The sequence below is a fragment of the Cupriavidus sp. 01L415 genome, from assembly GCF_056400065.1.
The window spans coordinates 1-56,972 of sequence record NZ_JBFTSP010000031.1 but is presented as its reverse complement, the minus strand read 5'-3'; the positions used below and the strand labels follow the sequence as shown (position 1 = coordinate 56,972).

Annotated in this window: 49 protein-coding genes and 3 pseudogenes; 19 read left to right on the top strand and 33 right to left on the bottom strand. The window is 67.4% G+C overall.

Going from position 1 to position 56,972, the window contains the following annotated elements; translation table 11 throughout:
- Positions 1–38: 38 nt before the first annotated feature.
- The 3 genes from AC1DOX_RS26750 to AC1DOX_RS26740 are packed head-to-tail and all read right to left on the bottom strand — an operon-like array spanning position 39 to position 2,653.
- Positions 39–902 carry an SPOR domain-containing protein gene (locus AC1DOX_RS26750; protein ID WP_441624100.1) on the bottom strand — a complete coding sequence of 288 codons (864 nt, stop codon included), beginning with the start codon at positions 900–902 and terminating at the stop codon, positions 39–41.
- Positions 903–950: 48 nt separating this feature from the next.
- Positions 951–1,778: a type III pantothenate kinase gene (locus AC1DOX_RS26745; RefSeq protein WP_441624098.1), complete on the bottom strand. Its 828-nt coding sequence runs from the start codon at positions 1,776–1,778 to the stop codon at positions 951–953.
- Positions 1,775–2,653 carry a biotin--[acetyl-CoA-carboxylase] ligase gene (locus tag AC1DOX_RS26740; protein ID WP_441624096.1) on the bottom strand — a complete coding sequence of 293 codons (879 nt, stop codon included), beginning with the start codon at positions 2,651–2,653 and terminating at the stop codon, positions 1,775–1,777. The genes AC1DOX_RS26745 and AC1DOX_RS26740 overlap by 4 nt, the downstream gene beginning before the upstream one ends.
- A 263-nt stretch (positions 2,654–2,916) precedes the next feature.
- On the opposite strand from AC1DOX_RS26740, the gene AC1DOX_RS26735 reads away from it, so the two are divergent.
- The 5 genes and pseudogenes from AC1DOX_RS26735 (at position 2,917) to AC1DOX_RS26715 (ending at position 7,986) form a co-directional block, all read left to right on the top strand.
- On the top strand, positions 2,917–4,047 hold the full coding sequence (locus AC1DOX_RS26735; RefSeq protein WP_441624094.1) for an MlaE family ABC transporter permease: 1,131 nt from the start codon (positions 2,917–2,919) through the stop codon (positions 4,045–4,047).
- Between the two features lie 8 nt (positions 4,048–4,055).
- The gene (locus AC1DOX_RS26730) at positions 4,056–4,883 is read left to right on the top strand and encodes an ABC transporter ATP-binding protein (RefSeq protein ID WP_441624092.1); all 828 of its coding nucleotides are present in this window, start codon (positions 4,056–4,058) and stop codon (positions 4,881–4,883) included.
- Positions 4,883–5,824: an MlaD family protein gene (locus AC1DOX_RS26725; protein WP_441624090.1), complete on the top strand. Its 942-nt coding sequence runs from the start codon at positions 4,883–4,885 to the stop codon at positions 5,822–5,824. Before AC1DOX_RS26730 ends, AC1DOX_RS26725 begins: the two co-directional genes overlap by 1 nt.
- Before the next feature lie 32 nt (positions 5,825–5,856).
- Positions 5,857–6,510: pseudogene (locus AC1DOX_RS26720) on the top strand (ABC-type transport auxiliary lipoprotein family protein); the annotation flags it as partial.
- Positions 6,511–6,678: 168 nt separating this feature from the next.
- Positions 6,679–7,986, top strand: a complete 1,308-nt coding sequence (locus AC1DOX_RS26715; RefSeq protein ID WP_092138290.1) for a VanZ family protein — start codon at positions 6,679–6,681, stop codon at positions 7,984–7,986.
- Here the strand turns inward: AC1DOX_RS26715 and pcp are convergent.
- From pcp to AC1DOX_RS26670, 9 genes are all read right to left on the bottom strand, one after another.
- Positions 7,983–8,633 (bottom strand): pyroglutamyl-peptidase I, encoded by a 651-nt coding sequence (pcp, locus tag AC1DOX_RS26710; protein WP_441624086.1) that lies wholly within the window; start codon positions 8,631–8,633, stop codon positions 7,983–7,985. The two genes, AC1DOX_RS26715 and pcp, sit on opposite strands and share 4 nt — an antisense overlap.
- 15 nt (positions 8,634–8,648) lie before the next feature.
- The gene (locus AC1DOX_RS26705) at positions 8,649–9,599 is read right to left on the bottom strand and encodes a DUF979 domain-containing protein (protein WP_441624084.1); all 951 of its coding nucleotides are present in this window, start codon (positions 9,597–9,599) and stop codon (positions 8,649–8,651) included.
- Between the two features lie 3 nt (positions 9,600–9,602).
- Positions 9,603–10,346 carry a DUF969 domain-containing protein gene (locus tag AC1DOX_RS26700; RefSeq protein ID WP_092138293.1) on the bottom strand — a complete coding sequence of 248 codons (744 nt, stop codon included), beginning with the start codon at positions 10,344–10,346 and terminating at the stop codon, positions 9,603–9,605.
- 55 nt (positions 10,347–10,401) lie between these two features.
- Entirely contained in the window at positions 10,402–11,142 is a 741-nt protein-coding gene (pxpA, locus tag AC1DOX_RS26695; protein WP_092138294.1) for a 5-oxoprolinase subunit PxpA, read from the bottom strand.
- A gap of 123 nt (positions 11,143–11,265) precedes the next feature.
- On the bottom strand, positions 11,266–12,285 hold the full coding sequence (locus AC1DOX_RS26690) for a 5-oxoprolinase subunit C family protein (protein ID WP_441624081.1): 1,020 nt from the start codon (positions 12,283–12,285) through the stop codon (positions 11,266–11,268).
- Positions 12,282–12,932 (bottom strand): 5-oxoprolinase subunit PxpB, encoded by a 651-nt coding sequence (pxpB, locus tag AC1DOX_RS26685; RefSeq protein ID WP_092138296.1) that lies wholly within the window; start codon positions 12,930–12,932, stop codon positions 12,282–12,284. Before pxpB ends, AC1DOX_RS26690 begins: the two co-directional genes overlap by 4 nt.
- A 358-nt stretch (positions 12,933–13,290) precedes the next feature.
- On the bottom strand, positions 13,291–14,283 hold the full coding sequence (lipA, locus tag AC1DOX_RS26680) for a lipoyl synthase (RefSeq protein WP_441624078.1): 993 nt from the start codon (positions 14,281–14,283) through the stop codon (positions 13,291–13,293).
- 64 nt (positions 14,284–14,347) lie between these two features.
- Positions 14,348–15,076: a lipoyl(octanoyl) transferase LipB gene (gene lipB / locus AC1DOX_RS26675; RefSeq protein WP_441624104.1), complete on the bottom strand. Its 729-nt coding sequence runs from the start codon at positions 15,074–15,076 to the stop codon at positions 14,348–14,350.
- Between the two features lie 150 nt (positions 15,077–15,226).
- Positions 15,227–15,595: a DUF2917 domain-containing protein gene (locus AC1DOX_RS26670; RefSeq protein WP_441624076.1), complete on the bottom strand. Its 369-nt coding sequence runs from the start codon at positions 15,593–15,595 to the stop codon at positions 15,227–15,229.
- Positions 15,596–15,787: 192 nt separating this feature from the next.
- Between AC1DOX_RS26670 and AC1DOX_RS26665 the strand changes: the two genes are divergently transcribed.
- On the top strand, positions 15,788–16,747 hold the full coding sequence (locus tag AC1DOX_RS26665) for a transcriptional regulator GcvA (RefSeq protein ID WP_441624074.1): 960 nt from the start codon (positions 15,788–15,790) through the stop codon (positions 16,745–16,747).
- Here AC1DOX_RS26665 and xerC read toward each other — a convergent pair.
- The 7 genes from xerC to AC1DOX_RS26630 all read right to left on the bottom strand — a co-directional run bounded on the left by xerC (position 16,744) and on the right by AC1DOX_RS26630 (position 24,992).
- A complete protein-coding gene (xerC, locus tag AC1DOX_RS26660) occupies positions 16,744–17,808 on the bottom strand; it encodes a tyrosine recombinase XerC (RefSeq protein WP_441624072.1) in 1,065 nt (354 codons plus the stop codon). The genes AC1DOX_RS26665 and xerC overlap by 4 nt on opposite strands.
- Before the next feature lie 12 nt (positions 17,809–17,820).
- Complete coding sequence (locus tag AC1DOX_RS26655; protein WP_441624070.1) at positions 17,821–18,492, bottom strand: DUF484 family protein; 672 nt, start codon at positions 18,490–18,492, stop codon at positions 17,821–17,823.
- Positions 18,493–18,574: 82 nt separating this feature from the next.
- Positions 18,575–19,717 (bottom strand): rod shape-determining protein RodA, encoded by a 1,143-nt coding sequence (gene rodA / locus AC1DOX_RS26650; RefSeq protein ID WP_441624068.1) that lies wholly within the window; start codon positions 19,715–19,717, stop codon positions 18,575–18,577.
- Between the two features lie 14 nt (positions 19,718–19,731).
- A complete protein-coding gene (gene mrdA, locus AC1DOX_RS26645; RefSeq protein WP_441624066.1) occupies positions 19,732–22,101 on the bottom strand; it encodes a penicillin-binding protein 2 in 2,370 nt (789 codons plus the stop codon).
- A 39-nt stretch (positions 22,102–22,140) separates the two neighbouring features.
- Entirely contained in the window at positions 22,141–22,653 is a 513-nt protein-coding gene (mreD, locus tag AC1DOX_RS26640; RefSeq protein ID WP_092138305.1) for a rod shape-determining protein MreD, read from the bottom strand.
- Positions 22,650–23,636 (bottom strand): rod shape-determining protein MreC, encoded by a 987-nt coding sequence (gene mreC, locus AC1DOX_RS26635; protein WP_441624064.1) that lies wholly within the window; start codon positions 23,634–23,636, stop codon positions 22,650–22,652. The genes mreD and mreC overlap by 4 nt, the downstream gene beginning before the upstream one ends.
- A gap of 312 nt (positions 23,637–23,948) precedes the next feature.
- Complete coding sequence (locus tag AC1DOX_RS26630; protein WP_092138307.1) at positions 23,949–24,992, bottom strand: rod shape-determining protein; 1,044 nt, start codon at positions 24,990–24,992, stop codon at positions 23,949–23,951.
- An 883-nt stretch (positions 24,993–25,875) separates the two neighbouring features.
- Between AC1DOX_RS26630 and gatC the strand changes: the two genes are divergently transcribed.
- From gatC to gatB, 5 genes are all read left to right on the top strand, one after another.
- Positions 25,876–26,175: an Asp-tRNA(Asn)/Glu-tRNA(Gln) amidotransferase subunit GatC gene (gene gatC / locus AC1DOX_RS26625; RefSeq protein ID WP_441624523.1), complete on the top strand. Its 300-nt coding sequence runs from the start codon at positions 25,876–25,878 to the stop codon at positions 26,173–26,175.
- A gap of 66 nt (positions 26,176–26,241) precedes the next feature.
- A complete protein-coding gene (gene gatA / locus AC1DOX_RS26620) occupies positions 26,242–27,741 on the top strand; it encodes an Asp-tRNA(Asn)/Glu-tRNA(Gln) amidotransferase subunit GatA (protein ID WP_441624522.1) in 1,500 nt (499 codons plus the stop codon).
- An 11-nt stretch (positions 27,742–27,752) separates the two neighbouring features.
- Positions 27,753–28,220 (top strand): hypothetical protein, encoded by a 468-nt coding sequence (locus AC1DOX_RS26615; protein ID WP_441624521.1) that lies wholly within the window; start codon positions 27,753–27,755, stop codon positions 28,218–28,220.
- A gap of 114 nt (positions 28,221–28,334) precedes the next feature.
- Positions 28,335–29,351 (top strand): dienelactone hydrolase family protein, encoded by a 1,017-nt coding sequence (locus AC1DOX_RS26610; protein ID WP_441624526.1) that lies wholly within the window; start codon positions 28,335–28,337, stop codon positions 29,349–29,351.
- The gene (gatB, locus tag AC1DOX_RS26605; protein ID WP_441624525.1) at positions 29,344–30,918 is read left to right on the top strand and encodes an Asp-tRNA(Asn)/Glu-tRNA(Gln) amidotransferase subunit GatB; all 1,575 of its coding nucleotides are present in this window, start codon (positions 29,344–29,346) and stop codon (positions 30,916–30,918) included. The genes AC1DOX_RS26610 and gatB overlap by 8 nt, the downstream gene beginning before the upstream one ends.
- A 220-nt stretch (positions 30,919–31,138) precedes the next feature.
- Here the strand turns inward: gatB and AC1DOX_RS26600 are convergent, their stop codons facing one another.
- Complete coding sequence (locus AC1DOX_RS26600) at positions 31,139–32,137, bottom strand: transglutaminase family protein (RefSeq protein ID WP_441624524.1); 999 nt, start codon at positions 32,135–32,137, stop codon at positions 31,139–31,141.
- On the opposite strand from AC1DOX_RS26600, the gene AC1DOX_RS26595 reads away from it, so the two are divergent.
- Positions 32,098–32,244, top strand: a complete 147-nt coding sequence (locus tag AC1DOX_RS26595; protein WP_441624527.1) for a hypothetical protein — start codon at positions 32,098–32,100, stop codon at positions 32,242–32,244. The genes AC1DOX_RS26600 and AC1DOX_RS26595 overlap by 40 nt on opposite strands.
- Before the next feature lie 15 nt (positions 32,245–32,259).
- Here AC1DOX_RS26595 and AC1DOX_RS26590 read toward each other — a convergent pair whose 3' ends face one another.
- The 11 genes from AC1DOX_RS26590 to AC1DOX_RS26540 all read right to left on the bottom strand — a co-directional run bounded on the left by AC1DOX_RS26590 (position 32,260) and on the right by AC1DOX_RS26540 (position 49,479).
- The gene (locus tag AC1DOX_RS26590) at positions 32,260–34,878 is read right to left on the bottom strand and encodes a circularly permuted type 2 ATP-grasp protein (protein WP_441624520.1); all 2,619 of its coding nucleotides are present in this window, start codon (positions 34,876–34,878) and stop codon (positions 32,260–32,262) included.
- A gap of 122 nt (positions 34,879–35,000) precedes the next feature.
- Positions 35,001–38,525, bottom strand: a complete 3,525-nt coding sequence (locus AC1DOX_RS26585) for a transglutaminase family protein (protein WP_477101577.1) — start codon at positions 38,523–38,525, stop codon at positions 35,001–35,003.
- Positions 38,526–38,642: 117 nt separating this feature from the next.
- Entirely contained in the window at positions 38,643–39,317 is a 675-nt protein-coding gene (locus AC1DOX_RS26580) for a tetratricopeptide repeat protein (protein ID WP_441624362.1), read from the bottom strand.
- 288 nt (positions 39,318–39,605) lie between these two features.
- Positions 39,606–40,301: a two-component system response regulator KdpE gene (kdpE, locus tag AC1DOX_RS26575; RefSeq protein ID WP_092138324.1), complete on the bottom strand. Its 696-nt coding sequence runs from the start codon at positions 40,299–40,301 to the stop codon at positions 39,606–39,608.
- Between the two features lies 1 nt (position 40,302).
- A complete protein-coding gene (locus tag AC1DOX_RS26570) occupies positions 40,303–43,248 on the bottom strand; it encodes a DUF4118 domain-containing protein (RefSeq protein WP_441624360.1) in 2,946 nt (981 codons plus the stop codon).
- A 117-nt stretch (positions 43,249–43,365) separates the two neighbouring features.
- On the bottom strand, positions 43,366–43,986 hold the full coding sequence (gene kdpC, locus AC1DOX_RS26565; protein ID WP_441624351.1) for a potassium-transporting ATPase subunit KdpC: 621 nt from the start codon (positions 43,984–43,986) through the stop codon (positions 43,366–43,368).
- A gap of 26 nt (positions 43,987–44,012) precedes the next feature.
- On the bottom strand, positions 44,013–46,241 hold the full coding sequence (gene kdpB, locus AC1DOX_RS26560; RefSeq protein WP_441624349.1) for a potassium-transporting ATPase subunit KdpB: 2,229 nt from the start codon (positions 46,239–46,241) through the stop codon (positions 44,013–44,015).
- Positions 46,242–46,257: 16 nt separating this feature from the next.
- On the bottom strand, positions 46,258–48,087 hold the full coding sequence (gene kdpA / locus AC1DOX_RS26555) for a potassium-transporting ATPase subunit KdpA (protein ID WP_441624347.1): 1,830 nt from the start codon (positions 48,085–48,087) through the stop codon (positions 46,258–46,260).
- On the bottom strand, positions 48,087–48,176 hold the full coding sequence (kdpF, locus tag AC1DOX_RS26550) for a K(+)-transporting ATPase subunit F (protein ID WP_441624345.1): 90 nt from the start codon (positions 48,174–48,176) through the stop codon (positions 48,087–48,089). The genes kdpA and kdpF overlap by 1 nt, the downstream gene beginning before the upstream one ends.
- A complete protein-coding gene (locus tag AC1DOX_RS26545) occupies positions 48,176–48,352 on the bottom strand; it encodes a hypothetical protein (protein WP_441624343.1) in 177 nt (58 codons plus the stop codon). Before AC1DOX_RS26545 ends, kdpF begins: the two co-directional genes overlap by 1 nt.
- 155 nt (positions 48,353–48,507) lie before the next feature.
- Positions 48,508–49,479: a magnesium and cobalt transport protein CorA gene (locus tag AC1DOX_RS26540; RefSeq protein ID WP_441624341.1), complete on the bottom strand. Its 972-nt coding sequence runs from the start codon at positions 49,477–49,479 to the stop codon at positions 48,508–48,510.
- A gap of 219 nt (positions 49,480–49,698) precedes the next feature.
- Here AC1DOX_RS26540 and minC point away from each other — a divergent pair, with 219 nt between their 5' ends.
- The 5 genes and pseudogenes from minC to AC1DOX_RS26515 all read left to right on the top strand — a co-directional run.
- Complete coding sequence (gene minC / locus AC1DOX_RS26535) at positions 49,699–50,571, top strand: septum site-determining protein MinC (protein WP_441624339.1); 873 nt, start codon at positions 49,699–49,701, stop codon at positions 50,569–50,571.
- A gap of 48 nt (positions 50,572–50,619) precedes the next feature.
- Complete coding sequence (minD, locus tag AC1DOX_RS26530; RefSeq protein ID WP_092138331.1) at positions 50,620–51,435, top strand: septum site-determining protein MinD; 816 nt, start codon at positions 50,620–50,622, stop codon at positions 51,433–51,435.
- 15 nt (positions 51,436–51,450) lie between these two features.
- Positions 51,451–51,705: a cell division topological specificity factor MinE gene (gene minE / locus AC1DOX_RS26525; RefSeq protein WP_006164360.1), complete on the top strand. Its 255-nt coding sequence runs from the start codon at positions 51,451–51,453 to the stop codon at positions 51,703–51,705.
- Positions 51,706–52,071: 366 nt separating this feature from the next.
- A complete protein-coding gene (locus AC1DOX_RS26520; RefSeq protein ID WP_441624336.1) occupies positions 52,072–53,163 on the top strand; it encodes a porin in 1,092 nt (363 codons plus the stop codon).
- Between the two features lie 326 nt (positions 53,164–53,489).
- Positions 53,490–53,576 (top strand): annotated as a pseudogene (locus AC1DOX_RS26515) (DNA-binding response regulator); the annotation flags it as partial.
- 159 nt (positions 53,577–53,735) lie between these two features.
- Here AC1DOX_RS26515 and AC1DOX_RS26510 read toward each other — a convergent pair.
- Both AC1DOX_RS26510 and AC1DOX_RS26505 read right to left on the bottom strand, forming a co-directional pair.
- Positions 53,736–54,707, bottom strand: a complete 972-nt coding sequence (locus AC1DOX_RS26510; RefSeq protein ID WP_477101580.1) for a Bug family tripartite tricarboxylate transporter substrate binding protein — start codon at positions 54,705–54,707, stop codon at positions 53,736–53,738.
- Between the two features lie 102 nt (positions 54,708–54,809).
- Entirely contained in the window at positions 54,810–55,109 is a 300-nt protein-coding gene (locus tag AC1DOX_RS26505) for a hypothetical protein (RefSeq protein ID WP_441624356.1), read from the bottom strand.
- A 189-nt stretch (positions 55,110–55,298) separates the two neighbouring features.
- Here AC1DOX_RS26505 and AC1DOX_RS26500 point away from each other — a divergent pair, with 189 nt between their 5' ends.
- Positions 55,299–56,606, top strand: a complete 1,308-nt coding sequence (locus tag AC1DOX_RS26500; protein ID WP_441624334.1) for a M20/M25/M40 family metallo-hydrolase — start codon at positions 55,299–55,301, stop codon at positions 56,604–56,606.
- Positions 56,607–56,740: 134 nt separating this feature from the next.
- A pseudogene (locus AC1DOX_RS26495) lies at positions 56,741–56,878 on the top strand (transposase); the annotation flags it as partial.
- Positions 56,879–56,972: the final 94 nt, after the last annotated feature.

The following is a 56,972-nucleotide window of genomic DNA, read 5'->3' as shown; positions in this document are numbered from 1 at the left end:
CCCGCGCCGATGGCGCCCCTGGTCCCTGGTAGCGGCGATCAGCCCGCAGCCCGCGCGGCCGCGTTGCTGTCGCCGCGTGCCTGCGTCCCCGCGGGATTGCGCGGCGGCACTGCCGCCGGCTTGCAGGCCTGCAGCACTTCCGCGCCATAACGCTGGCGCACTTCATCCATACGCGCCCGCACGGTATCGTCGGCTTGCTTCACGCGCAGCCACAGACGCGATACCGGGCGCGGCGCATCGGTAATCAGCGCGGTCCGTACGCCCTGCGTGCGCAACGATTCCAGGAATTTGTCGGCCCGCTCGCGCTCCCGGAACAAGCCCAGCGAAACCGTATAGGACTCGGGCTCCTCGCTGCTGACCACCGACACATCCGTCACCTTGCGACGACGCAGCTCGGCCAGCTTGCGATCGGCGTTTTCCCGCGTCGGCTGGGCAGGCAGGTGGACCCACCAGCGGACCTGCTCGGTGCGCTCGAACTGCTCCACCGGCATCTGGCTCCCCGCAGCGATCGCGGCGAGGTCTTCCTTCGCGCGCTGCACGGTCTGCATCGAGAACCCGCCCATTTCCACGCATCGGTCATCCTCGGGTGTCAGGGCGGCAGCCAGCGTCACGTGGCCCGGCAGCGCGCCGCGCGGCGCACCGGCTGTTCCGCCTGGGGTGCCCGGGAGGTTCGGCATGCCCGGAGTTCGCGGTACGTCCGGCGCCGCGGCCTCGCTGCCCGCCGGCGGCTGCAACTGCATGCGTTCGCGGCGGACCTGCTGGTCCACGCGCTGCGGCTCGCGCGGGCTTTCCAGCCATCCGGCCAGCGGCTCCAGGCCGAATGCGCCCAGCACGGCGGCCAGCAGCATCGCATTGAGCAGCAGCAGGATCAGCAGCAGGACGGTCAGGCGTCTCTGGGGCATGGAAGCAATCGGTTTGGGGATGCGGAGTCTGGAATGCGACGGACGTGCTCACGCGTGCGTTGCCATCGCGTGCAGTCCAAGCAGCACGAGATTATCGTGCATCTCGACCGGCATCGCGAGTGCTCCGGCCAACGCATGACGCGCGCCGCCCGAAAGCAGGCAACGGACGGGCCCGCGTTCCCCCAGCGCACGCCAGGAACGCTCGACGGCACCGGCCTGCGCGGCCAGGCAGCCGGCGGCGATGGCATCGTGTGTGTTGTCTGCGCCCAACGCTCGCACCGCGCGCGCGGCCCCGGCACCGGTGTCGAGCACGTCCAGTTCCGGCAATTGCGCCGTGTTGCGCGCCAGCGTGCCCAGCATCAGGGCCAGGCCGGGCAGGATCAGGCCGCCTTCGAAGCGGGCGCCGTCCGGGCCCGCCGTGACGATATCCAGCGTGGTCGCGGTGCCGGCCGTGACGATCAGCAACGTCTCGCCGGGCAGCCAGCGATGCGCGCCGATGCTGCCGACCCAGCGATCCACGCCCAGTTGCGCGGGCTCGCGATAGCCGTTCTTCAGGTCGCCGTAGGCCGCCGTCGTGCGTACCCATTGCAGCGGGGGCAGCGTGCCGAAGGCACTGGCCAGCGTGGCCTCGACCTCCGTGGCAATCGCCGCGCCCGCCACATTGGCGATCCATACGGCGGGAGTCTCGCCGTTGGCCAGGCCATGCCACGTACCGACCAGCGTCGCCAGTTCCGCAGGCGCTGCGTGGGCGGCGGCTCCCGCGTGCTGCCAGGGTGTGGGCAGCACGCCGGTTGCCGGCAGCGCGCCGGCGTCCGCCAGGCACCACGCCCACTTGAGGCGCGTGTTGCCAATATCGATTAGCAGACGGGCGCTCATGCCGCGGCTCCGCGCAGCGAAACTTCGCCGCTGGCGATGCGTTGCAATCCATCCGCCGTTTCCAGCAGCAGATGACCGTCACCATCCACGCCGCGCGCCAGCCCTTCGGCCAGCAGCGTGCCGTCGTGCAGCAATCGCACGGGTTCGTCGCGGAAGGCGTCGCGCGCGGACCATCGCGGGGCCATCGGCGCGAAGCCCGTCTCTAGGAACGCCAGCCGCATCGCGGCCAGCCGGTTTGCCACCGCGCCCAGGATGCGCGTGGGGTCGCGCGACGGGAGGAAGCTCGGCAGCGCCTCCGCCACGCCCGCCAGTTCGCGGCCCAGCGCGGCCTCCATGCGCGCATCGCGCACCAGGTTCAGGCCGATGCCGATCACGGCCCAGACGCGCCGTGGCCCGGCCGGGACCGATTCGATCAGGATGCCGGCCAGCTTGCGGCCATCGATCTGCAAGTCATTTGGCCACTTCAGGCCCACGCGGGCCCCGAGCGCCGCGTCGCAGTCTTCCAGCGCCTCCGCCAGCGCCAGTCCGACGGCCAGTGAGAGCCCGCTCAATTGCGCGGGCGCCAGTGCCAGCGGCATGGCCACCGAGAACGTCAGCCCCGCCTGCCCTTGCCAGGGCCGGCCCTGCCGTCCGCGACCCGCTGTCTGGCGATAGGCCACGCGCACGCGCGCCTGTTCCGACCAGTCGGCCGTGCGGCAGGCCTGCGTCAGGTCGGCGTTGGTGGAACCTGTCTCCTCAATCACCTCCACCATCCAGTCGCGCGCCGGTCCGGTGGCCAGCGCGGTGCGCAGGCCATGGGCATCGATGCGCCAGGACGGCAACGCGGCGGCGTCATCGGCCATGGCGGAAACGGGGCGGTCAGGAACAGCGGGCATGCGGGGGCACGAAAAGTGGATCGGCGTGTGAAAAATCGGGCTGGCCGGGAAACCTCGCGCACCGGCAGGCCGTCACAGGTGAGGCGTGCCGCGCACGATCCGGCACGGACCGTGGTTAGCCGAGATTGTATCCGCGCCGCCCGCGATTGCCCGCCAGCCCTTGCGGGACAAGCGTCCGTGGCGATGTGAGCAGACATCCGGTCGCCACGTCACGGCCGGTAGCATAGAATCGAGACTCCCCCATCACATCGCCCCATCTTCATTTGGATCGCCAGCCGACGCCCGCCATCGAGATTTCGCGCCAGGACGGAGCCTTCAGCGTACAACTGCAGGGGGACTGGACGGCGCTCGCGCTTGCCGGCTGCCACGAGGCCCGCGGGCTGCGCGCGCAGCTGCATGCGCTGACCGAGGCCCCGCAGCACGCGGAATGGTCACTGTCCGACGTCACCCGCCTGGACCATATCGGCGCGCAACTGATCTGGCAGGCCTGGAACGGCAAGATGCCGGAGCGCGTCGCCATCAACGAAGGCCAGCGACGCGTGTTCGACCGCATCGCCAACCTGCGCACCGAGGGCTGGAAGAAGAAGATCGTGGACCGCTTCAACCCGGTCACGATCCTCGGCGCGAGCCTGTTGTCGATGCTCACCCAGCTGGCGATTGGCGTCACGATGCTCGGCCAGCTGAGCTTCGACCTGCTGCGCTTCCTGCGCGCCCCGCACCGTGGGCCATGGCGCGAGATCTCCGCGCATGTCTACAACGTCGGCTACAAGGCACTGGGGATCACCGCGCTGGTCGGCTTCCTGATCGGCATCGTGCTGTCCTATCTGTCCGCCAACCAGTTGCGGAGCTACGGCGCCAGCACGTTCATCGTCAATATCCTCGGCATGGCCGTGATCCGCGAGCTGGGCCCCGTGCTGGCCGCGATCCTGGTGGCCGGCCGCTCCGGGTCCGCCATCACCGCGCAGATCGGCGTGATGCGCGTGACCGAGGAACTCGACGCGATGCGCGTGATGGGCATCTCGCACGGCTTCCGCCTGATCATGCCGCGCGTGATCGCGCTGGCGGTGTCGATGCCGCTCCTGGTGGCATGGACCGACCTGATGGCAATTCTTGGCGGCATGACGGCCGCGCGGCTGCAACTCGGCATCAGCTTCTCGTTTTTCCTGCGTCAATTGCCCGATGCGGTGCCGGTGGCCAACCTGTGGCTCGGCCTGGGCAAGGGCGTGGCGTTCGGCATGCTGATCGCGCTGACCGCGTGCCACTTCGGCCTGCGCATCAAGCCCAACACGCAGAGCCTCGGCGAAGGCACGACGGCATCGGTCGTGACATCGATCACCGTGGTGATCCTGGCCGATGCGATCTTCGCCATCCTGTTCAAGGAAGTGGGAATATGAACGCGCCCATGCCTACGACACCGGCCTGCGGCGAGACCATCATCGAGGTCCGCAACCTGGTCAAGCGCTATGGCGACAACCTCGTGCATGACGGCCTGAACCTGGACGTCTGCCGCGGCGAAGTCCTGTCGATCGTCGGCGGGTCGGGCACCGGCAAGACCGTGCTGCTGCGCCAGATCGTGGGGCTGGAGCGCCCGACATCCGGGTCGATCAAGGTCTTCGGCGAAAGCCCCTCGACGCTGCGCCCGGCCCAGTTGCAGGCGCTGCGCAATCGCTGGGGGCTGCAGTTCCAGCGCGGCGCGCTGTTCTCGGCGCTTTCCGTGATCGACAACATCGCGCTGCCGATGCGGGAGCTTCGCGCACTGCCCGACAACCTGATCTGCCAGGCGTCGCTGCTCAAGCTGCAGCTCGTGGGCCTCTCGGCGAAGGACGCGGACAAGAAGCCCTCCGACCTGTCCGGTGGCATGATCAAGCGGGTGGCGCTGGCGCGCGCGCTGGCACTGGAACCGGAACTGGTCTTCCTCGACGAACCCACGGCCGGCCTGGACCCGATGGCGTCCGACGACTACGTCGCGCTGATCCGTGAGTTGCGCCGCGAGCTCGGCCTGACCGTGGTGATGATCACGCACGACCTGGACACGCTGGTGGCGCTGTCCGACCGCGTGGCCGTGCTGGCCGACCACAAGGTGCTGGCCGCCGCCCCGATCCCCGAACTGGTGAAGATCGATCATCCGTTCATTCGCGAATATTTCCTGGGCGACCGTGCCCAGCGCGCGATGCAGGCATTGCCCGCCCCCACTGGCGACGCGGCGCGCCTGCCCTCCGGAGAATCCTGATGGAAAACAAGTCAAACGCCTTCCTGGCCGGCGTGTTCACCATCGGCCTGGCCATCCTGGTGCTGTTTGCGCTGTTCTGGTTCAGCAGCGACCACGCCGTGCGCGTGCCGTACGACCTCATCACGCGGTCCACGGTGAACGGGCTGGGGCCGCAGGCCGATGTGAAGTATCGCGGGCTCGATGTGGGCAAGGTGCTGTCGATCAAGTTCGACCCGCAGGTGCCGGGCCAGATCATCGTGCGCATCAGCGTGAACCAGGACACCCCGATCACGCGCACCACCTACGCCACGCTGGGCTTCCAGGGCGTGACCGGCATTGCCTATGTGCAGTTGGACGACACCGCGCGCGAGGAAGGCGCTGCCCAGAGCTCGCCACGGCTGCCCACCACGGCGCGCACACCGGCGCGCATCGTCATGCGCCCGGGCTTCTTCGAGGAACTGGAAAAGCGCGGGGATTCGCTGCTGACGCAGACCGAGACGCTGATGGCATCGCTCAACGAGATGTTCCAGACCATCAACCGCGACGCGCTGATGGGCGCGATCCGCGCCGTGCACAAGACGGCCGAGGACTACTCGCGGCTGTCGGCATCGCTGCAGCCTGCCGCCGCCAGGCTGCCGCAGGCCGTGGAGAACCTCAATGCCACGCTGGCCTCCACGCGCCGCCTGACCGATGAGGTGGCGAACCCCAATGGCACCGTGATGCGTACCGTGGACCGCGTCGGCGAGAACCTGCAGGGCGCGGCGGATTCGGTGCAATCCACCGCCGGCATCGTCAACCAGGAAACACTGCCGCAACTGAACGGCCTGGCGCGCGATGCCCGCCAGACGGCGCGCAGCATCGACCGGGCCGCCGGCCAGTTCAACGATCGCCCGAGCAGCGTGCTGTTTGGTGGCCCCTCGCCTGCGCCGGGTCCGGGCGAGCCGGGATTCCGCACGCCGTGACACGGCGCTCCTCCATTGACCGAGACATCGCCATGACGTCTGCTCCCGCCCTCGCAAGGCCCGCTGCGCGCTTCGCCACCTACCTGACGCTGACGGTGGCGCTGGTCGGGCTGGCCGGCTGCAGCGCGCTGTCGTCCCCGCCGCCGACACTGACGTACGACCTGGGTCCGCTGGCCGCCACGCCGTCGCAGTCGCCGGCGCCCTTGCCGAAGCTGCGCGTCGCGCAGACCGAAGGCCCGATCTGGATGGATGGCCACGGGATCTACTACCGTTTGCAATACACGCAAGCCCAGCGGCTGCAGGCCTACGCCACGCAGCGATGGGTGGATACGCCGACCCGGCTGTTCGATGACCGGCTGCGCGAGGCCGTCGCGTCACGCGGCGCGCTGACCTGGTCTGGCGACACCTCGGTGCCGGCGCTCAGGGTGGACGTGCTGGCCTTCGAGCAGGTGTTCGACAGCCCCACAGCCAGCCGCGGCGTGGTCCGCGCGCGCGCGACCGTGTATCACAAGGGATTGATCGGCCAGAAGACGTTTGTCGCCGAGCAGCCAGCCACCAGCGCCGACGGCGCGGGCGGCGTGCGCGCGCTGTCGGCCGGCAGCGACGCCGTGATCGCGGCGATCCTCGACTGGACCGCCACGTTGCCACTGGACGCCGCGGCCGCCAGCGGGCCGGCGCAATCGCCGGATGCGGCGCCGCCGGGCCGGAACGTGGCGCCGCCAGCGACGCGCCCACCCGCGCCGAAGCCTGCATCCACATCCGCGTCGTCGCCGACCTCGCCGACGTCTGCACGTGAGCAAGCGCGTGAATAAGCGCGTGAGCAAGGATTCCTTGTTGTAAGAGACACTGCCGTCATGGCCCTGGCCGCACCCCCACCTCCCCAACCGCCCAGCCCGCCGCTGCACCCGCGCCAGGCTGAGCTGGATGGCTGGCTGCCCCGCCACTCGCCGCTGGCGCGTGTGGGGTTGATCTGCTTCACGCTGCTGGTGGTCTACGCAAGCCTCTATCCGTTCACCGGCTGGGTCGACAATGGCATTTCGCCGTTTGCCTACCTGACCGCGCCAAAGCCGCGCTATATCACCGAGTTCGACCTGCTGACCAACGTGCTCGGCTACTGTCCGTTCGGTGCGCTGGTCGTGCTGTCGCTGCACCCGCGCGTCTCCGGTGCGCGCGCCACGCTGATCGCGCTCGTGGCCGGGGCCTTGCTGTCGGCGGTGATGGAAGCGCTGCAAACCTGGCTGCCCAGCCGCATTCCCTCCAATATCGACCTGATCACCAATGCGCTGGGCGCGCTGCTGGGCGCCGCGATGGTGGCACCGTTCACGAGCGCACTGATCGATCGCGGCACGCTCACGCGGCTGCGCATGGCGTGGTTCGAACCCCACGCCAGCTTTGCGATCATCCTGGTAATGCTGTGGCCCTTCGCCCAGGTCTTTCCGCAGGAGCACTTGTTCGGCATGGGCGGCATCGTGCGCGAATGGCTGACGGACCCCGACTCATGGCCGATGGAACTGCTGCAAACCTATGTGCCGTCGCTGCTCGACTGGCAGGAAGACATCGGCCTGCGTCCGGACGACATGCAGGCGCAGCAGTTGCTGGAAACGTTGGTGACCGCATGCAGCTGGATTGGCACGGGATTGTTCGCGTCGATTGCCATGCGGCGAACCGCCCCGATGCTGCGCATCCTGGCGGGCCTGCTGACGGGCGCGCTGATCATCAAGGCGGCGGTGGCGGAGCTGCAGTTCCCGGATGACAACGCCTTCAACTGGCTGTCCGAGGGTGGGCGCTTTGCGCTGCTGACGAGTTCGCTGGTGCTGGTGTTGCTGCTGCGCCTGCCGCGCTGGCTGCGGGCGATGCTGGCGACGCTGGCGCTGGCGGCCCTGGTCGCCCTGACCAACGTGCTGCCGCCCAATCCCTATGCGTGGATCTCCGAGCAGGGCTGGCGCATGGGCCGCTTTATCCATTTCAACAGCCTGGCGCAATGGCTCGGCTGGCTATGGCCGTTCATGGCCTTCTGCTATATCGCGTGGCGCTTCGAGCAAGCCGGCCTGCGGCGGCGGCTGCAGCGGCGTGCGCGCCGGCGTGCCACGGCGCGCGCCGTGGCAGCGGCCATGGACCAGCCGCCGAAATCGAAACCACCGAAGTCACGCCGTACGTCTTAGTGAAGCTGGCCGCCCTGGACGCGGATGTCGGTATCCGTTGCCAGCGCGGTATCCACGGCTACCCTCAATCCCGTCACCAGCGTTTCCAGCGCCAGGCTCGGCGCGCCCGGATGACGGGCGGCCTGCTCCGGTAGATATGGGATGTGAATGAAGCCCCCGCGCGTGGCGGCGAGGCCCTGGCGCGCAATCGCGTGCATCAGCCCGTAGAAGACGTGGTTGCAGACGAAGGTGCCCGCCGTCTGCGACACCATTGCCGGCACGCCCGCCGCGCGCAGGTCGCGCACGATCGCCTTGATCGGCAACGTGGCGAAATAGGCCGCGGGGCCATCGCCGGCAATCGTCGTGTCGATGGGCTGTGCGCCGGCGTTGTCGGCAATGCGCGCATCGTCGACATTGATCGCGACCCGCTCGATGGACATTTCGGTCCGGCCGCCGGCCTGCCCGACGGCGATGACCAGCGCGGGCTTCAGCGTCTCCAGCAAGGCCGCCATCGCATCGATGGCCGCTCCGAACACGCAGGGCAGCTGGCGGGCGACAATCACGGCGTCGCCCACCTGCTGGCCATCCAGCGCGCGTACCGCCTCCCACGACGGATTGACCGGTTCATTCTCGAACGGCTCGAAGCCGGTTAGCAGCACGGTGCGCATGGCGGGCCCTTTGGATTACATCAGGAAGTACAGCAGGAAGATATTGGCGACCAGGATGCACAGGGCGGTGGGCACCTGCGCGCGGATCACCGCGTTCTTGTCTTCCAGCTCCAGCAGCGCGGCGGGCACGATGTTGAAGTTGGCCGCCATCGGCGTCATCAGCGTGCCGCAGTAGCCCGAGAACATGCCAATGGCCGCCATCACCGCCGGATTGCCGTGGAACATGCCCACCAGGATGGGCACGCCGACGCCACCAGTCATCACCGGGAACGCGGCAAAGCCGTTGCCCATGATCACCGTGAACAGCGCCATGCCGATGCAGTACACCGCCACGGCCACCAGCTTGTAGTCCATGTTGATGTAGGCGGTGGTCAGGTGCGCCACGGCCTTGCCCACGCCGGCATCGGCAAACACCAGGCCCAGCATGGCCAGCATCTGCGGCAGCACCAGCGCCCAGCCGAGCGACTCGATCAGCCGGCGAGATTCGCGCATGCCCTGCACCGCGGTGTCACGCGTGAGCCAGCACACCACGGCCAGCGAGATCAGGCAGCCGATGCCCAGCGACACGAAGGTCACGTTCTTGGGGTCCAGCAGCGCCAGGCCGGCGATCTTGACGTCCTTGAACAGCACGGTGCCCAGCACGGTGACGGCCGGAATCAGCAGCGCGGGAATGAACAGCTTGTTGCCCAGGCGCTTTGCGCTGGCGCGGCGCTCCGCCTCGGGCAGGGTGCCATGCTTGCCGTGCCCCACGCCGCCAAACCCGGCGATCAGGGCCATGACCACGGCGGCAACGCCGACGATGGCCGGCGGGATCTTGTCGCCGATCAGGAAGATGATGGCGTACAGCAGCCAGAACAGGCCCGTGGACAGCCGACGCGGGTGCGTCTTGTCCGTGAACGTCATCAGCGCGGTAATCGCCAGCACCAGGCCGGCCAGCCAGTAGAGATAGTTGATGGATACGATCATGGCTTACTCCCCGACCTTGGCACCAGCGCCGGCGGCCGCCGGCGTACTCGTGGCGGTCTTGCCGCCCAGCTCGCGTGCGAGCCAGCCGTCCAGGCGCCTCAGCCGCACGGCGTGGATCAGGAACGCGCAGATCGCGGTGGGAATGCCCCACACGGCGATATGCAACGGCTCCACGTCGATGTTCGACGACAGCAGGAACGTGTGCATCAGCGCGATGGCGCCGAACGCCACGAAGATGTCTTCGCCGAAGAACAGGCCGACGTTGTCGGTGGCGGCGCAGAACGCCAGGATGCGCTGGCGCACCGGCTCCGGCAGGTGGCCGAAGCGGTTCTCCGCCGCGCCTTCGGCCATCGGGGCCAGCAGCGGACGCACCATCTGCGGATGACCGCCCAGGCTCGTCAGGCCCACCGCGGCGGTGAGTTCACGCACGGCCAGGTAGACGATCAGCAGGCGCCCCACGGTGGCCGATGCAATGCGCGAGATCCACGCCTGCGCATGCTCGCGCAGTCCGTGGCGCTCCAGCAGGCCAATCACGGCCAGCGGCAACAGGATGATCAGCGGCAGGTTGCGCGCCTTGACGAAGGCGGTACCGATCGCGGTGAAGATCTGCGTCAGCGGCATGGACGCGGCCAGCCCCGTGGCGATGGCGGCGAGCGCCACCACCAGCATGGGATTGAACCGCAGGACAAAGCCAATGATGATGACGCCGACCCCGAGCAGGGGCCAAAGATTGACAGCCGATTCCATAGGAAACACCAATAAGTGTGATGGAGCAAAACCAGCGCAGCCGGGGGTCGTCCCGTCAGTCGCCGGCCCGGATGGCGATGCCCTCCGCGCCGAGCCGTTCCCGGATGCGGCGCGCAAAGGCAAGCGCGTGGGCGCCGTCGCCATGCAGGCACACGGTTTCGGCGCGAATCGGTACCCAGGTGCCGTCGATGGCGCGCACGCGTTGCTCGCGCACCATGGTCAGCGTCTGGTTCAGGGCCACTTCCTCGTCGTCGTGCAGCGCGCCGGGCGTGCCGCGCTTCACCAGCGTGCCGTCGGGGTTGTAGCCACGGTCGGCGAACACTTCTTCCTTCACGCGCAGGCCCGCCTCGCGCGCAATGGTGATCATCTGGCTGCTGGCCAGACCGAAGAAAACGAGATCGGAATCGTAGTCACGCACGGCGCGCACGATGGCTTCGCAGAGCTTGTCGTCGCGCACGGCCATGTTGTAGAGCGCGCCATGCGGCTTCACGTGAGCCAGCTCGCCGCCCTGCGCACGCACCATCGCGTCCAGCGCGCCAATCTGGTACAGCACGTCGGCGTAGACGGCCTCGGGATCGCGTTGCATCTCGGTGCGGCCGAAGTTTTCGCGATCCGGAAAGCTCGGGTGCGCGCCGATCGCCACCTTGTTGGCCAGCGCCCATTTCACGGTCTGCAGCATCGTGGCGGCATCGCCGGCGTGCCAGCCGCACGCCACGTTGGCGGAGCTGATCAGCGCGAGCAGCGCCTCGTCGTTGCCGCAGCCTTCACCCAGGTCAGCGTTCAGGTCGATTTGCATTTGCGTTCTCCTTGTGCGGGCCGCGTCTGGCGCGAGCCGGGCGTGTGGGGGTGGTGGGATTCCTGGAAGCGCGGGGAATTCGTGGATGGTGCGGATGGCGTGACGTGCATTCCGGCGACAGGTTCAGGCGACAAAGCGCGTGGTGGTACGCCGGCGCGCGGCGATCTTCATGCCGTCGCCCTGCCATTGCAGCGCCTGGTCGATCTGGCGCAGGTAGCGATCCAGCTCCGCCTGCGCGGCGGCCGCTTCCTCCAGCGTCACCTGCGCAAACCGGACCGAGGCACCCAGCGGCACCTGCGCCAGCCGCCACAGGTCCGCACCGATCACGACACCGATCTTCGGGTAGCCGCCCGTGGTCTGGGCGTCGCTCATCAGCGCGATCGGCTGGCCGGCCGGCGGCACCTGCATCACGCCCGGCACCACGCCATGCGACAGCAGGTCGCCGGAGCGGTCCGCACGGCGCGCCAGCGCCGGACCTTGCAGGCGCAGGCCCATGCGATTGCTCTGCGGTGTGATCGTCCAGTCGGCCTGCCACAGCGCGGCCTGCGCGTCGGGTTCGAAATCGGGGTACTCGGGGCCCGGCAGCATGCGGATCACCCAGGCGTTGTCGATGCGGTTCGCCGGCAGCGACCAGCCTGGCCCGGCCACGCCCAGCCAGTCGCGCTCCTCGTCGAGACCTGGACGGCCGGCGGGCAGGCGGTCGCCCTCGCGCAGCACGCGGCCTTCAAACCCACCGTAGCCGGATTTCAGGTCCGTGCTGCGCGAATTCATGACCATCGGCACGTCGATGCCGCCCGCCACGCAGAGATAGGTGCGGGTGCCACCGCGCGGCGACGGCAGCGTCAGGGTCTCGCCGCGGTGCACGTCGAAGGCATGCCACGACCAGACCGGCACGCCGTCGAGGTTCGCGCCGCAGTCGGCGCCGGTCAGCGCCACGCGCATGTCGGCATCGAAACGGACGGACGCGCGGCCCAGCGTGAATTCGATGGCGGCGGCGCCGCGCTCGTTGCCCAGCAGGCGGTTGCCCACCTGGAGCGCCAGGCTGTCTGCCGCACCGGATCGCCCCACGCCAAAGCGGCGGAAGCCCACGCGTCCCAGATCCTGGACCGACGCCTGCGCGCCGGGACGAATGATTTCAATCACGCCAGGTACTCCTCGACGACGAAGCGCACGGTATCGCCCGGCGCAAACAGTGACGGCGGATCACGATCCGCCACGAAGAGCTGGGCGTCGGTATGGCCGATCAGTTGCCAGCCACCCGGCAGCACGGCCGGATAGATGCCGGTCTGCTCGCCGCCGATGCCGACGGCGCCCGCCGGCACGGCCAGGCGCGGTTCCCGCCGGCGCGGCGTGGCCAGTTCCGGGGCCATGCCGCCCATATAGGCGAAGCCAGGCTGGAAGCCCAGGAAGTAGACGACATACTCGCCCGACGCATGGCGGCGCACCACTTCCTGCGGCGTCATGCCCGTGTGCGCGGCCACGTCGGCCAGGTCCGGGCCGAACTCGCCGCCATAGCGCACGGGGATTTCCACGAGCTTGCCGGTGGCATTGCGCGTCTCGCCGGACGCCCACGCGAGCTTGAGATTACGCTCCAGCGCGGCCACGTCGGCGGTCTCGTCGAAGACGACGGTGAGGTTGTTCATCCCTGGCACGACGTCGACCACGCCGCGCCAGTCGGCGGCGCGCTCGGCCATGGCCCAGATGCGACGCTGGACGTCGAGCGACGCCGGCGGCGCCACGCTATAGAGCAGCGCCTGCTCGGCCAGACGATGGACGGTGCATTGGGGCATATCGGCAACCGGTGTGATGGGGGCGGACCCAGGTCAAGGCAGTGTAGGCGCCGCAAGACCGAAGGTGCGGGTCGTCGATGGCTCCGAAGTGACTGATTCGAATTTCATCGACGATTTATCGATAAATTCATCATAACGAAACATGCGCACGCCCAGCACTCGGGGTTGACCCTAGGTGTTTACGCACCGTTAGCGACAAGATCGCGCCATGAAGGGGAATAAGTGACTTTTGAAGCGCTCATTGAAAGGAGCGCCGAAGGGTCGCGGCCAGACATTCAGCGAAATGCCTGCCGGAAAAACAAAACCGGCCGGGGGAGACCCGGCCGGTTGGGGTACTGCGCTGGCGGCGCAGCAGCGATCAGGCGAAACCGGCCTGATGCGCCTGCTCGTCGGCGTGGTACGAGCTGCGGACCATCGCGCCCACGGCGGCGTGCGTGAAGCCCATCTTGTACGCCTCTTCCTCGAACATCTTGAAGGTGTCCGGATGGACGTAACGCAGCACCGGCAGATGGTGGTTCGACGGCGCCAGGTACTGGCCGATCGTCAGCATGTCGATGTCATGGGCGCGCATGTCGCGCATGACGTCGAGGATTTCCTCGTCGGTCTCGCCCAGGCCGACCATCAGGCCCGACTTGGTCGGCACGTTCGGGTTGCGGCGCTTGAATTCCTGCAGCAGCTTGAGCGAGTGCGCGTAGTCCGCGCCCGGGCGGGCCTGCTTGTACAGGCGCGGCACCGTTTCCATGTTGTGGTTCATCACATCGGGCGGAGCGACCTGAAGGACGTCCAGCGCCTTTTCCAGGCGGCCGCGGAAGTCCGGCACCAGCACCTCGATGCGGGTATCCGGCGACAGCGCGCGGGTCTGCGAGATGCAGTCCACATAGTGCTGGGCCCCGCCGTCGCGCAGGTCGTCGCGGTCCACGCTGGTGATCACCACATAGTTCAGCTTGAGCTGGGCGATCGTGCGCGCCAGGTTGCCGGGCTCGTTGACATCCAGCGGGTCCGGACGGCCGTGGCCGACGTCGCAGAACGGGCAGCGGCGCGTGCACTTGTCGCCCATGATCATGAACGTGGCCGTGCCCTTGCCAAAGCATTCGCCGATATTCGGGCAGCTGGCTTCCTCGCACACCGTCACGAGGTTGTTGGCGCGCAGGATGTCCTTGATCTCGTAGAAGCGCGAGTTGCCGGTGGCAGCCTTGACGCGAATCCACTCCGGCTTCTTGAGCTTTTCGGCGGGAACGATCTTGATGGGGATGCGTGCGGTCTTGTCGGCCGACTTCTGCTTGCGGGTCGGGTCGTAGTCAGCAGGGGATTGCGGGGCTTCGCTGGACGTGGCGATCAGTGCGTCGCTCATACTATTCTCCGCACGCGCGGCCGCGTGCATGTTTGGCTGTGATTCGGGCCGGGCGTGCCATGGTTCAGGCGGCCTCGGCAGCGGCAGTCCCGGGGGCCACGGTACGCGCTTCGCGTGCCGTCAGCACCTCGCACAAAGCCGCCGCCAGGCGCCGTGCGATCTCGGGTTGTTGTGCCGCAGTCACGGGCTGTAGCGTCGCGCCGCTGGCATCGGTCGCCGCCGTGAAGGTGGCGCCTGCGGTGGCCATGTCGACGGTTTCCAGTCCGGCATAGCCGCAGGGATTGATGCGCAGGAAGGGCGAGAGGTCCATCTGCACGTTGAGGCTGACGCCGTGATAGCTGCAGCCGTTGCGGATCTTGAGGCCGAGCGCTGCGATCTTGGCACCCTGGTGCGGCCCATCGGACAAATAGATGCCGGGGGCGCCGGGCTTGCGTTCGGCTGCGAGATTATACGCCGCGAGCGTGTCCAGTACCGCCTGCTCGATATCGGTGACCAGCTCGCGCACCATCAGGTGGCGGCGGCGCAGATCCAGCAGCAGATAGGCCACCACCTGGCCCGGGCCGTGATAAGTGATCTGCCCGCCACGATCAATCTGCACGACGGGAATCGCGTCGTCGGGGCACAGCAGGTGCGCGGGATCGCCGGCCTGGCCGAGCGTGTACACCGGCGGGTGCTCGACCAGCCAGATCTGGTCGGGCGTCTGGGGCGTGCGGGCAGCGGTAAAGTCCCGCATCGCGTCGAAACAGGGCTGGTAAGGCTCTTCGCCCCGTTCGATGACTTGGATCGGATGCATGCCCGAGAGTGTAACGAAAAGGGCCGGCATGCGCCGGCCCCCTTCTCGTCTGGAGCCCCCGGTCATGGCGGGGCCTCCCGGCGATCCTTCACCTGAGGCGTCTTGCCGGCATCCGGCGGCCAGACCAGCCGCAGATGCGGACAACCCGGCTCAGGATGCCGTGACCTGATCTTTCCCCGGGGTCCATTCCGTGCCTCGAACCAAACGCCTCACGGCGCGATACACGAGGTGCGGCACATCGGCCAGGCTCAGCGCCGGGCGGCGGGCTTCGGCAATCAGGGCCAGCCGTACCGCGCCAGCGGCGCGCGGGTCTACGCTAAGAACGATCTCATCGCCACGCCGGAGCAACAGGCTGCTGCCACAACGCAGCCAGTAATCCTCCGAATCGTTCTCGCGGGTGACCCATACATCCATGCCGTGGGCGTCTTCCACAAACAGACGCTGTGCCGCATGAAGAGACAGGGCGGTCACTTCGCCGGGATTCAGGGTGAAGACTGTCGTTGTGAGCAATGCTTTCATGATGGCTTCTCCGTATGCCGGTTGCCGCTGTATCGTCAGCGCCGCCGGAACTGGCTTGGTTATTGGACCAAGACAGTTTGGGGGCGCTTGTCAGGGGTCCGGTGCATTGAATTCTAGTGATTACCCTTGCTCTCTCAAAACGATATATATTCTTGAGTCTTGTTAGTGAATCTCACATAGAGCGAGGTCATCATGGTCTGGAGCGGGAGCTGGAACCCCGACGATCCCCGTAGCTGGAAACGGGAATTCCCGCGCCTGCCGGCGCTCTCCGCGCTGCGCGCGTTCGAAGCCGCGGCGCGCTACGAGAGCTTTTCGCGGGCGGCGGCCGAGTTGTTCGTCACGCACGGCGCCGTGAGCCATCAGATCCGCGCACTGGAAGAAGAACTGGGCCAGCCGTTGTTCGAACGCCGCGGCAAGCGCGTCATCCTGACCACCAACGGCCGGGTGTATGCGGAGCGGGTACGCGACGCCCTGCTGCAGATTGCCGATGCCACGCGCGTGCTGCAGGCCGGCAACCGCGACAAGCGCCTGACCATCAGCACCATGCCGTCGTTTGCCGCGCGCTGGCTCACGCCGCGCATCGGCAGCTTTATCGAACGGCATCCGGAACTGGATGTGGAACTGCTGTCATCGAACTCGCTGGTCGACTTTGCCAACGAGGAAGTGGACGTGGCGCTGCGCATGGGCAGTGGCGACTATCCGGGCCTGTATGTGGAGCGTCTGCTGGACGATGTGTTCTTCCCGGTCTGCAGCCCCGACTTCAACGGCGGACGCCTGCCGGAACAGCCGGCGCACATGGCGGGCATGCCGCTGCTGCGCGGCGAAGGCGATCCGTGGAAACCGTGGTTCGAGGCCGCCGGGCTGGACTGGCCGGAGCCGCGCACGGGGCTGCTGCTGCAGGATTCCTCGCTGCTGCTGCAGGCAGCGGCCGAAGGCCAAGGCGTGGCGCTGATACGGCCCTCGCTGGCCTACAACGATCTGCTGTCCGGGCGTGTGGTGCGGCTGTTCAACGTCAGCATCCCGTGTCCGTGGCTGCTCCATTTCGTCTGCGCGCCGGCCAACCTGGAGACGACCAAGGTGCAGGCGTTCCGCCATTGGCTGCTGCCCGAGATGGAACGCTTCCGGAACATCCTGTCCCAGTGGGCGAACTAGCTCTCGTCTTCGTCGCTAGACTTATCCGGCTTCGCGGCCGGCCTGGCGCGGCCTGCGCGCGGGTGGGCCTTGTCGTAGACCTTCGCCAGATGCTGGAAATCCAGCGCGGTGTAGACCTGCGTGGTCGCGATACTCGCGTGACCGAGCATTTCCTGCACCGCGCGCAGGTCTCCGGACGACTGCAGCACGTGGGTCGCGAACGAATGCCGCAACATGTGTGGATGTACGTCCGTCGGCACGCCGGCCGCCAGCGCCTGCTGCTTGATGCGGGTCTGCACCGTCCGCCCGGATAGCCGCTTGCCGCGCGCGCCCAGGAACAGCGCGTTGGCATCCCCGGGCTCCCGGCCGGGCACCAGCATGGCGTCGCGGACCTTGAGCCAGGCGCGCAGCGCCTCCATCGCCTTGCTGCCGACGGGCACGGTACGCCGGCGCGATCCCTTGCCGATTACCGTGACCTCGGCGCCGGACAAGTCCAGCCAGCCGGCCGAACGATAATCGCCATCCTCGGTGTAGCGGACGTCCAGTTGCACCAGTTCCGATAGCCGCAGCCCACTGGAATAGAACAGCTCGTAGACCGCCTGGTCCCGCAGCGCCTCGGGGCTGTCGCCCTGGCGGTGCGCCACCAGGGCCACCGCATGCTCCACCGACAGCGCCTTCGGCAACGGCTGGCCGCGCTTGGGCGCCCGGACGCCATCGACCGGATTGGACTGGACGCCGTGGCCATGGCGCGCCGCCCAGAGGTAGAAGCCGCGCCACGCGGACAGCGTGCGCGCGATGGTGCGGGCGGACAGGCCGCCGCCATGCATGCGCGCGGCGAAGGATCGGATGTGATGGGTTTCAAGCGCCAGCAGCGCCACCCCCGGCGCATGGCGCGTGGCGTGGGACTGCAGGGCTGAGAGATCGTGACCGTAGCTGGTCAGGGTGTGTTCGGCCAGCTTGCGGCCCGTGGCCAGCCAGTCGAGATAGTGCACCACCAGCGGATCGGGGGCCGCCTTGGGCGCAGGATCCGGGGCTGGCTCCGGGTCCGCCGCGGTATCCACCAATGGCTGGCGGGTGCGCATGATGCGATGACGTCAGTCGCGCAGGCGGTTCAGCGCGGCACCGGCCACTTCGCCGATCTGCGTCAGGTAGGCAGTGCCCATGCCTTCATGGAACCGGCGGGCGTCAGGCGAACCCAGCACGAGCAGGCCGAACGCGGCGCCCGGGCCTTCCTCCGCCGATTTCGCCGGCACGCGCAGCGTGACCATGGCCAGCGACGCGATATCGTCGTGCTCCAGCAGGCTGGCGGCCTCGAAACCGCTGTTCGGGCCGCAGTAAGGCGCGCGCAGACCTTCGGCAAACAGGCGCAGGTCATCGCCGGCACCCTGCGCCACTTCCATGTGCGCGAAGGCTTCCCCCACGCGCCACAGGCGCAGCGCCACGGCGGGCACGTCGAATACCTGCTGCAGGCCGTCCTGCACCGCATAGGGCAGCGCGTGAGAATCCACCTCGGCCAGCAGGCGCAGTTGCCAAGCGTGCAGGCGCTGCTGGGTGCGGTCATTGTCGTGGCCGTGGCGGACGAGGTCGGCCAGCTTCAGCTCCAGGCCCTTGTTCTTCTCGCGCAGGATTTCCATCTGGCGCTCCTGCAGCGACACGGCGCGATGGCTGTGCGGGCTGGTCAGCTGCACCGTCGCCAGCAACTCGGCGTGGTCCTCAAAGAACTGCGGGTTGCCTTGCAGATAGGCGGCGACGTCTTGAGCATTCATGAGCTTCTACCGAGAGGAAATTTCGGGTGGCAGTGTAGCAAAGGGCTCCGCGGCTGGCACGGCAAGTTGGCCGTGCGCCACGTCAGGTCTGGATCAGCCGCTTCTGACGAGAGATGCTCATCAGGATGCCGATCCCCATGCCCAGCGTCACCAGCGCCGTGCCCCCATAGCTCAGCAGTGGCAGCGGCACGCCCACCACCGGCAGAATGCCGCTCACCATGCCCATGTTGACGAAGGCGTAGGTGAAGAAGATCAGCGTGATGGCCCCCGCCAGCAGGCGCGAGAACAATGTCGGCGCATTGGCGGCAATATAAAGCCCCCGGAAGATCAGCATGAGGTACAGCACCAGCAGCACCGCATTGCCGATCAGGCCAAACTCCTCGGAAAACACCGCGAAGATGAAGTCGGTGTGCTTCTCCGGGATGAACTCCAGGTGAGTCTGCGTGCCCTTGAGCCAACCCTTGCCGGTGACGCCGCCCGACCCGATCGCGATGATCGACTGGATCGTGTGGAAGCCCTTGCCAAGTGGATCGGTGGTCGGGTCCAGCAGCGTGCAGATACGGTGCTGCTGGTAATCGTGCAGGATCGGCCAGTTCACGCCGGGCGCGCAGATCTGGTTTTGGTAGGTGACCACCAGGGTAACGGCCACGACGCCGATGCCCAGGATGGGCAGGATAATCCTCCAGGACAGGCCGGCGAAGTAGATCACGTAGATCCCGGCGGCCGCCACCAGCAGCGCCGTACCCAGGTCGGGCTGCTTGGCGATCAGGCCGACGGGGACGCCCAGCAAGATGAGCGCGACGACGAAGTCGAACCATCGGATCACGCCCTCGCGCTTCTGGAAGTACCACGCCAGCATCAGCGGCATGGAAATCTTCATGATTTCCGACGGCTGGATCACCATGCCCACGTTGAGCCATCGCCGCGCGCCCTTGCGGATCAGGCCGAACATGGCCACTGCGATCAGCAGCGCCACGCCCACCGTATAGAGCGGCACGGCAACGCGCATCAGCAGCTGCGTGGGCATGTAAGCGATCACTAGCATCACCACGTACGACAGCAGGATGTTGCGCAACTGGTCTTCCACGCGGCCGGGCATGTCGATGGCGGCCGAGTACAGCGCGACGATGCCAGTGGCAAACAGCAGGAAGACGATCAGGGCGAGTGGCTTGTCAAAGCCGGTAATGGCGGTCCGGATGACGGACGCGACGCGGCGTTTATCCATGGCGCTCGTCTCCTTTATTCGGAAGCAGTGTTGCGGGGCACACCGGCACCCGCCACATTGACGGGTTTCGCACGCGGCTTGGCCGGCGCGGGGGCCGATGCCGGACTGACGCGCGGCGCGGGCGGCGGCGCCGAGGCCGGCGGCTTGCTGTGACCCAGCGCCTGCAGCATACGCTCGTCGAGCGTGGCCACGGCGGAAGCGGGCGCGATGGCCGCCGGGTCGAGGCGGTTGGCGATCGATTCGGAGGCCGACCGTGCGGCGGTGGTAGCGCTGGCGGGTGCGCCCGGCGCGCCCGATGCTGCCGCCGCGATGGCAGCCGGTGCGCTGGCCCCTGCCGCGGACGCGCCAGCCACGGGGGCCGTCTGCATCACCGTGGCGGTGGCCGCGTTGGCGGTCTGGCCGGTCGTGAACACGCTCGGGGTATCCACGGGCGGCTTGCCGCCGGCACGCTCGCGCTCCGACGGGGGCGGCGCGCTGGCCTGCAGTTCCTCGGGCCACTTGCCCAGCAGGTAGTAATCCATCACCTTGCGCGCGATCGGCGCGGCCACGGCGGCGCCGAAGCCGGCGTTCTCCACGATCAGCGCCAGCGCGATCTTGGGATTGTCCGCCGGGGCAAATGCCGTATAGAGCGAATGGTCGCGCTTGCGTTCGTCGATGGCGTGGTGGTTGTACTTCTCGTTCTTGCCCAGCGTATAGGTCTGGGCGGTACCGGTCTTGCCGGCGGATTCGTAGGCGGCGCCCGCAAAGACACGCGCGGCGGTGCCGGAATGGGTCACGGCGACCATGGCGCGCTTGATCACGTCGATGTCCGCCTGCTTGAGCGGGATACGGTAGCTTTCCTTGGGCACCGTCAGCGTGCGCTGGCGCGAGACCGCATCCTCGACGGCCTTGACCAGGTGAGGCTTCATCGCCGAGCCATTGTTGACGATGATCGACACCGCGTTGGCCAGTTGCAGGATCGTGAAGCTGTTGTAGCCCTGCCCGATGCCCAGCGAAATCGTCTCGCCGTCATACCACTTCTGCTGCTCGGGCTTGCGGTATGCCTTGCGCTTCCATTCGGTCGACGGCAGGATGCCGCGGCTTTCGCCCTCGATGTCGATGCCGGTGACCTGGCCGAAGCCCAGCGGCTTCATGAAGTCGTGGATCGCGTTGACGCCCATGTCGCGGGCCAGCGCGTAGTAGTAGGTATCGCAGGACTGGACGATCGATGCCTGCATATCCACCCAGCCGTGTCCGCCCGGCTTGTCGTCGCGGAACGTGTGGTTGCCCAGCGTGAAGAAGCCCGGATCGTGCATCCCCCAGGCGGCGGTGCGCTTGCCCGTGGTCAGTGCGGCCAGCGCCATAAACGGCTTGTACGTGGAGCCCGGCGGATAGGTGCCGCGCAGCGGGCGGTTCAGCAGTGGCTTGTCCGGCGAGCCGTTCAGCTCGTCCCAGGTCTTGGAGTCGATGCCTTCCACGAACAGGTTCGGGTCGAACGTCGGCTTGGAGACGAAGGCCAGGATGTCGCCCGTTTCCGGCTCGATGGCCACCAGCGCGCCCCGGCGGTCGCCAAAGAGCTCCTCGGCCAGTTGTTGCAGGCGGATATCCAGCGACAGGATCAGGTTGTTGCCCGGCGTGGCGGGCGAGGTGGACAGCGTGCGGATCGGGCGTCCACCCGCGCTCACTTCCACTTCCTCGAAGCCGGTCAGGCCGTGCAACTCGGTCTCGTAGCTCTGTTCCAGGCCGATCTTGCCGATGTAGTTGGTGCCCTTGTAGTTATCCGCGTCCTTGCGCGGGTCGTACTTGGCGCCTTCGGCGTCGTTGGCCTCGTCGATCGCTTCAATGCGCTCCTGGTCGCGCTGGGAGATGCGCCCGAGGTAGCCGACCACGTGGCTTGCGGACTCGCCGAGCGGATACTGGCGGAACAGGCGCGCGCGCACGTCGACGCCCGGGAAGCGGAAGCGCTGCGCGGAGAACTTGGCCACTTCCTCATCGGTCAGCTGGCTGCGGATCGGCAGGCTCTCGAAGCTGCGCGATTCCTCGAGCAGGCGCTTGAAGCGGCGGCGGTCGCGTGGCTGGATGTCGACCAGCGAGGACAGGGCCTCGATGGTGTTGTCGAGCGTGTCAGTCAGCTTGGACGGTGTGATTTCCAGCGTGTACGCGGAATAGTTTCGCGCCAGGATCACCCCGTTGCGGTCCATGATGATGCCGCGGTTGGGCTCGATCGGCGCCACGGAGATGCGGTTGTCCTCGGCCTTGGCCGAGTACTGGTCATGCTTGTACCACTGCAGCCACAGGAAGCGGGTGAACAGCAGCCCGAAGCAGATCACCGTAAACAGGGCGGCAGCCGCCACGCGGATGCGGAAGCGGCCGATTTCCAGTTCGACGTTGCGGATTTCGGTCATGGAGGTACTGCGGGCGGCGTGGGCGGTTTCCCGGAGGGGTTAGATAGGACGTGTTTCGTCCACGTCGTGCGACCGGCGTTGCGGCGCCAGCAGCAGGCTCGTGGCCAGCGGCCACAGCAGCGCCTCGATGCCGGGCGCCAGCAGCAGCGGCCAGCCGGGCAGCGGCGCGCCCATCGCCAGGCGGATCATCACCGGCACCGCGTGCGCAACGAACAGCAGCGGCAGCACATGCAGCGCCTGCGCGTAGACCGAGAACCACAGCACGCGACGATGGATCGTGATCGCGAAGTAGGCCAGCAGCGTATAGGCCATGGCGTGCTCGCCCAGCAGCCGGGCATCGTGCACATCCATCAGCAGGCCGAGCGCAAACGCCACACCCATGCCCACCTTGCGCGGCTGGTGGATGTTCCAGAACACCAGCACCAGCGCCACCATGTCCGGAATCCACAGCGTGGAACCCCAGGGCATCAGGTTGAACAGGAACGCCAGGATGAAGCTCAGTGCGATGAACGCGGGATTGACCGGACGCAGCAGGTATTGGGGGTTGGTCACCTTGCGGGCTCCGTGGCGGATTTCTCGGCAGACTTGTCAGCAGCCGCCTTGTCGGCGGATTTCTGGTCCGCCCCGGCACGCGCGGCGGCGGAACGCGCCCCCCGCTCGGCCTTCTGCGGCTTTTCCTCTTCCGCCGGCCGCGGCGCCAGGCCGGACTCGTAGCGCACCACCAGCAGTTGCCGATGCGAACGCACGCCGGCCACCGGCTCGCAGTACACGCGCGAGAACGCCGTATCGGCCTTGCGCTCGATGTGGACGATCTTGGCCACCGGCAGGCCCGGGGGATACGTGCCGTCGAGCCCGGACGTCACCAGCAGGTCACCCTGCTGCAGGTCAGCCGATGCCGCCATGAAACGCAGGTCCAGCTGGCCGGCGCGCGAGCCGCCAAAGGCCACGCTGCGCAGGCCGTTGCGGACCACCTGCACCGGGATCGCCTGATCCTTGTCGGTCAGCAGCGTCACTTCGGACTGGAACGGCGATACGCGCGTGATCTGGCCGATCACACCGCGTTCGTCGATGACCGGGTAGCCGGCGCGCAAGCCCTGGGTGCTGCCGCGATCGATCACGATGCGCTGGCTGTAAGGATCGCGGGCGTCGTAGAGGATCTCGGCCGCCGTGACCGGCGTGGCCGACTGCTGCGTCAGGTTCAGCAGCTTGCGCAGCTGGTTGTTCTCCGCTTCCAGCTGGGACTGGCGTACGGCGGCGTTGGCCTGCTCGACGGCATTGCGGCGCAGATCACGGTTTTCCGTGGCCAGCGTCACCGAGGACTGTGCATAGTCGAAAACGCTCCGCAGGGCATCGCGCGGCACAAGCACCACGCGTTCCACGGGCATCAGCACCGTGGCGGCGACCTGCCGGGCAATGCGCATGGCATCGAAGCGCGCGTCGACGATCAGCAGCGCGAGCGCGATCGCCACGAAGATGACCAGGCGTGCGACGGCTGAAGTGCCTTGCTTGAAGAGCGGCGGTGGGGAGTAATCCATTTACCCGTGCGCAGGCGGAGTCGACCCGCCAGCCGGCGCGCGCACCGGGAATCGGGCGCGGCGGGCATGACCAGCGGGGGCGAAAAAAACAGTACGGCGTACCGCGATGACGATGACGGAAGCAGCGACGGCAGCGGGGCTGGCATCGGCGCCTGCAACAGGGTCCACAACAGGACCCGCAGCGGGCGCCAGCCCGACCCGGGCCGCGGTGACGACGCACGCGCCGGCCGGCTGGCCGACTCGCGCGCGGCGCGCCGACCCGGTTGTTGGGCGCGGCAGGCCGCGTGTCGCCACGTTATGTCCCTGCCTCGATTACTCGTAGGAGAAGATGCTGCCCAGCTTGTCCATGCGCTCCAGTGCCATGCCCGAGCCGCGCACCACGCAGGTCAGCGGATCTTCGGCCACCAGCACCGGCAGGCCGGTTTCCTCGGCCAGCAGGCGGTCCAGGTCGCGCAGCAGCGCACCGCCGCCGGTCAGCATCATGCCGCGCTCGGCGATGTCGGCGCCCAGTTCCGGCGGGGTCTGTTCCAGCGCGATCTTCACGGCGGACACGATCTGGTTCAGCGGATCGGTCAGGGCTTCCAGGATTTCGTTGGACGACACCGTGAAGGCGCGCGGGATGCCTTCGGACAGGTTGCGGCCCTTGACTTCCATTTCACGGACTTCGGAGCCCGGGAAGGCGGAGCCGATTTCCTTCTTGATGGCTTCGGCGGTCTGTTCGCCGATCAGCATGCCGTAGTTGCGGCGGATGTAGTTGACGATGGCTTCGTCGAACTTGTCGCCACCCACGCGGACCGAACCCTTGTAGACCATGCCGCCCAAGGAGATGATGCCCACCTCCGTGGTGCCGCCGCCGATATCGACAACCATCGAGCCCGACGGCTCCGACACTGGCAGGCCGGCGCCGATCGCGGCCGACATCGGCTCCTCGATCAGGTACACCTGGCTGGCGCCGGCGCCCAGCGCCGATTCGCGGATGGCGCGGCGCTCCACCTGGGTCGACCCGCAGGGTACGCAGATGATGATCCGCGGGCTCGGGCGCAGCAGCTTCGAGTCGTGGACCATCTTGATGAACTGCTTGAGCATCTGCTCGGTGACCGTGAAGTCCGCGATCACGCCGTCCTTCATCGGGCGGATGGCCTCGATGTTGCCCGGCACCTTGCCCAGCATCTGCTTGGCTTCCTTGCCCACCGCGGTGATGGTCTTCTTGGCGCTGGGGCCGCCTTCCTGCCGGATCGCCACGACCGACGGCTCGTCCAGGACGATGCCCTTGTCGCGCATATAGATCAGGGTGTTAGCGGTACCCAGGTCGATGGCCAGGTCGTTGGAGAAATAGCTGCGGAGAAATCCGAACATCAGGAATCCTGTCTTCTGTTGGTTCGCGGGTATGCGAAACGGCCGGCGCCGTGTTCGGCCCGGCCATCAATTCGTTTGCAAGGGTAATGGTTCACGGCTCCCCCGGTGCGCTGCGGCCCACGCCAGCATGGCCGGCGTGCCCCGGTACCGGCGGCGGCAGGCGCATGCCTCCGATCACCGGCGATCCGCAACCGGCGCGACCTGCACGCCGGACCTACGGGAACCTTTGATTAGACTCTGCGCGAAAGTTCGCCGCCAGATGCGCCGGACAGGTAAAAAAACGCCTGACGATGGCAGTAGCCTAATCGGAGGAACCTGATTGTTACGCCTGAAAATGCAATGAAAACCTGCCGCTTATCGCGGCCATCCCTTCAGGCAAGACTTGGTCCAATCCACCTTCGGTATTCCGCATCCTCGCCGCGTTGCTGCCGCGACGATCATTGCGACAGTCATCACGAGTGTTGCGTGCCTGCGACGCCGCCGCTTTCGCGATCGCCGCGGAGCCCCTGGCGACCCGCCGGTCGTGCCCCAAAACGGGGGTCCGGCAGTGGCGACGGCATCACCGCCTGCCCGCACCGTCGCGCCCCATGTGGAGCCAGCGTTGCGGGGAGACTGCAGCGCGTAATGATACCTTATAATTCCGGCTGTTTCGGGGCGTTTGACCCCGTAATACTTGTAACTTCGACGATCCCTGGGGTGCCCCCCGGGCGCACCTGTCCGGCACGCCTCGGCCCTCCCGCCAGTGTGTCGCGCGCGGCGCCCCTCCGGCGCCCCGACGGCCGCCAAACGGTGCGCACCGGACCCGATCCGGCCGCCTGCCCGCCCCCCGGCCGCAACACCCCAGTCCGACGGACTGAACCCGGCGCCCGCGCCGCATCAAGCCATGGCTCTCGAACTCTCCGACGTCAAGCGCATCGCCCACCTGGCCCGCATCGAAACCAGCGATGCCGAGGCCGCGCAGACGCTTGTCCAACTGAACAATTTCTTCTCGCTCGTGGAGCAGATGCAGGCGGTGGACACGACCGGCATCGCCCCTCTGGCCCACCCGCTGTCGGCCGTGCGCGATGTCGCCCAGCGCCTGCGCGAGGACGTCGTCACCGAGACCAACCACCGGGACGACTACCAGCGCCCTGCGCCGGCCACCGAAAACGGCCTCTACCTGGTGCCGAAGGTCATCGAGTAACAACGGGGGCGTAATGCCCCGTTGCCCGCGAACCTTGCCCGCCACCCCAGACGCCACCCGACCGACATGCCCTTTTCCGCTGATTCCGTGACTTCCCTGCGCCAGATCGCCGACGCCCTGGCGGCGCGCTCCGTTTCCGCCGAGGAACTCGCGCGCGACTACCTGGCCCGTATCGATGCCGCGCGCGCGCTCAACGCGTTCACCGGTGTCAATCCCGACCTGACGCTGGCCCAGGCCCGCGCCGCCGACGCGCGCCGCGAACGTGGCCAGGCCACCCCGCTGACGGGCGTGCCCATCGCCCACAAGGACGTCTTCGTGACGCGCGGCTGGGCCTCCACCGCCGGCTCGAAGATGCTGGCCGGCTACGAGAGCCCGTTCGACGCCACCGTGGTCGAGCGCTTGGCCGACGCCGGCATGGTGACGCTGGGCAAGACCAATATGGACGAATTCGCGATGGGTTCGTCGAACGAGAACTCGTACTTCGGCCCGGTCCGCAACCCGTGGGACACCAGCCGCGTGCCCGGCGGCTCCTCGGGCGGGTCCGCCGCCGCCGTGGCCGCCGGCCTGGCTCCGGCCGCCACCGGCACCGACACGGGCGGCTCCATCCGCCAGCCGGCCTCCTTTTCGGGCATTACCGGCATCAAGCCGACCTACGGCCGCGTGTCGCGCTACGGCATGATCGCGTTCGCTTCCTCGCTGGACCAGGGCGGCCCGATGGCCCGCACGGCCGAGGACTGCGCGATGCTGCTCAACGCCATGGCCGGCTTCGATCCCAAGGATTCCACGAGCCTGACACCCGCACAGGGCGGCGTGGACGAGGACTTCACGCGCCACCTGGGCCAGCCGCGTGCCGGCGCCAGCGCCGACAAGCCGCTGGCCGGCCTGCGCATCGGCCTGCCGCGCGAATACTTCGGCAAGGGCCTGTCCGCCGACGTCGAGCAGGCCGTGCGCGCCGCGCTCGCCGAATACGAGAAGCTGGGCGCCACGCTGGTGGATGTGACGCTGCCCAAGACCGAGCTGTCGATCCCCGTGTACTACGTGATCGCGCCGGCGGAAGCGTCGTCCAACCTGTCGCGCTTCGACGGCGTGCGCTACGGCCACCGCGCGGCCGAATACCGCGACCTGCTCGACATGTACAAGAAGACCCGCGCCGAAGGCTTCGGCCCCGAGGTCAAGCGCCGCATCCTGGTTGGCGCGTACGTGCTGTCGCACGGCTACTACGACGCCTACTACCTGCAGGCGCAGAAGATCCGCCGCATCATCGCCGATGACTTCCAGCGTGCGTTCGGCCAGTGCGACGTGATCATGGGTCCGGTGGCGCCGACGGTGGCCTGGAAGCTGGGCGAGAAGAGCGCGGACCCGGTGCAGATGTACCTGGCCGACATCTTCACGCTGTCCACCAGCCTGGCCGGCCTGCCCGGCATGAGCGTGCCGTGCGGCATGGGCGAGGGCAACATGCCCGTCGGCCTGCAGCTCATCGGCAACTACTTCGACGAAGCGCGCCTGCTGCAGGTGGCCCATGCATTCCAGCACGCCACCGACTGGCACCTGCGCCGGCCCGCCTGATCGCACCCGCCATGACTGACCGCGCGATCGTCGCCCTCCGCCTTGCCGCCGCCCTCGCCCTGGCCTCGGCCGTGGCTGGCTGCATCCCGATGCCGTTCGGCGGACGCTCCACGCCGATTGCCGCGCGGGACATCGACCTGGCCGGCGACTGCCGCCGCACCGAGGAAGACGGCTTCCGCGAGGATGCCCAGCTGCGCGTGTCGGACAACACCGTGCAGCAGCTCCAGTGGAAGCTGTGGGTCGGCAAGCGCGGATCGTGCACCTTCAACCTGGCGGACTTCCGCCAGGTCCGCAAGACGCCGCATATCGAACTGCGCGCCAACGACGGCAGCGCCTGCAAGCTGATGGTCTGGCAGGACCCGCGCCGCGTCACGCTGGCGCACGCCAACTGCCAGGCGCATTGCTCGCCGGGCATCTATGAGGAAGCCTGGCCCGTGATGTTCGAACCCGACACCGGCGCCTGCGCGCGCACGCGATAGCGCGTCCGCTGAACCACCATGCTGCGCCGCCGCCCCTACCCCACCCAGCCCGGCTTGCCGACGGTCCCGACCGTGGCGGGACGCTGGCTGCGCGCGGGCCTGGCGGCACTGGCGATGGGCGTGGCGCTGTTGTCGTCCGCGCCCGCCCAGACGCCCCCCGCTTCCTCATCTTCGTCCCTTGCTCCGGCTGCGCCGGCCCCGGTCTCTCTGGCGCCACTGACCGCACCCGTTGCCGCCCCCCTGCACGCGCCCAACAGCGCTCCAACCGCGCCGGCACCAATCGTCCAGCGCGTGGGGCTGCCCGCCGAGCCCGGCATGCCCACGCTCACGGGGTACTGGTTCGTGCCGCGCGAAGGCTCGGTGCCGCGCACGCAGGGGCTGCCGGTGGTGGTGGCGCTGCACGGCTGCGGCGGGCTCGACGACGTGCGCCGTGCCACTAGGCGCTCGGGCACCATCGAAGAAATCGTGGACCCGGCCGGCGCGCTCCAGGGCCGCTATCGCGAATACGCACAATGGCTCACCGAACGCGGCTACGCCGTGCTCATGCCGGACAGCTTTGGCCCGCGCGGCAAGACACAGGGCATCTGCACGGAAGCGCTCGATTCGCGCGCGATCGACGACAAGACGCGCCGCGCCGACGCGCTGGCCGCGCTGCGTTGGGTGGCCAGGCAGCCGGGCGTGGATGCGCGCCGCATCGTGCTGCTGGGCTGGTCCAACGGCGCGCAGGCGGTGCTGGCCACGATCGACGCCAGCCGGCCATGGCCCGCCGACACGCCCCCGATCGAGCGCGCCGTGGCGTTCTACCCGGGCTGCAAGCGCGCGGTACAGCAGCACAATTACCGGCTGCGCTCGCCGATCCTGCTGATGATCGGCGGCGCGGACGACTGGACGCCCGCCACGCGCTGCGCGATGTTGCAGAACGCGGTGCTGGCGCGCCAGCCCGAGGCGCGCTTCCGGCTGGAAATCTATCCGGGCGCGTATCACGGCTTTGACGGCACCAGCGAACTGCACATGCGCCGCGACGTCGCCGCGGCCCGTCACGGTGGCGGCGTCACCGTGGGCGGCGATGCCGTGGCACGCGTGGCCGCGCTGGCGCAGCTGGATTCGTGGCTGACCAGTCCCGATCCGTGAGCGGCGGCATCGCCAGGACGAGACAGAACAGAACATCGCAGAACACCGGCCGCGGCAAAACGCCCCGGCCCCGACAGAAACCGAACAGAAGACTCAAACCAGGAATACCGCCATGCAATGGGAAGTGGTGATCGGCCTGGAGACGCATACGCAGCTCTCCACGGCCTCCAAGATTTTCTCCGGCACCTCCACCGCCTTCGGTGCCGAGCCCAACACGCAGGCTTCGCCCGTGGACCTGGCGCTGCCGGGCGTGCTGCCCGTGCTGAACCGCGGCGCCGTCGAGCGCGCGATCCAGTTTGGCCTGGCCATCGGCGCGAAGATCGCACCGCAGAGCATCTTCGCGCGCAAGAACTACTTTTACCCTGACCTGCCCAAGGGCTACCAGATCAGCCAGTACGAGATTCCCGTCGTGCAAGGCGGCACCATCACGATCCAGGTGGAAGGCAAGCAGGGCGTCTACGAGAAAACCGTCAACCTGACGCGCGCCCACCTGGAGGAAGACGCCGGCAAGTCGCTGCACGAAGACTTCGCGGGCATGACGGGCATCGACCTGAACCGCGCCGGCACGCCCCTGCTGGAAATCGTGACGGAGCCCGACATGCGCAGCGCCGCCGAGGCCGTGGCCTATGCCAAGGCCCTGCACTCGCTGGTGGTCTGGCTGGGCATCTGCGACGGCAACATGCAGGAAGGTAGCTTCCGCTGCGACGCCAACGTATCCGTGCGCCCCGTCGGCCAGAAGGAGTTCGGCACGCGCCGCGAAATCAAGAACCTGAACTCGTTCCGCTTCCTGCAACAGGCCATCGAGTACGAGGTGCAGTGGCAGATCAACGAGATCGAAGACGGGCGCAAGATCGTGCAGGCCACGGTGCTGTTCGACCCGGATACCGGCGAAACCCGTGCGATGCGCACCAAGGAAGACGCGCACGACTACCGCTACTTTCCGGATCCGGACCTGATGCCGCTGGAGATCGATGCCGCCTGGATCGAGCGCGTGCAGCGCGACCTGCCCGAACTGCCGGCCGCCATGCAGGCACGGCTGGTGTCGCAATACGGCCTGTCGGCGTACGACGCAAGCACGCTGACCGCCACCAAGGCGATGGCGCAGTACTACGAGGCCGTGGTCGTCGCCGCCGGCGTGGCCAGCGCCAAGCCTGCCGCCAACTGGCTGATGGGCGACGTGGCATCGCAACTGAACCGCGAAGGCATATCGATCGATGAGGCCCCGGTGCGCCCCGCGCAACTGGCGAAGCTGCTGTCGCGCATCGCCGACGGCACGGTGTCGAACAACACCGCCAAGAAGGATGTGTTCCCGGCCATGTGGGCGGGCGAATCCGATGGCGACGCCGACGCCATCATCGCCGCCAAGGGCCTGAAGCAGATGTCCGACACCGGCGAGCTGGAGAAGATCATCGACGACGTGCTGGCCGCCAACGCCAAGTCGGTGGAGGAATTCCGCGCCGGCAAGGAAAAGGCCTTCAACGCGCTCGTGGGCCAGGCCATGAAGGCCACCAAGGGCAAGGCCAACCCGGCGCAGGTGAACGAACTGCTGAAGAAGAAGCTCGGCTGATACTGCTGCGTGCGGTGTCGAGAAAACCGGCTGCGCGAAAGCGTGGCCGGTTTTTTTTATGGGTTGGCGTTGATCTGTGGGGTGGGGGGCGCGGGGCGATCCTTTACGGTCGGTCGCTTCGTGAAAGCTCGAGGGGCGCGTGAGCAGGATTGCTCGCTAGTTGTTGTTGAGCCAACCAGTTGCGATACCGTTCTGCAATGCCACACAAAAGAAAGCCCATTCATGCCGGCGTTTCCCCGGGCGATGTCACCGGCACCACGCTGACCTCCACGTCGACGGTATGCTCGCCGCCGCCCACGATGACGCCGTGCAGCAGCGGCACGTCGCTGTAGTCGCGTGCGATGGCCAGCGTGACGTGGCGCGTGTCGGCCGGCACGTCATTGGTGGGATCGAGGTCGATCCAGCCATTCACGGGACACCACACGCCCGCCCACGCGTGCGACGCATCGGCACCCAACAGGCGCGGTTCGCCCGGTGGCGGATCGGTGCACAGGTAGCCGCTGACATAACGCGCCGCCAACCCCAGTGAACGCAGGCAGCCGATCATGACTTGCGCAAAGTCCTGGCATACGCCGCTGCGCAGCGCAAACGCCTCGAGCGCCGGCGTGTGCACCTCGGTACTTTCACCGTGGTATTCGAAGTCACGATGGATGCGGTGCATCAGGTCGATCGCTCCCGCCGCCACCGTCACGCCCGGTGCGAAGCTCCTGCGCGCATAGTCGCGCAGGTCCGCGTGCAACGCGACGTTGGGCGACGCGTAGACGAACTCGGTCTCCGGATGGAACGGCTGCCCCGCCTGATAGCGCAACAGCCGTGCGGCTTCCTGCCAGGGCGGGCTGCTGGCGGCATCGAGCTGCTGCCACCGTGGCGTCAGCGTGACCGTGCTTTGCGTGGTGAGCTGCATGGTGTCGTGCGGCACATCCAGCATGAAGTGCAGGACGTTATTGCCGAACGCGTCGGTGCGCACGTGCTGGTGCGACGGCGTCGGGTCGATTGCCGTCGCGTGACAGCTGACCGCCTGCCACGGGTACGACGGCGGGGTGACGACGGCGCGCTGCTGTGCGTGCTCCACCGGCCACGCATAGTGATACGTCGTGACGTGGTGGACGTTGAGCGTGGCCGGCTCGCAAGGCGACGCGCTATCGCCGTCCTGCGCGGCGAGGGGTGCTGGCCGGACGGATGATTCAGACGCCTCGGGCGAGCGTGACCGCTCCGGCAAGGCCGACGAAGCTGACGCCGGGCCTGATGAGCCTGTCGAGCCCGACGATGATCCTGACGCACCTGACGACCCCGACGAGCCTGACGGCACGGCCGGTGAAGGCGTAGCGAGGCGGTCGTCGCTCATGGCAGGTCGGTCTCCGGCGCCACGCCGGCGTGACTGAAATAGCGCCCGCCGATCTCGTCGGACAGCTTTGCCATGCGCCCGCCGAGCTGATCGCATAGTGCGGCAAGCGTCGAGTATCGGCCGCTCCGGTCGGCTTCACACAGCACCGTGCGCGACGGCAGCGCGCTGGCGGGCGGCAGCAGTTCGGCCAGCGGCACGCGCGACTGGCCCGTGGCCCCGGTCGGCAATTGGGCCAGCTTTTCGCGCAGGCGATCCAGCACGCCATAGAGGCCACGCGGATTGGTGGGTTCCAGCACCAGCAGGTCCACCAGCGCCGCGGTATCGGTGCGCCCCGGATACAGGGAGCGGAAGGTCAGCGTGCTGTCGAACAGGTGCAGCAGCAGGTCGAATCCGCTGCGCGACTGCAAGGCGCCACTGCGCTCGGCCACTTCCAGGAACAGAGACAGCACACCAAGACGCTCGATATGTCTGCCGATAAACACCAGCCGCCAGGCTTCGTCGCGCGACATGCGGTCCCCCTGCGCGCCGCTGATCGCCCCAAGCTGCATCGACAAATGCTCCAGCGCGGCCAGCACCTGCGAGCGGTCATAGGCGCCCTCGCGGCCACCCGGCGTCCCGGAAGGACACGCGGCGGCCGACATCGCATCGTGGAAATCATTGCGCGCGGCCAGGATCGTGCGCCAGTGATCGTTGGAGAGCCGGTTGCGAATCTCGTTGGCCGCGCGCGCATGACTGGCCAGCGTCTGCACCACGCCGGTCGTGCTGTTCACATCGGCCAGCGTAGCAACCAGATTGCGTTCGAACACGCGCAGCGAGGCTTGCGGCGATGGGGTCTGCGCCGGCACCAGTCCGAACCACTGTGCCAGCTGGCCGATCATGTTCAGTGTGCCGTCGTCGGTCTCGTCGTTCGACTCGATCGACCCGAGAATCTGGCGGCACAGGCGCACGGTGTTCTCGGCGCGCTCGGCATAGCGGCCGGCCCAGTAGAGATTTTCCGCCGCACGGCTGGACACGGCCAGCGGGCGTGACCCCGTCGGCGCAGCCAGCCCCGTGCGGCCCGCCAGCGGCACCGAGCCGGAGCCCTGGCTCGACAGCACCCAGGTATCCGCGCTGGTGCCGCCAAGCTGCATCGACACGGCCTCCAGGTTGGGCGGTGCCAGCCGCGTGAAGCCGCCCGGCATGACCTGCCATCCGCCATTGCCGTCCGCTATGGCAAAGACGCGCAGCATCGCCGCGCGCGAGCCGATGCGGCCGCAGCCACCTTCGTCAGGCTCCCAGCAGGGCATGTGCGACAGCGGCAGCGGCGCCTGCAGCGTGTAGCGGTCCGGCGCCTCGGCAATGCGATCGCGCCACTGGTCCAGCACCTGCAGCCCCCGCTCCATCCCGAGCCGCGGCTCGCCGGGCGATCTCGGATACGTCGGCATGACGAAGGCCTCGCTGAGCATGCCCATCGCTTCGGCCTGCGCGGCGGCCTCGCCGCACCACCAGCTGGACACGGCGGGCAGGATCAGCGTTTCATCCAGCAACGCCCGGGCGATGCCTGGCATGAACCCGTGGATGGCCGGCGATTCGAGGAAGCCGGCGCCCGGCACGTTCGACACCATCACGTTGCCCGCGCGCATCGCCTCCAGCAGCCCCGGCACGCCGATCGTCGAATCGCTGCGCAACTCCAGCGGATCGCAGAACACGTCATCCAGCCGGCGCAGGATCACGTCCACACGCTCCAGCCCGCCGAACGTCTTCAGGTAGACCACATCGTTGCGCACGGTGAGATCCTTGCCCTCGACCAGCGTGATGCCCAGGTAGCGCGCCAGGAACGTGTGCTCGAAATACGTCTCGTTGAACGGCCCCGGCGAAAGCAACACGATCTGCAGCCCGGTGCCAGACGCCAGCCCGGGCCCGTCATCCGTGGCCGCCACCAGCGGCGCATGAGCCAGCGTGGAGATCAGCTGCGCGAACGCTGGCGGCAACCGCCGCACGCGCATCTCGCGGAACGCATCGGCAAACTGGCCGGAGATGATCAGCCGGTTTTCCAGCGCATAGCCCATGCCCGATGGCGTTTCCGTGCGATGGGCGATCACGGTCCAGCCGTTCTCCGTGTGGACGAGGTCCATCGCCATCGTCTGCAGGAAGCTGCCGCCAGGCGGCTGATAGCCCTTGAGCGGCCGCATGTAGCCCGGGTGCCCGTAGACCAGGCCCGGTGGCAGCAGCCCCTTGGCCAGCAGCGTCTGCGGGCCATAGATGTCGGCCATGATCGCGTTGGCGAGCGTGGCGCGCTGCGCGGCGCCGGCCTCGATGACCGCCCAGTCTTCCTCGGACACGAGGAACGGAAACAGCTCGAGCTGCCACGCGCGCGTCTCGCTCTGGTCGGCGTAGACGTTGTACGTGACGCCGTTGTCACGGATCTGGCGCGCCACGGCGGCCGCGCGCACGTCCAGCGCTTCGGGGTGCAGATCGCCCAACACCGAAAAGAAGCGGGCCCACGCCTCCCGCAGCGTGCCGTCGGGAAGCCGCAACTCGTCAAGGTGGCCGGCCGGCACGGGCAGTGCCAGCCGGCCGGCCATGCTGGCGGGGCTGTCCAATCCGTCGAGAGGGAGCGACGACTGCGAGGGCAAGAGATGCGGTCTCCGTGGGGCCAGGGTGATTGGGCGTTATGCGGCGCGGTATGGGGCCCGGTATGAGGCGCTATGGTTCGTCATGATCGAGGCGTCATGGTGCGTCATGGTTGGATCGGCGCTCACGGCCCCGCCTGCCGCAGGTCCAGCGTGAACGGCATTTCCAGACTGCGTTGCATCGGTGGCGCCACGGTCCTGCCCGGCGTATGGCCGATCGTGAAGAAGCGTGCCAGCCGCCGGCTTTCCGCCTCGTAGGCGTTCACCGGGAAGGTCTGGTAGTTCCGTCCTCCGGGATGCGACACATGATACTGGCATCCCCCCAGGCTGCGCTCCATCCACGTATCCACGACGTCGAAGGTCAGCGGCGCGTGCGCCGCGATGGTCGGATGCAGCGACGAGGGCGGTGCCCACGCGCGGTAGCGCACGCCCGCCACGAACTCGCCGGCGCGCCCCGTCGGCTGCAGCGGAATGGCGCGGCCGTTGACCGTCACGACATGCCGGTTGTCATTCGCGCCCAGCACGCGCACCTCGATCCGCTCGACCGACGAATCCACGTAGCGCACGGTGCCGCCCGCCGCGCCCTCCTCGCCCATCACGTGCCACGGCTCCAGCGCCGCGCGCAGCGTCAGCGACAGGCCGGCCACGTCGACCTCGCCCACGCGCGGGAAGCGGAATTCGAAGTGCGGCGCGAACCAGGAGGACTCGAACACAAACCCGGCCGCGCGCATCTCGGCCAGCACATCGTCGAAATCCATCTGGATGAAGGTGCTCAGCATGAAGCGGTCATGCAACGCCGTGCCCCAGCGGGTCAGCGGCGCGGTGTACGGCGTACGCCAGAACCGCGCCACCAGCGCGCGCAACAGCAGCTGCTGCACCAGGCTCATGCGCGCGTGCGGCGGCATCTCGAACGCGCGCAGTTCCAGCAGGCCGAGCCGGCCCGTGGCGCCATCGGGCGAATAGAGCTTGTCGATGCAGAACTCGGACCGGTGGGTGTTGCCGGTCACGTCCACCAGCAGGTTGCGCAGCGCGCGGTCGATCACCCACGGCGGCATGTAGCCGCCAGGGCCGCCCTCGCGCAGATCGAGCTGGCGACGCAATTCGGCAAACGCGATCTCCAGCTCGTAGACCTGGTCGTTGCGCGCTTCGTCGACGCGCGGCGCCTGGCTGGTCGGGCCGATGAACAGGCCCGAGAACAGATAGGACAGCGCCGGGTGGTTGTGCCAGTACGCGATCAGGCTCGCCAGCACATCGGGCCGGCGCAGGAACGGGCTGTCCGCAGGCGTGGCGCCACCCAGCACGAAGTGATTGCCGCCACCGGTGCCGGTATGGCGTCCGTCGACCATGAACTTCTCGGTGGACAGATAAGACTCGTGCGCGGCCTGATAGAGGAATTCGGTGTGATCCACAAGTTCGGTCCAGTTGCTGGCCGGGTGGATGTTCACCTCGATCACGCCCGGGTCCGGCGTCACCTGCAGCAGCTTCAGGCGCGGATCGCGTGGCGGCGGATAGCCTTCCATCACGATCTTCATGCCGAGTGCCGCCGCGGTGGCCTCCACCTCGGCCACCAGCGCAAGGTAGTCCTCCAGCACCGTCAGCGGCGGCATGAAGACGTAGAGGATGCCGCGCCGGCCCTGCGTCGATTCCAGCGCCATCGATTCCAGTTCGACGGCGGGACCGGCAGCACGGCTCGGATGGCGAATCTCCACGCAAAGCGCGGTACGAATGATGTCGGCGGCCGATTCCCCGCGCGCCGGGGCGCGGGCCGTGGCGCTGCCGCCGGCGCCGGCCGCGAGTCCGGCACCCGCACCGACTCCGGCGCCGTTGCCACGCGCCATCGCACGACGTGCGGCCATCGCCGCCGGGCTGAAGTCGCCGTGCGGCGCGGTGGCGGTGGACGTGGGCAGCGCCCCGCCCGGCGACTGCCGGCGTAGCGGCGTGACCGCCGGCAACGGCGCGCGAGGGGCGAACGGATCCTGCGCGAATTGCCAAGGGTAGTCGGCCTTGCTCACCCAGGGCAGCGAATCGAGCGGCAGACGATAGCCCATCGGTGAATCCCCGGGCAGCAGGTACATGCGTTCCTCACGCAGGAACCAGGAGCCGCTGACCCACGGGGCGCCATCGGGCGATGGCGTCTCCTCGCTGTTCCGTGCCAGCGGCAGCGCGTAGCCGGTCACGCGCGACAGGCCGCCATCGAACACGCGCCGCAGCCGCACGCGCTCCATTTCGTCTTCGAGACGCGCTTCGAGCGGATCGACGTTGACCGGCAACTGACGTTCGCGCCAGAGGTAGTACCAGACATCCTCGTAGCCGGGCTGGATGCACGCCGTGTCCAGTCCCAGCCGCGTGGTCAGAGTCTCGAGGAAGCGCCTGGCGTCGGCATCCGTGTAGGCGTCGGGTTCGCGCTCGTCGGCGAACCGCGACGGGTCCTGCCAGCACGGCACGCCGTCCGCACGCCAGCAGATGGATAGCGCCCAGCGCGGCAGTTGTTCCCCGGGGTACCACTTGCCTTGCCCGAAATGGAGGAACCCGCCCTCGCCATAGTGCGCGCGCAGCTTGTGCACCAGTTCGGTGGCCAGCCCCCGCTTGGTGGGCCCGAGCGCGTCGGTGTTCCACTCCGCGCCGTCGCGGTCCCGGACCGCAACGAAGGTCGGTTCGCCGCCCATCGTCAGGCGTACGTCCATGTCCTGCAACTGGCGATCCACGGCGGCGCCGGCGGCGTCGACGGCCGTCCACTGCGCCTCCGTATAGGGCTTGGTCACGCGCGGCGATTCGTAGATGCGCGTGATCGACATGAGATGCTCGAACGACACCTCGCACTCATCCACGGCGCCGCTAACCGGTGCCGCGCTGCTGGGCTCCGGCGTGCAGGCCAGCGGGATGTGGCCTTCCCCGGCCAGCAGGCCGGAGGTGGGATCGAGCCCGATCCAGCCGGCGCCGGGCAGGTAGACCTCGCACCACGCATGCAGGTCGGTGAAGTCGGCCTCCGCGCCGCTCGGGCCATCCACGGCCTTCACGTCCGGTGTCAGCTGCAGCAGATATCCAGACACGAAGCGCGCCGCCAGCCCGAGGTGGCGCAGGGTCTGCACCAGCAGCCAGCCGGTGTCGCGGCAGGAACCGGAGCCGTTTTCCAGCGTGACCTCCGGCGTCTGCACCCCCGGCTCCATGCGGATCAGGTAGCGGATCTCGTCCTGCAGGCGCTGGTTCAGGGCGACGAGGAAATCCAGCGTGCGGCGCGGCGTGCGGTCGATGCTGGCGACGAACGCGGCAAAGCGCGGCGTCAGTTCACCACGCGCCAGGTACGGCGCAAGATCGTGCTCGAGGCCATCGGCGTAAGTGAACGGGAACTGCTCCGCCGACGGTTCCAGGAAGAAGTCGAACGGGTTGTAGACCGACATCTCGGCCACGAGGTCGACGGTGACCTTGAATTCCGTGGTCGCCTCGGGGATGACCAGCCGCGCCAGGTAGTTGGAGAACGGGTCCTGCTGCCAGTTGACGAAATGCTGCGCGGGTTCGATGCGCAGCGAGTAGGACAGGATTGGCGTCCGGCAATGCGGCGCCGGGCGCAGGCGTACGACCTGCGGTGACAGCTTCACCGGACGGTCATAGCGGTAATGCGTGACATGGTTCAGCGCGACGTGCGTAGCCACTACGACCTCCCGGGTTGCGGTGAAAACAGTCAGTGAATGTCAGGTGAACATCCGCATCCGATCAAGCAAGACTTGTACCGCCCCGGGAACGGGCGCGCCGGCCCGGATCCGGCGACGTCACATGGAGCCGCCGTTCTTTGCCCGCAGCCCTTCCTCCAGCAACGACCGCAGCTTGGCCAGTGCGCCGGGATCGCCGTGGGCGGCGGCCCGGGCGTACCAGATCTTGGCCTGCTCGATGTCCTTGTCCACCACGCCGGGTTCGCCGCGCTCGTAATAGCTGCCGACGATGTATTGCGCACCACCATCACCCGCCGTGGCGGCCCGGCTGTACCAGGTAAACGCCTTGCCATAGTCGCGCGCCACGCCGCGACCCGTGAAGTAGTTGGTGGCCAGCGCCATCTGTGCCTGCACGTGTCCGCCCTGCGCCGCGCGCTCGTACCAGCGGTTGGCCTCTTCGAGCGACTTCGGCACCAGCTCGCCCCGCTCGTAGAGATCTCCGAATGTGTACTGCGCGTGTGTCATCTGGTTGTCAGCGGCCTTGCGCAGCCAGATCAGGGCCTCCTGCGGCTTCTCGGGCGTACCTTCCCCGCGGAGCAGCATCATGGCGTAGTTGAACTGGGCAAGGCGGTTGCCTTTCTGGGCGGCGGCGGCAAATCCCTGGATGGCGACGTCGAAACGGCCCGCCTCGTAGGCCGCGACGGCTTCCCGGGTCTGGGCCTGGGCGGGCGCCGGGGGTTCCGTGGCCGATCGGGCCGGCGGGGCGAGCAGCCCAAGGATGACGGCCAGTGCCATGGCGACGGCAGCTCGGCGGATCTGGGGGGCGAAGGATGCGGGCATGGCGGGCATGACGGGCTCCGGGAGTCCTGCTGGGGGCGTCGGGGCGCTTCTGGTTCAGTGTAGTGGGGATGATATGGAGTTGCCGCCCATATAGTCAGGAAGAATTATCATGCCGCAATGTCAATCCTGATCATTATTCCCATCAATATCTTCGCTTTACCTTCACCCCCATTCCCGCCAGTTCCACGCCGCGGCGCCGGCGTCCGCTTCCTCTTCCGGCCTTGTCACGCCCTGCACCGGGCCTCAGCCCGCAAACCGGTATCCGACCCCCACCTCTGTTAACAAGTGCGCGGGTTGCGCCGGGTCGGTCTCGAGCTTGTGACGCAGGTGGCCCATATACACACGAAGATAGTGGCTGCTTTCGGCGTGCGACGGACCCCATACCTCCCGCAGCAATTCCCGGTGCGTCATCACCTTGCCGCGATGCGCGATCAGCACCGCCAGCAGGCGATACTCGATCGGCGTCAGGTGCACCTGGGCCTGTCCGCGCATGACGAGCCGGTTGGCCAGATCCACCTGGACATCGCCGAATGTGATCTGGGGCGTGCCCTGCGGATTCAGCCGGGCATGCCGGCGCAGCAGCACCCGCACGCGCGCCACCAGTTCGCCCACGCCAAACGGCTTGGTCAGGTAGTCATCGGCGCCCGCGTCCAGCGCGGCGATCTTGTCGGCCTCGTCGGTACGGGCCGACAGCACCAGCACCGGCACCTCGGTCCAGGTCCGCATTTCGCGGATCAGCGTCATGCCGTCGCCATCGGGCAGGCCGAGATCAAGGATGACCACGTCCGGCTGGCGCGTCCCCGCATCGATCAGGCCGCGCTTGAGCGTTTCCGCCTCGTGCACGGTGCAGCCCTCGGCCTGCAGCGATTCCCGCACGAAACGGCGGATGTGGGGTTCGTCCTCGACCACCAGCACGGTCGGCGAAAAGTCGAATGGCATCTCAGTCAGGGTCCTTGTCCTGCGGTGCAACAGTTGCGATGTGCGCGATGCCGGACACCTCCGGCAGGGCGACATCCGGGATTTCGGGCTCGATGTCCGGCGGATTGCCGCGCGGCAGTGCCAGCGTGAAGCACGCGCCACGCGACTCCGTCTGGCCATGCCGGTCGTTCAGCCCCGGTTGCGCGTGGCCTGGCTCGACCCAGATACGGCCGCCGTGTGCCTGCAGGATGGCCTCGCAGACCGCAAGCCCGAGGCCCACGCCTGCCGTGGCGGATTCCCGTTCGCCGCGCGTGAACTTCTCGAAGATACGGCGCTCCTCTCCAGCCGGCACGCCCGGGCCGTCATCCTCGACGGTGAGGCGGAATTCCTCGCCCACCACGGCACCGTGAATGCGGATCGCGGTACCCGACGGCGTGTACTTGCCAGCGTTCTCGAGTAGGTTGCACAACACCCGCTCCATCAGCACGCCATCGCATTCCACCAGCGGCAGTGTCGACAGGTCCGCCACCTGCACCGGATGACCGGCCAGCGCGTCACGCATCGACGCCAGCGCCGCTCCCACCAGCTCCTCCATCGACTGCCAGCCCCGCTGCATCGGCACGTCATGCCGCTGCAACCTGGCCATGTCGAGCAGGTTCACGACCATCGTGCGCATGCGCTGGGCCTGGCCGCGCATGGCTTCGACGGTCACCGCCACCTCGGCCGGCAGCGGCGGTTCCACGCGCTGAAGCGTCTCCGCCATGCCGATCAGGCCCGTCAGCGGCGTGCGCAAATCATGCGACACCGCCGCCAGCAGCGAACTGCGCAAGCGTTCCGACTCGATCGACACCAGCGCGCGCTGTGCCACTTCCACGTAGTGCAGGCGCTCGATCGCAATCGCGATCAGCGTGGTGAACACATCGGCCTGCCGGCGCAGCTCGGGCTCGGCCAGCGCGCGCCACGCGCGCGGCTCCACGGCCAGCACGCCGCGCGTCTGCATCGGCGCCTTCAGCGGCAGATACAGCACCGTACTGCCCGGCAACGTATGCGTGCCCGTGCCAGCCGGCTGGCCGTGGTCGAACACCCATTGCGCCAGCACGGTGTCGATGGCTTCCCCCTTGTCGCGCGCGTGCGCATCCACGCCGTGCCGCGCGCGGTCTTCCCGCGCCTGGCCCTCCGATATCGGCACCAGCCGGCCCTGATCGGACACCAGGAAGAACGTGGCATGCGCGTCGAACGCAGCACGCAGGAAGCGGCCACCGATCTCGACGATCTGTTGCGTGGTCAGCGCTGCCGAGAGTTCGCGTGCCAGCTCGTAGAGCGTGCGCGCATCGGTCTCGCGGCGGACCGCCACCTGCGCCTGCTCGCGCAACCCGGCCGTGAGCTGGCCGATCACCAGCCCGACGGTCAGCATCACCAGGAAGGTCAGCAGGTACTGCACATCGCTGACTGCAAACGACATGCGCGGCGGCACGAAGAAGAAATCGAACGCCGCCACGGCCACCACGGACGCCAGCGCCGCCGGACCACGCCCGTGCCGCAGCGCCACGCCGACCACCGCCGCGAGAAACAGCATCGCGATATTGACGAGGTCGAACCACGGCCGCGCGAGCATCGACAACGCCGTCGCCCCCGCGCACCAGACCGCGGCCCAGCCGTAGTCCAGGCGGCGCACGCGGGCCTGTTCCGTATCGGCCTCGGCATTGCCCCCGACATCGGCTGGTAGCGGCGGCGGCCGCACATCCCCACCGGCGGCGCCGGCCGCGAACGTGCGGGGGCGCAGGTCGGCGCGCGTGGTGTCGGCCGCCACGCGGATCACGTCGATCTCCGGACAGCCGGCCGCCAGCGCATCGGCAAAGCTCTGCCGGCCGATCAGCCGATAACCCGCGCCAAGCAGCGGCGACAACGCGCGCGCCAGCCATGTCCGCCCCTGCTCGAGCCAGCCGCCCTCATGCTGCCAGTCCGTGCGTGCACGGCCCACCAGCACCTTGGTGAGGTTATGGCGGCGCACGTAGCCGGCGACGGCCTTGACCATGTCGTGACCCGCCAGCGTCTCGGTGCGCGCGCCAAGCTCCTCGGCCAGTTGCATCGCCGCACGCACGCGCACGCGCACGTCGTCGGATAACGGCATCAGGCGGGGTGTGGCGATGGTGACGACGTGCCAGTCGCAATCTAGCTGGCTGGCCAGTCGCCGCGCACTGCGCACCACCTGCTCGGCGTCGTCGCCGGTGCCGATGCAGGCCACCACGGCTTCCCGCGTGCGCCAGACGGGCTCGATCGACTCCGCATCGCGATATGCCCGCACGTCGTCATCGACGCGATCGGCAGTGCGCCGCAGCGCCAGCTCGCGCAGTGCGATCAGGTTGCCCTTGCGGAAGAAATTGCGTGCGGCGTGTCGCGCCTGCTCGGGCAGGTAGACCTTGCCTTCGCGCAGGCGGCGCAGCAGCTCGTCGGCGGGCAGGTCCACCAGGACGACCTCATCGGCGCCGTCGAAGACCGCATCGGGCACGGTTTCCCAGACGCGCACGCCGGTGATGCCACCCACGGCCTGATTGAGGCTATCCAGGTGCTGGACGTTGACCGTGGTCCAGACATCGATGCCTGCGGCCTGCAGTTCCTGGATGTCCTGCCAGCGCTTGGGATGGCGGCTGCCTGCGGCGTTGGAATGCGCCAGTTCGTCGACCAGTATCAGCGCGGGGCGGCGGGCGAGCGCGCCATCGAGATCGAACTCCTGCAGCACGCGGTCGCGATACGGGACGTCGCGCTGCGGCAGGCGATCCAGCCCATCCAGCAGCGCTTCGGTTTCCGCACGGCCATGGGTCTCGACGACACCGACCGCCACGTCCACGCCTTGTGAGCGCAACGCGCGGGCGGCGGCCAGCATGGCAAACGTCTTGCCCACGCCGGCGGATGCGCCAAAGTAGACGCGCAGCTTGCCGCGCGCGGCGCGTGCGCCCTCCGCCTGCATGCGCTGCAGCAGGACATCAGGGTCCGGGCGGGCGTCGGTCACGGTCGTCGAAAATGGCTGGTGATGACCGGGATTCTGCCACGGGACGCACCAGCGGTTCCCGCCCGGCGCGGGGCGTTACTTGGCCTCATCCAGCGCCAGATTCAGCTTCAGCACATTCACGCCCGGCTCGCCCAGCACCGCCAGCCCCGGCCCCTCGGAGTTCGCCGCGATCAGCGCGTTGACCTTCTCGACAGGAATCCCGCGCACCCGTGCCACGCGAGCGGCCTGGTACTTCGCCGCCGCCGGGCTGATCTGGGGATCGAGCCCGCTGCCGGACGCCGTCACCAGGTCCACCGGCACGGGTGCCGTGTTGCCCGGATCGGCCGCACGCAAGGCCTCGATGCGCGCCTTGGCGGCATCGGTCAGCGCGGGATTGGTCGGGCCCAGGTTCGACCCCACCGACCCCGCGCCGTTGTACGGCATCGGTGCGGTGGCGGACAAGCGGCTCCAGAAGTACTTCGGATCGGAGAACGGCTGGCCGATCAGTTCCGAACCCACGGTCTTGCCATCCTTGACGATCAGCGACCCTGCCGCCTGGTGCGGGAACACGGTGCTGGCGATACCTGTGACCACGCCGGGATACAGCAGGCCGGTCACGATCGACAGGCCAACGAAGATGGTCAGCGCCGGGCGCAGCGCGCCTTGCTGGCGCGGGGTCTCGGTCGGCAGGCCAGCGGCCTTGATGGGGGTATGCATGGAAAATCTCCGTTTGCGGTGTGCGTTCAGACCCAGCCGAACAACGTCAGCAGCATGTCGATCAGCTTGATCCCGACGAACGGCACAAGAATGCCGCCCAGGCCGTAGATCAGCAGGTTACGGCGCAGCAGGATCGCCGCGCCAAGTGGGCGATACACCACGCCCCGCAGCGCCAGCGGAATCAGCGCGACGATGATCAGCGCGTTGAAGATCACCGCCGACATGATCGCGGACGCCGGCGTGGCCAGGCCCATCACGTTCAGCAGGTTCAGCTGCGGATAGGTGGTGGCAAACGCCGCCGGGATGATCGCGAAATACTTGGCCACGTCATTGGCCACGCTGAAGGTGGTCAGCGACCCGCGCGTCATCAGCATCTGCTTGCCGATCTCCACGATCTCGATCAGCTTGGTCGGATTGCTGTCCAGGTCGACCATGTTGCCGGCTTCGCGCGCGGCCTGCGTGCCGCTGTTCATGGCCACGGCGACATCGGCCTGCGCCAGCGCGGGCGCGTCGTTGGTGCCGTCACCGGTCATCGCCACCAGCCGCCCGTCGCGCTGGAAGTCGCGGATCAGCGTGAGCTTGGCTTCCGGCGTGGCTTCGGCCAGGAAGTCGTCGACGCCGGCCTCGGCTGCGATCGACGCGGCGGTCAGGCGGTTGTCGCCCGTGATCATCACCGTGCGGATGCCCATCTTGCGCAGTTCACCAAAGCGCTCCCGGATACCCGTCTTGACGATGTCCTTGAGCTCGACCACGCCTAGCACGCGCACGCTGTCCTCGGAACCTTCCGAGACCGCCTCCGCCACCACTAGCGGCGTGCTGCCCGCGCGCGCCACATCGTCGACGGCCTGCATCACGGCGTCCGGGAACTTGCCCGCGCGCCCGGTCACGTAGCGGCGCAGCGCGTCGGCGGCGCCCTTGCGTACGCTGCGCACCACAGTGCCGTTGGTCACGTCGATCCCGCTCATGCGCGTCTGCGCGGAGAACGGTACAAACACCGGTGCGGCGAGACCCTTGGCGCCCATCTCCGGCACGGCCACGCCCGGTTGCTGACGGGCCAGCGCGACGATGCTGCGGCCTTCCGGCGTTTCATCGGCCAGCGACGACAGCCATGCGGCCTCGGCCAGCTGGCGGTCGGTCACGCCCGGTGCGCAGATGAACCGCGAAGCCTGGCGATTGCCGTGCGTGATCGTGCCGGTCTTGTCGAGCAGCAGCACGTCCACGTCGCCGGCGGCTTCCACCGCGCGGCCCGACGTCGCGATGACGTTGGCTTCCATCATGCGGCTCATGCCGGCCACGCCGATGGCGGACAACAGGCCGCCGATCGTCGTCGGAATCAGGCACACCAGCAGCGCTACCAGCACCGTGACGGACACCGGCACGCCGGCCTTGGTCACCAGCACGCTGTAGAGCGAGAACGGTTGCAGCGTGGCGGTGGCCAGCAGCAGCACCAGCGTCAGCCCCACCAGCAGGATGGTCAGCGCCAGTTCGTTAGGCGTCTTCTGACGCTTGGCGCCTTCCACCATGCTGATCATGCGGTCGATAAAACTCTCGCCGGGGTTGGTCGTGATGCGTACCACGATCCAGTCGGACAGCACGCGCGTGCCGCCCGTGACCGACGAGAAGTCGCCGCCCGACTCGCGGATCACCGGCGCCGATTCGCCCGTGATCGCGCTTTCGTCGACCGAGGCCACGCCTTCGATGACTTCGCCGTCGCCCGGGATCATGTCGCCGGCTTCCACCAGCACGATATCGCCGCGACGCAGATCGGTGGCCGCACGCGGCTCCGTCGCGCCGGAAGCTCGCGCATCGCTGCGGCCAGCACGCACCACGCGCGCCGTGACGGTCGTCTTGAGCCCGCGCAGCGCGGCGGCTTGCTGCTTGCTGCGGCCCTCGGCCAGTGCCTCGGCAAAGTTAGCGAACAGCACCGTGAACCAGAGCCAGATCGACACCGCCAGGATGAATCCGGCGGATTCACCGCCCGGCGTCGGATGGACCAGGGCGCGGGCAAACAGGATCGACGTCAGGATGCTGCCCGCATAGACGACGAACATCACCGGATTGCGTAGCTGGTCGCGCGGAGACAGCTTCCGGAACGCATCGACGATGGCCGGCTTGACCAGCTCGGGCGCGAACATGCCGCCACGCGGCGGACGATGATGGCTGCCCACGATCGTGGTGGCCGGCGCGTTGCCCTGCGCCGGGGCCTTGGAGGTGCCGCTGCCCGAGGCGCGCGTCACCGTGGAGTCTTGTTGCATGCGATTCTCCGCAAGATTACTGAGCAGCCGCCGCCACTGCGGCAGGCTGCAATTGCTCGGCGACCGGACCCAGCGCCAGCGCGGGCACATAGGTCAGCGCACCAACCAGCAGCACCGATCCCACCAGCAGCACGACGAACAGCGGACCGTGCGTGGGCATCGTGCCGGCCGTCACCGGCGTACGACGCTTGGCGGCGAGGGAGCCGGCCATCGCCAGCACCGGGACGATGATCCAGAAGCGGCCAAACCACATCGCCGCTGCCAGCAGCGTGTTGTAGAACGGCGTATTGGCGGACAGCCCGGCGAACGCGCTGCCGTTGTTGTTGGCGGCCGAGGACAGCGCGTACAGGATTTCCGAGAAGCCGTGCGTGCCCGGGTTGAACACCCCCGCGCGGCCCGGATCGGCCATCACCGCGATGGCGGTCCCCACCAGCACCAGCAGCGGCGTGACGAGGATGGCCACGGCGGTCATCTTCATCTCGAAGGTCTCGATCTTCTTGCCCAGGTACTCCGGCGTGCGGCCGATCATGAGGCCCGCGATGAACACTGCCAGCACGGCATAGACCAGCATCCCGTACAGGCCCGATCCCACACCGCCGAAGACGACTTCACCCAGCTGCATGAGCAGCATCGGCACCAGCCCGCCAATCGCGGTGAAGGAGTCGTGCATGCCGTTGACCGCGCCACAGGACGCGGCCGTGGTGATCGTCGCGAACAACGACGTGGCGGAGATGCCGAAGCGCACTTCCTTGCCTTCCATGTTGCCGCCGGCCTGGAGCGCGGAGGACACATGGTCGATCGACAGCCCCGACAGCGCCGCGGTGATCTGCTGCTCCGAGACGAAGGCCGCGATGGCCATCACCACGAAGATCACCGTCATCGACGCCAGCACCGCAACGCCCTGGCGCCGGTCGCGCACCATCTCGCCGAACGTGAAGCAGAGCGCGGCGGGAATCAGGAAGATCGCCAGCATCTCGATGAAGTTGGCCAGCGGCGTCGGGTTCTCATACGGATGCGCGGAGTTGGCATTGAAGAAGCCGCCACCGTTGGTGCCGAGCATCTTGATGGCCTCCTGCGACGCCACCGGGCCCATGGCCAGCGTCTGCGTGCTGGTCTTCATGTCTTCCGTGAGGGGCTTGCCTTCCTTGTCGAGCACGGGCTGTCCGGCGGCATCCACCTTGGGCTGCGTGTACTCGACGGCCGTGACGAGGTTCACATCCTTGTAGCTGTCGAAATTCTGGATCACACCCTGGCTGACTAGCAGCAGCGCGGTAATCACCGACAGCGGCAGCAGCACGTAGAGCGTGCTGCGCGTCATGTCGACCCAGAAGTTGCCGATGGTGGCCGACGTATGGCGCGCGAAGCCGCGGATCAGCGCGAACACCACGGCGATACCGGTGGCCGCCGAGACGAAGTTCTGCACCGTCAGCGCCAGCATCTGCGTGAGGTAGCTCATCGTCGATTCACCGGCATAGCCCTGCCAGTTGGTATTGGCGACGAAGCTGATGGCGGTGTTGAACGACGAGTCCGGCGAGACCGCGCCGAATCCCTGCGGATTCAGCGGCAGCACGCCCTGGAGGCGCTGGATCGCATAGACGGCGATCACGCCGAGCACGTTGAACACCAGCACGGCGATGGCGTACTGCTTCCATCCCATTTCGGCGTCGGCGCGCACGCCAGCCAGGCGATACAGCCCGCGTTCGAGCGGGCGGCCCCAGGCCGTGAGGCGGTAGTCGCCCTCCTCCATGGCCCGGCGCATGTAGCGTCCGAGGAAAGGCCCCATCACAAACAGGATGAGGAGAAAGAGGACCAATAGTCCGATGAATTGCGGCGATAGAGACGACATCAGAATTTCTCCGGCCGGAACAGGGCGACGAGGAGGTAAATGAAGATCACGACGGCGAGCGTTCCGCTCAGCAGATCAGTCCAGTCCATTACAGCCTCCGGTCGCTGGCCGAGTGCTTGGGCGCGAACGCGTCGGCGTGGCCCTGGCGGCCCTCGGCATCCGGACCGCCCGATGGCAGGTTGGCGCCCAGCGCGGCGCACAACGCCAGCAGCGCGCCGGTGAGCGCGCCGAAAGCTAACAACACGAGGAAATAGATCCCGTCCATGACAAACCCCAGAAGAAAAGGCGTGAAGGATTCACACCGTGGAGCTTAGGGACGGGGCGATAAAAACGGGGTAGAGAGGGGGAGGCGGGGTGTAAAGAGAATATAAAAATGGCGCGCCGGGCCAGGAATGGCGCGCCTGGCCGGCCGGTCGTGCCTCAGATCCAGCCGGACCTGTGCAGCTTGCGCCAGAGCCCGCCGCAGGCCAGGGCCGTGACGCCGACCACGGTCGGATAAGCATAGTGGAACTTGAGCTCCGGCATGAAACTGAAGTTCATGCCATACAGGCTGAAGACCACCGTGGGAATCGCCAGGATGGCGCCCCAGCCGGCCAGCCGCTTGACCACCTCGTTCTGCCCCACAGTCACCAGCGCCAGGTTGACCTGCACGGCCGTGGTCAGCATTTCGCGCACGACGTCGAGCGTACGCACGACGCGGCTGCAATGATCCTCGATATCGCGGAAATAGGCGCGCAACTCCTTCGGCACCAGCGCGTCGTGCAGGCGAATCAGCTGGCTGCAGATATCCTCGACCGGATAGACCGCGTTGCGCAGCCGCAGGACCTGGCGCTTGATCTGGTAGAGCCGCTCGATCGAGGCGCGATCGAACTCGTCGCGGAATATGTCCTGCTCCAGCGTCTCGAAGGTGTCCTCCAGGTGGGTGACGATGGGCAGATAGTGGTCGACCACGAAATCCATCAACGCATAGAGCACGTAGGCGGGGCCGTTGGACAGCCCCTGCGGGTCCTGCTCGCAGCGTTCGCGCACCGGCGCATAGCTGGTGCTGGCCCCATGACGGACGGAGACCACGTAGTTCGGCCCGACAAACAGGTGGGTTTCGCCGACCACCACCTCCTCGCCGATCAGCTGCGCGGTGTTCAGCACCACGAAAACCGAATCGCCGTAGGACTCCAGCTTGGGCCGCTGATGGGCGTCCAATGCGTCCTCCACCGCCAGGTCATGGAGCCCGAAGGCCTGCTGCACCTTGCGCAACAGCGGCAGGTCGGGCTCATGCAGCCCCAGCCAGATGAAGGTGCCGGGTTCGGCCAGCACATCGGCAATGGCTTCAAACTCCACCTTGCCGAGCTTCCTGCCCTGGCGATAGGCTGCGCAATTGACGATGGCACCCATGGGAACTCCGCTGTCGAGATGCGCAATCGTAACAAGATGCCCCCCGCGATGCGACCTCGCCTGCGCCTGCGCTGTCCGGGGACTGGCCCGCCCGCCACATGCATCACCGGGCCACCCCCGATATGGTCCGCATCGGCCACCTCGGGTGGCAGGTCCGATATTTCTTACAGTTCGTCGGAAAACCGACGTTAGAATGTGGCATTTCCACGGTCGCTGCCTATGTCCCAGAAGAAATCGCCACGCTTCGAGCTGCGCAGTGGCAATGTCGACGCCCTCCTTCTCGCCCTCAAGACCGCCGACCTGGACGCGCTGCGGGATGACCTCCTCTCCCGTTTCGAATCCACCCCTGATTTCTTCTCCAATGACGTCGTCGCGCTGGACCTGCGCCGCCTGGAAGGCGACGACCGGGTAGCGCTGGACCGTGTAATCGACACCCTGGCCACGCTGCGAGCCCGCGCCATCGGCGTGGTGGCCCGCCCGGGGCAGCGGGCGTGGGCAGAGAGCTTCGGCCTGCCGCTGCTGGACAGCCAGAGCCGCCGTGGCGGCCGCGACGAAGCGGCCAACGGCGGCAACAGCCCAACTGCCGATTCAGGTACGCCGGTCACGGACGCGCCGGCCACGGACACCGCGCCGGCAGCCAATGCCGCCAACGAGACTGACCGGAGCGACCGGAGTGACCAGAGCTCCCGGAGCCCCGCCAAGGCAACCACCGCCGACATCGCGGAGATCATGGCCGCCGCCTCCGCCGCGCGCGCCATCCCCACCATGCTGATCGACAAGCCGCTGCGCTCCGGCCAGCAGGTCTATGCGCAGGGCGACGTGGTGATCCTGGACCTGGTGAGCTACGGGGCCGAGGTGATCGCCGAAGGCAATATCCATATCTATGCCCCGTTGCGCGGCCGCGCGCTGGCGGGCGTCAAGGGCAACCCGGACGCGCGCATCTTTTGCACGTGCCTGGAGCCGGAACTGATTTCCATCGCCGGCATCTACCGGACCGCGGAGCAGACGCTTCCGGCCGACGTGCTCGGCAAATCGGCACAGGTCCGCCTGGCCGAAGAAAAGCTGATTCTCGAACCGCTGCGGATGAAGTGACCGCGCCGGCCATCGGGACGAATTCCACCCATACTGGACCATAGAGCCATGGCAAAAATCATCGTTGTGACCTCCGGCAAGGGAGGCGTTGGCAAGACCACCACCAGCGCGAGCTTCGCCGCCGGCCTGGCCCTGCGTGGCCACAAGACTGCCGTGATCGATTTCGACGTCGGCCTGCGCAACCTCGACCTGATCATGGGGTGCGAACGCCGCGTGGTGTATGACCTGATCAACGTCGTCCAGGGCGAAGCCAACCTGAACCAGGCGCTGATCAAGGACAAGAAGTGCGAGAACCTGTTCATCCTGCCGGCCTCGCAAACCCGCGACAAGGACGCCCTGACACGCGACGGCGTCGAGAAAGTCATCAACGGCCTGATCGACATGAACTTCGAGTTCATCGTCTGCGATTCGCCCGCCGGCATCGAGTCGGGCGCGCTGATGGCCATGTACTTTGCCGACGAGGCGCTGGTCGTGACCAACCCGGAAGTCTCGTCGGTGCGTGACTCCGACCGCATCCTGGGCATCCTGGCCTCCAAGACCAAGCGTGCCAGCGAGGGCGGCGAGCCGATCAAGGAACACCTGCTGATCACGCGCTACAACCCCAAGCGCGTGCATGGCGGTGAAATGCTGTCGCTGACGGACATCCAGGAAATCCTGCGCATCAAGCTGATCGGCGTGGTCCCGGAATCGGAAGCCGTGCTGCATGCGTCCAACCAGGGTACGCCGGCCATCCATCTGGAAGGCTCCGACGTGGCGGACGCCTACGGCGACGTAGTGGACCGCTTCCTGGGCAAGGACAAACCGATGCGTTTCACCGACTATCAGAAGCCGGGCCTGCTCTCCCGCATCTTCGGCAACAAGTAAGGAGGACTCATCCCTATGTCGATCCTGTCCTTCCTGCTGGGGGAGAAAAAGAAGTCAGCATCGGTCGCCAAAGAGCGGCTGCAGATCATTCTCGCCCACGAACGCACCGGCCATTCGGCGCCGGCCGACTACCTGCCGGCCCTGCAGCGCGAGCTGGTGGCCGTCATCTCGAAGTACGTCAAGATCAGCGACCAGGACCTGCGCGTCAGCCTGGAGCGCCAGGACAACCTTGAGGTCCTCGAAGTCAAGATCGAGATTCCCCAAGGCTGATCACCCGGGCGCATCGCGCCTGTCTACGGGATAACCCTCCCAACCTTGGAGGGGTTATTGCACCGCAACATCCGGCACTCCCGGATGTTGCGATCCCGCCTGCACTTCCCCGCCCCTGTTTGCCTGCTGCCTGCCATGCACCGCCGTGGCGCGTGCTGCTTTGCACCATTTACATGGTGCCGAGGCATTGTGTAGCGACAAACCAACGGATTTGCACCAAATGTCTCCTCAAGTGGCACCAGCGCCCCGGTTTTATGTCCGAATGTCCCGCGTTTTGTTAAATTTTCGCGGCGTTTACAGCAAACGTAGACCTTTGGACGCACCGCGATCCGGCTGCGGACAACCACAAGACAGAAAAGGAGCACCATGAAGAAATCGCTACTCACCCTCGCAATCGGCACACTGCTCGCCGGCAGCGCCTACGCGCAAAGCTCGGTGACCCTCTACGGTATCGTTGACCAAAGCATTCGCTTCCAGACCAACGCCGACCGTGGCAACCACAGCCAGACCCAACTGACGAACGGCGCCGTCACTAACAGCCGTTGGGGCCTGAAGGGCAGCGAAGCCCTCGGCAACAACCTGAAGGCCATCTTCCAGCTGGAAAACGGCTTTGATCCGGACACCGGCAAGGCCAACCAGGGCGGCCGTCTGTTCGGTCGTCAGGCATACGTCGGTCTGTCGGGTGACTTCGGCGCCATCAAGCTGGGCCGTCAGTACACCGAAGGGTTTAACTTCTTCGGCGACTACGATCCGCTGACCATCGGCAACTACGACAACAACGCCTGGCCGTTCTTCCTGACCCAGTTCCGTAACGACAACGTCATCAGCTACGCTGGCTCGTTCAGCGGCCTGAGCGTTGGCGCCAGCTACGGCTTCGGCGAAGCTCCGGGCAGCTTCACCAAGGGTACCGCCACGACCAACTCGTACTGGGGCACCCGTGCTTCCTACGACGTGGGCCGTTTCGGCTTCGGCGGCGTGTACCAGGAAGTGCGTGACCAGTTCGGCAACAAGCAGCAAATGTGGGGCGCTGCTGGTAAGGTTGGCTTCGGCGCAGCCAAGGTCTTCGCTGGTTACATCGGCGGCAAGGACAAGACCGGCCTGATCGACGCGAACTTCTTCACGCCGGCCAACTCGGCCAACCCGATTCCGGCTGGCGGCAACGCACAATCCAACCCGCGCAAGGACGCCATCGGCTACATCGGCGCCACCTATCAGGTGACCCCGGCCCTGGCCCTGACCGGCGTGTTCTACGGCGATCACATCAAGAACGTGAACAGCGTCGCCGACAACAGCGGCAACCGTTACACGGGCGTTCTGCTGGCCGAGTACTCGCTGTCCAAGCGCACTCAGGTCTATGGCACGGTTGACTACAACAAGGTCACCGGCGGCGCCAAGACTGAGTTCCCGGGCAAGAACAACCAGACGGGCGTTGGCGCAGGTATCCGCCACATCTTCTGATTGTTGGTTTGATCGATTGGCAAAAAGGCACCTTCGGGTGCCTTTTTGTTTTGGGGCGCGCCGCGCGGCGTGGCGATGCGTCATCGGCGCATGCCGGCCGCTCTTCGCTACCCCGACAACCTTGGCAACCCTGGCAGCCAGATCCGCCATCCCATCCGGTGCGGCGGCCCGTCCTCCGGCCCATCATCTGCCCCATCTCCCGGCCCGTCTCCCGGTTCATCCAGGTGGGACAGCAGCGACAGCGTGCCGGCGTGCCGGTCCATCACTCGGCGAGCCAGCATGACCGAAGCCACGTTGTCCTGCATGATCCTCGCGCCCTTGGCTGGCTGTCGCGCGTGCGCACCAAGCTGGCGCTGTGGCCACACAACGGCGTCATGTTGCAGGCGGTCTACCGGCTGGGCAGCCGACATGACGATCGCCCATGCAGCGCCCGCCTGTCGCGCACAACGCCGTCACATGGCGGCCAGGAGGCGCCTCGTTGCGGCCGTGTTGCCGCCATGTGGGTGCCGTGTAGGCGCCGCGCGACCCCGGTGGCCTCGATGGACCTAGTGGCCCAGGCCGGCGTCACCGGATCAGTCGGCCTTGATGCCGGCTTCCTTGACGATACGGGCGTTGTCCTCGTACTCGGCGCGAATGGCGGTGACGAACTGTGCCGCGGTGCCGCCGGTCGGCACTTCGCCGCCCTTGAGCAGGCGCTCGCGCACGTCCGGTTCGGCCAGCGCCTTGTTGAGCTCGGCGTTCAGGCGGTTGATGATCGCGGCCGGCGTCTTGCCGGGTGCGAAGATGCCAAATGTGGAAGTCAGGTTGGCCTTCGGGAAGCCCAGCTCGGCAAACGTCGGCACATTGCCCAGGCTCTCGATACGCTTGGGCGCGCCCACGGCAATCGCCCGCAGCCGGCCGGCCTGCATGTGTTGCGTCAGCATCGGGCTGGCATTGGTGCTCATGACTTCGAACTGGCCGCCCAGTGCGTCATTCATCTGCTGCCCGGCATCCTTGTACGGGATCAGTGTCACCTCGGCCTTCGATTTGGCCTTGACCTGCTCCAGCATCACGTGGCCCACCGTGCCCAGTCCGGAGGTGGCCCAGCGGACGGAACCCGGCTTGGCCTTTGCCTGGGCAATCAGATCCTGGAAGCTCTTGCCCGCAAAGCTCGGCGTGGCAACCACCAGCACCGGCGAGTACATCACGCTCATCACGGGCGCGACGTCCTGCTGCGGGTCGTAGTTGACGTGCCCCACATGCGGATTCAGCGTCAGCGGGCTGGTGGATGCAAAGCCCAGCGTATAGCCATCCGGTGCGGCCTTGGCCACGGCGTCGATGCCGATGCTGCCGCCAGCGCCGGCCTTGTTCTCCACCACTACCGAGGTGCCCATCTGCACGGACAGCTTCTCGCCCAGTGCGCGGGCCACGGCATCGCTGATGCCCCCGGTCGGGTACGCCACGATGACGCGGATGGGGCGATTGGGATAGGCATCGGCCGCCTGCGCGGACGGGGCGAAGGTGCCGGTAGCCATGGCGACGACGGCGGAGGCCGCGGAGAACATTGCCGCAGCGCGCGGCGGATGGAAGGAGGAAGCCATATTGGGCAGTGGGTGGGAAGTAAGGCGGGAAAAACAGTGAGCGTCGGGGCCGGTCATCTTTCGGGGCTATCGCACCAGCGGGTGCTCCGGCACCCAGGAGACAAACAGTTCGTTGGCGCGGTCATACAGGCGCCATGCGGTGCCGCATTCGCGGCAGGTGAACGACAGCATGCTGAACGGCACGCCGGCCGCGCTCTGGCTGACCAGCGGCGCCGTACTGCGCAACGCCAGGCAGGCATGGGGTTCGCGCCGGCGCGGGTCGTCGGCCAGGGCAAGGCAATGGGCGCAGGCGGGACGGGCAGGCGCCTGTGCGTGAGGGGCGGGCATGGTGGAAATGCCGGAGGGCTGGGGTACGGCGGACTTCATGTCCGCAATGATGCCGCAAAACCGCTGCAATGGTCGTGCCATGTCTGCTGCGCCAACGCGACATTCGCACGAAATTCCGCATGAATCCTGCCGATTCCGCACGAATCCTCTTTACGACGGCAAGTGCCCGCGGTGAAGATTTCCCTTCTCGTCCTACCACCACGCAGAAGAAAGAAGGAGTCCACCCCCATGCATGCCCCCGTCCGCGCCCGTCTGGTCGCCCTGCCCGCCGTTTTGCCCACCGCCCTGGCACTTGCCTGTGCCGTGTGGGCCCTGCCCGCGCAGGCCGCGCCCGTGGAGCCGGCCTACCAGTTGGCCCAAAAGGAGAAGCCCGCGCTGATCGCCACGCTGAAGGACCTAGTGTCCATCGAATCCGGCAGCAAGGACATCGAAGGCCTGGACCGCATCGCCAACCTGATCCGCGACCGCCTGGCCGCGCTCGGCGGAGACGCGAAGCTCATCGAGCCGACCGAGATCTACCGCATGGAGGACACACCCGAGAAGGTCGGCAAGATGGTGATGGCCCAGTTCAAGGGCACCGGCCAGCGCAAGATCATGCTGATCGCCCATATGGACACGGTCTACCTGCGCGGCATGCTGGCGCAGCAGCCGTTCCGCGTGGACGGTGACCGTGCCTATGGCCTGGGCATCGCCGACGACAAGAATGGCGTGGCGGTGATCCTGCACACGGTGGCCATCCTGCAGAAGATGAAGTTCAAGGACTATGGCACGCTGACGGTGCTGATCAACGGTGACGAAGAGATCAGCTCGCCCGGCGCACGCGCCACGCTGACCAGACTCGGCGCGGAGCAGGACGCGGTGTTCTCGTGCGAGGCCACGCGTGTGACCGGAGACCGCCTGTCGCTGGCGACCAGCGGCATTGGTGCGATCTCGCTGAAGGTGGATGGCAAGTCGTCCCACGCCGGCAGCTCTCCGGAACTGGGCCGCAACGCGCTCTATGAGCTCTCGCATCAGGTGCTGCAGATGCGGGACCTGTCCAATCCGGACACCGGCCTGAAGGTGAACTGGACGCTCTCCAATGCCGGCACCAACCGCAACGTGATCCCGGCCGTTGCCACGGCGCAGGCCGATGTGCGCGTGCTGCGCACGGCCGACTACGACGGCCTGGAGCGTACGCTGCAGGAACGCGTGCAGAAGAAGCTGATTTCGGACACCAAGGTGGCGGTGAAGTTCGAGCGACGCCGTCCGCCGCTGGAGGTCACGCCGGCCGCCCGCGCACTGGCAACGCACGCGCAGGGCATCTATGCGGAAATTGGCGAGAAGCTGGCCGTCTATGACACCGCCGAAGGCGGCGGCACCGACGCGGCCTTTGCCGCAGCGGCCACCAAGGCGCCGGTGATCGAGCGCTTCGGCTTGCGCGGCTTCGGCGCCCACTCGAACGATGCCGAGTATGTGGACCTCAATTCCGTGACCCCGCGGCTGTACCTGCTGACGCGGATGATCATGGATGTCTCGCAGGACAAGGCCGGCAAGTAAGAGGGGTCGCTTCAAGAAGATCCTGGAAGAACCTCCAGGCCGCATTCCGGCGCCCGTGGGGTCGGATGCAAAAAGGGGGAAAGTGAACTGCACCCCAAAAGTTGGACATACATCCAACCTTTGGGGTGTTTTTCATGACGAAGTACGATGAGGCGTTCAAACGCCAAGTGGTCCAGGAATATCTGTCCGGCTTTGGAGGGGTCATGTCGCTGAGTCRGAAGCACAGTATCAGCGACTCGATGCTGCATCGCTGGATCAAGGCGTGGCAACAGCATGGAGACGTTGGCCTGCGCAAGAAGCGTGAGGTTTATAGCGCCAAGTTCAAACTGACCGTGCTGCAGCACATGTGGCGCCACGAGTTGTCTT

Bases quoted from the DNA above. Each gene is read 5' to 3' on its own strand.
- AC1DOX_RS26750 (WP_441624100.1), bottom strand. From the start codon at position 902: ATGCCCCAGAGACGCCTGACCGTCCTGCTGCTGATCCTGCTGCTGCTC.
- AC1DOX_RS26745 (WP_441624098.1), bottom strand. From the start codon at position 1,778: ATGAGCGCCCGTCTGCTAATCGATATTGGCAACACGCGCCTCAAGTGG.
- AC1DOX_RS26740 (WP_441624096.1), bottom strand. From the start codon at position 2,653: ATGCCCGCTGTTCCTGACCGCCCCGTTTCCGCCATGGCCGATGACGCC.
- AC1DOX_RS26730 (WP_441624092.1), top strand. From the start codon at position 4,056: ATGCCTACGACACCGGCCTGCGGCGAGACCATCATCGAGGTCCGCAAC.
- AC1DOX_RS26725 (WP_441624090.1), top strand. From the start codon at position 4,883: ATGGAAAACAAGTCAAACGCCTTCCTGGCCGGCGTGTTCACCATCGGC.
- AC1DOX_RS26715 (WP_092138290.1), top strand. From the start codon at position 6,679: ATGGCCCTGGCCGCACCCCCACCTCCCCAACCGCCCAGCCCGCCGCTG.
- pcp (WP_441624086.1), bottom strand. From the start codon at position 8,633: ATGCGCACCGTGCTGCTAACCGGCTTCGAGCCGTTCGAGAATGAACCG.
- AC1DOX_RS26705 (WP_441624084.1), bottom strand. From the start codon at position 9,599: ATGATCGTATCCATCAACTATCTCTACTGGCTGGCCGGCCTGGTGCTG.
- AC1DOX_RS26700 (WP_092138293.1), bottom strand. From the start codon at position 10,346: ATGGAATCGGCTGTCAATCTTTGGCCCCTGCTCGGGGTCGGCGTCATC.
- pxpA (WP_092138294.1), bottom strand. From the start codon at position 11,142: ATGCAAATCGACCTGAACGCTGACCTGGGTGAAGGCTGCGGCAACGAC.
- pxpB (WP_092138296.1), bottom strand. From the start codon at position 12,932: ATGCCCCAATGCACCGTCCATCGTCTGGCCGAGCAGGCGCTGCTCTAT.
- lipA (WP_441624078.1), bottom strand. From the start codon at position 14,283: ATGAGCGACGCACTGATCGCCACGTCCAGCGAAGCCCCGCAATCCCCT.
- lipB (WP_441624104.1), bottom strand. From the start codon at position 15,076: ATGCATCCGATCCAAGTCATCGAACGGGGCGAAGAGCCTTACCAGCCC.
- AC1DOX_RS26670 (WP_441624076.1), bottom strand. From the start codon at position 15,595: ATGAAAGCATTGCTCACAACGACAGTCTTCACCCTGAATCCCGGCGAA.
- AC1DOX_RS26665 (WP_441624074.1), top strand. From the start codon at position 15,788: ATGGTCTGGAGCGGGAGCTGGAACCCCGACGATCCCCGTAGCTGGAAA.
- xerC (WP_441624072.1), bottom strand. From the start codon at position 17,808: ATGCGCACCCGCCAGCCATTGGTGGATACCGCGGCGGACCCGGAGCCA.
- AC1DOX_RS26655 (WP_441624070.1), bottom strand. From the start codon at position 18,492: ATGAATGCTCAAGACGTCGCCGCCTATCTGCAAGGCAACCCGCAGTTC.
- rodA (WP_441624068.1), bottom strand. From the start codon at position 19,717: ATGGATAAACGCCGCGTCGCGTCCGTCATCCGGACCGCCATTACCGGC.
- mrdA (WP_441624066.1), bottom strand. From the start codon at position 22,101: ATGACCGAAATCCGCAACGTCGAACTGGAAATCGGCCGCTTCCGCATC.
- mreC (WP_441624064.1), bottom strand. From the start codon at position 23,636: ATGGATTACTCCCCACCGCCGCTCTTCAAGCAAGGCACTTCAGCCGTC.
- AC1DOX_RS26630 (WP_092138307.1), bottom strand. From the start codon at position 24,992: ATGTTCGGATTTCTCCGCAGCTATTTCTCCAACGACCTGGCCATCGAC.
- gatC (WP_441624523.1), top strand. From the start codon at position 25,876: ATGGCTCTCGAACTCTCCGACGTCAAGCGCATCGCCCACCTGGCCCGC.
- gatA (WP_441624522.1), top strand. From the start codon at position 26,242: ATGCCCTTTTCCGCTGATTCCGTGACTTCCCTGCGCCAGATCGCCGAC.
- AC1DOX_RS26615 (WP_441624521.1), top strand. From the start codon at position 27,753: ATGACTGACCGCGCGATCGTCGCCCTCCGCCTTGCCGCCGCCCTCGCC.
- AC1DOX_RS26610 (WP_441624526.1), top strand. From the start codon at position 28,335: ATGGGCGTGGCGCTGTTGTCGTCCGCGCCCGCCCAGACGCCCCCCGCT.
- AC1DOX_RS26595 (WP_441624527.1), top strand. From the start codon at position 32,098: ATGATTCAGACGCCTCGGGCGAGCGTGACCGCTCCGGCAAGGCCGACG.
- AC1DOX_RS26580 (WP_441624362.1), bottom strand. From the start codon at position 39,317: ATGGCACTGGCCGTCATCCTTGGGCTGCTCGCCCCGCCGGCCCGATCG.
- kdpE (WP_092138324.1), bottom strand. From the start codon at position 40,301: ATGCCATTCGACTTTTCGCCGACCGTGCTGGTGGTCGAGGACGAACCC.
- AC1DOX_RS26570 (WP_441624360.1), bottom strand. From the start codon at position 43,248: ATGCAGGCGGAGGGCGCACGCGCCGCGCGCGGCAAGCTGCGCGTCTAC.
- kdpC (WP_441624351.1), bottom strand. From the start codon at position 43,986: ATGCATACCCCCATCAAGGCCGCTGGCCTGCCGACCGAGACCCCGCGC.
- kdpB (WP_441624349.1), bottom strand. From the start codon at position 46,241: ATGCAACAAGACTCCACGGTGACGCGCGCCTCGGGCAGCGGCACCTCC.
- kdpA (WP_441624347.1), bottom strand. From the start codon at position 48,087: ATGTCGTCTCTATCGCCGCAATTCATCGGACTATTGGTCCTCTTTCTC.
- kdpF (WP_441624345.1), bottom strand. From the start codon at position 48,176: ATGGACTGGACTGATCTGCTGAGCGGAACGCTCGCCGTCGTGATCTTC.
- AC1DOX_RS26545 (WP_441624343.1), bottom strand. From the start codon at position 48,352: ATGGACGGGATCTATTTCCTCGTGTTGTTAGCTTTCGGCGCGCTCACC.
- AC1DOX_RS26540 (WP_441624341.1), bottom strand. From the start codon at position 49,479: ATGGGTGCCATCGTCAATTGCGCAGCCTATCGCCAGGGCAGGAAGCTC.
- minC (WP_441624339.1), top strand. From the start codon at position 49,699: ATGTCCCAGAAGAAATCGCCACGCTTCGAGCTGCGCAGTGGCAATGTC.
- minD (WP_092138331.1), top strand. From the start codon at position 50,620: ATGGCAAAAATCATCGTTGTGACCTCCGGCAAGGGAGGCGTTGGCAAG.
- minE (WP_006164360.1), top strand. From the start codon at position 51,451: ATGTCGATCCTGTCCTTCCTGCTGGGGGAGAAAAAGAAGTCAGCATCG.
- AC1DOX_RS26520 (WP_441624336.1), top strand. From the start codon at position 52,072: ATGAAGAAATCGCTACTCACCCTCGCAATCGGCACACTGCTCGCCGGC.
- AC1DOX_RS26510 (WP_477101580.1), bottom strand. From the start codon at position 54,707: ATGTTCTCCGCGGCCTCCGCCGTCGTCGCCATGGCTACCGGCACCTTC.
- AC1DOX_RS26505 (WP_441624356.1), bottom strand. From the start codon at position 55,109: ATGAAGTCCGCCGTACCCCAGCCCTCCGGCATTTCCACCATGCCCGCC.
- AC1DOX_RS26500 (WP_441624334.1), top strand. From the start codon at position 55,299: ATGCATGCCCCCGTCCGCGCCCGTCTGGTCGCCCTGCCCGCCGTTTTG.